A 41,783-nucleotide genomic window follows, 5' to 3' on the forward strand; every position below is an offset into this window, starting at 1 on the left:
TGCCCTCCCGGGAGGGCAACCGGCGTCCATTCGGCTCGCATCTGATACTTCAGCTTTGTCGACTGCCAGCTTTTCTTGGACAGAGAATAAAGCCCGCCGGTACTGGTGAGAGCGTACAGGTTGTGTTCTTCGTCCAGCGCCAGGCTTTTGATATCACCTTCCAGTCCGGGGGCCTCAAGCTTGACAGGTTGGTGATCCTTGCTGTGCGCAGTGAGCTTGTTCTGCTTATCAAGTACGACAAATCGCTCATTGTTGACCATCGCAAATGCCGTGATCACGCGGTCATCAAGGCCCTTGATCTCCTCGCCCATCTCGACGGTTGTCGAGCGCGCTGTCTGAGCCAGCGATAGGTTGCGGTTAAAGGCCATGTTGGGGTGGAAGGGAGCAACCTTGAGTGCATGCAGCTTGCCGCCCTTGAGTACATAGGCGTTGCTGTCGGCGCCGCGTTGCAGGCGATCGACATCTTTTATACCTGCGTCTTTCCAGCATTCAGGCGCATCATCCCAGCGCTGTATGCGTCCTTCGCTCAGGCCAACCAGGCCTGCACGATCCAGGTTGAGCCGTTCAGGGGCGGCGGGCGCCGGGGGCATGATCAGGCCGCGATTGTTGTGCCGCACCTGCACACTGGTCAGGTTCCAGCCGCTTTCCAGTGTCGAACCTTGCTCGTCGAGGGCGTGGGAGTGAACCTCGCCCTCACGGTTCTGGATCAATGCGTGAATACGACCGTCGTCACCGTTGATGAATCCGGTGACGCGGTTGTTGCCGCCAATAGGCAGGCCCGCCAACTTAAAGCCAGCCTGTTCGGGCATGAGCTTCAATTGCGGATCGTCGCTTTCAAACGCACTGCGATCCGCGCTGTAAAGTCTGCCGCGGGTGTCTGCGACGAACAGCTTGTCCGCGCTCAAGCCGACTGCAGCCGCCTGCGCCTTGCCGTCATCCAGCTCAAGAACTTTGGTTCTTTTCGGCGTCAGCCCGCCAGTTATCGGGCTCATGTCAGTCAGCAGGATGGCCTGAGCTTTTGTGCCACTGAGCAAAGCAGCTCTATTGTCCGGCGCCAACGAAAATGACTGCAGGTCTTTGACTTCCACGTGTGGCATGAATGGACTCGACAGGTCGACCAGAACGTCGTCACTTTTCGCATAGACCGAGCCGTTACCGCCCATGGAAAGACTATCGAACGCGATCTCTTCCAGACCTTCCGGTTCCTTCCAGCGGGCGCTGGTCGGGTCGAATTGATACAACCGGTTTTCGTACACACGCAGGCGTTCTTGGCTGCTGGTCTGGTATACGTCGGTGAGGTAGGCCATATGCGCCTTGCCAGGCAACTCCTGGCTTTTGCGGCCACTGCTGGTTTCGATATGAATATGGCCGTCTACGCGTTCCATGCGCACGGTGGGCAGCTTTTTCCCTTCTATATTCAGTGCTTCGTTACTACTGCGAACCAGCGCCAGCGAGCTTTCGTCCTCCACCAGATGCAGTAGGTATCCGTTGGCCTCTAGCAGTTGGTGTCCATGCACGCCGGGTTTGCTTTCATGAGCCAGGTAGGTTTGTTTGGGGCCAGCGAGAATAGAGTCCAGTAACTGGGCAAGGCCAGGTGTATTGAACGTGGAAAAATCGGGCTTGCCTTTGGCATCCAGCTGGACGGTGCCTTGGGGTTGGGCGTGGCGTGTAAACTTTTCATCTTTCAGTTCGAAACGACCGCCAGCACTGCGTCCCAGGCTTGGTTTTTGCGCTGGCTCGTCTGAATCGTCGACGTTGATTCCGGAGCTGCCTGCCTCGTTCGGTTTGCTGGCCATAAATGACTGGCGCTTGCCGTCGTGCCCTTGCAGGCGGCTACCGGGAAGTCGGGATTCGCGAACAGCGTTGGCGACCGCTTCTTCATCATCCGCTGGATCTGCAGATAGTCCGGCTGAAGTGTTGCGTTCCAGGCGCTCTCCTGGAATGTCGAACCTGACACGGCGGTTGTTTCGGTCGGCAGGCTCTGCCTGTTTGAGCGCTTTTTCGGCGCCATGCACTGCTGTCCCGGAGCTGCTCGCTTTATCTGAATTGTTGCGCAGGATTGACCTGGGTGGGTTGTCAGTGCCCGGTAGACGAGATGCCCGAGTGGCATTCTGTGTGACTGCGCCATTGGAAGGCGGATGTGAGCTTGAGGTGTTTGTTGTGCTGGGTGGTCTGGCCGCTGCCTGTCGCGGTGTTCTGGATTTCTGAAACACTTTGCCGACGCTTTTCAGCATTCGTTTTCCCAGACTCCCCAGCGAGTGTGATGAGCGTTGGGTGGGCTGTTCGGCGCGTTGTTGCAAGTCGGATGGGTTACGAAGGGCTGCTGTCGCCTGTGTCTGAATAACGTTTCCGGTGTTCCGGCTGATCGTGGGTGCCTGCACTGTGAATCTCCTTGTCCTTATCCTTGTCCTCTGCTTCCGCAGAGCGATGCCTTTATGAATCCTTGAAGTTCTTCAAAGGTTGCGTGGCGCACAAGCGGCTGTGGTTCCATAAAAAAGGGGTGACTGAAGTGTTTCAGCTGTAAGGGTTTTCGCAGCCGACATCTGCAGTGCAGGGAACCGGAATGGCCATCGCACCACGTAGGGTGAACATGCTCAGGACATTCCCGACAATGCCAGCCCCTATACCACCCATTTCCAGACCTCGCTTATTGGTCCGTTCGGTTCAGATCGCCATTCTTGCGCTGGGCTCTGTGTGTGTGGGCTGCCAGTCAGTCGATTATTCCCAGTCGCGCCATGATCGCTTGCCGCGCCTTGTTGCGGGGCTGGTGAATGGCGGCTCGACCAACGAGCAGGCGGACATCGGCCTGCCGAGCGTTTCCGACATGCCGGCTTATAACGGAGATGACGTCTGGCAGCGTCTCGCTGAGCGGTGCCGGCTGGTCGACGGGCAGGGCGCCAACGAGCGGATAATCCGTCAGCGTGACTGGCTGCTGAGCAACAAGGGTTTTGTGAACAGTGCCAGCGTTCGTGCCAGCCCTTATCTGCATTTCATTGTCGAGCGTCTGGACGAGCGCCAAATGCCTATGGAGCTGGCGTTACTGCCAATGATTGAAAGCTCCTACAACCCCATGGCCAACTCACCTGCCGCTGCGGCAGGTCTGTGGCAGTTCGTCCCTTCCACCGGACGCGCCTTCAACCTTCGTCAGAGCACCACGTACGATGCTCGTCGGGATGTCGTGGCTTCCAGTAAAGCGGCGATGGATTACCTGACGCGCCTGCATGGTCAATTCGGCAACGACTGGCTGTTGGCACTTGCGGCATATAACGCAGGGGAGGGCACGGTCGGGCGAGCGATTGAAGCAAACCGACGTCGTGGCCTGCCGGTTGACTACTGGCACCTGAGCTTGCCGAAAGAGACCCAGGATTACGTACCTCGTTTGTTGGCGCTGTCTATGCTGGTGCGCAACCCGGCGGCCTATGGTGTAAAGCTCAACCCGATTGCCAATGTGCCTTACTTTGACGTGGTCGAACTGAACCATGCGGTGGACCTCTCCCAGCTCGCTGCCACTACTGGCGTGGATGAGGCCCAGCTGGTACGACTCAACCCGGCGTTCCTGCGCAAAAAAACGCCGGATGGTCCAGGACGTCTGCTGATACCCAAGGTACACAAACAAGCCCTGACGGCAGGCATCCAGCAAATCACCGGCGAGACACCCGTTACGACCACGGTGCCTCCGCTTCACGAAAACAGAAAGGCTTTGCCGCTTCCGGCGATCAAGCCTGCTGAGCCGGTGCAGGTTGCAGAGCAGCTACCCGTGCAGAAACCGGTTCATCCAGTGAAGGTTGCCGAGCAGAGCCCTGGCCCTGTCGTTTCCATGCCGGTAGCCGATGAGCGCCCGCCGATCCCCAAGGTGGCCCAACCTACAAGAGTGGCAGAACAAACTCCGCCGCCTGCACCGCCTGCTCCTACGCAAGAAGCACTGCAGGCAATGCCTGCAGAGAAAACCACGCCTGCCTTGGTTGCCGAACGCTCGGAGCCAGTCGTTTCGACAGCATCCCTGGCCCCGAATCAGTATGATTTTGCGATCGGTGCAGTCAAGACAACACGCACCAGAGATGATCATTCGGCGCCGCGAAAACGAGAGGATATCGAGTACCGCAGCGGTCCTCGTGAGCTGCCCACCGGTCCACGGGTGGTGGTCTATGCCAGCGATGTACGTCAGTAAACACTAAAATTTTCTTAATTTTTTAGAAAAAACCCTGAAAACCGCCGGTTTTTGGTGTTTTTCTCATTTAATGTCTGGTTTGTTAATAGTCTTAAGAAAATCTTTAAATTCTATTTTCACATGTTTTTTGGATCGCAAAATTCTTAGCCGTCCATCTTTTGCCGTGTTCGGTCAGTAATTTTTTTGAACTTTGTAAGCATTTGTAACTGCATAGACACACCCTCTCAAAAATCACGTTGGTGATGACTACCTATAAGCATGGCTGATAACGATGTGATGGCTTTTGCATAGCTTGCATTGCCTGATTGTCCTACATTAAACCGGTTCAGCTAAGTAGTGGCGCATTGGTTTGTTTCAGCAAAGGCGCTACGAAAGGATATATGTTCGGAATGCCGAATGAGGTTGTGGCAAATGGCTATCACTTTTTGAGGCGGAAAATCGGGGGGATTGTGGGATCGGCCAGGTTAAGGGTGAGCTGACGTTCGGAAATCCGAACCCTGCCATGCTGATACCTGATCGTCTGGTCAAACTTTTATCTCTCTTATCCCCTGTAATAACCGATGTATGATTTTATTCTTTGTCGATGGATGTCTTCTTGTTATGAGTGAGTGTTTTATAGTTCACTGGATGTTTATGCCAAAGAGCATTTCTTAAGTTGAAGCATTTCGCGTACAGGGCAGTGTTTTTATTTCAGTCTTGTGGGTCTTCTTTTATTTTGTTATGTCGGGCTATCGCTGTGTTATGTCGAGGTGTATTAAATTCTGAGTGCGTCGGTATTGCTGCCGTATTTGTTGCAGTAAATAAAAAGAGCAAAAAACGATAATTAAATAGCAATTGTATATCGTAAGTTATTGATTTTGTTGAATAAATTATAATCTAATTATTTTTTCTCGATAAATTTCATGCCTCTGGGGTGCCGTTAATATGACGATGATACGATGATAGTCATTCTCATTTTTGTGATATTTTTTGCACTCGTTGGGGAACTAAATCCCTATATGTGTGCCTTGTAAGACGTGGTATTAATAGTCCGCTTGCCTTCCACCATGAGAGTGACCGATGAGCACAGACATTGATAAGAACGTCCAGGAGTGTTGGGGCGTAACTGCAGTATCGGCGGGTCATCAAATTGCAATGAACAGCGCGTTCCTTGATATGGATTTGCTGCTGTGTGGCGAAACAGGCACGGGCAAGGACACGCTTGCCAACCGTATCCATGAGCTGTCCAGCAGGTCTGGACCTTTTGTCGGGATGAACTGCGCTGCGATCCCTGAGTCGCTGGCCGAGAGCCAGCTTTTCGGAGTGGTGAACGGTGCATTTACCGGCGTGTGCCGCGCTCGCGAGGGCTACATCGAAGCATCGAGTGGCGGCACGCTGTACCTGGACGAGATAGACAGCATGCCAATGAGTCTTCAGGCCAAGCTGTTGCGTGTGCTGGAAAGCCGTGGCGTCGAGCGGCTAGGCTCGACCGAGTTCATTCCTGTGGATCTGCGGGTGATAGCTTCGGCTCAGCGACCACTGGATGAACTGGTGGAACAAGGACTTTTTCGTCGCGACCTGTTTTTTCGGCTCAATGTGCTGACGCTCCATCTGCCAGCCTTGCGCAAACGTCGTGAGCAGATTTTGCCGTTGTTCGACCAGTTCACCCAGGAAATCGCTGCCGAGCTGGGGCGTCCGGCTCCAGCGCTGGATAGCGGACGTGTGCAGGTCCTGCTTAGTCATGACTGGCCAGGCAACGTGCGTGAGCTGAAATCGGCAGCCAAACGGTTTGTGTTGAATTTTCCTTTACTGGGTTGCGAGCCTGTCGAGGACCTGGCCTCGGCCACCGACCTGCGCACGCAAATGCGTGTCATCGAGAAAATGCTCATTCAGGATGCCCTGAAGCGGCATCGTCACAATGTCGATGCGGTGCTTGAAGAGCTTGAACTGCCAAGACGTACCCTTTATCACCGCATGAAGGAGCTGGGCGTTACCACGCAGATTGCCTTGGCGGCTGGAATCTGATTCGCGGCGTTCTTGCCACACTGGAGTTTTGGGGATCACGGGATGAGTCTGGACGCTACGTACGATGATGACCTGGACGAGGAACGTGTCCCGAATCTCGGGATCGTTGCCGAAAGTATTTCGCAGTTGGGTATCGATGTGCTGTTGTCAGGCGAGACTGGCACTGGCAAGGACACCATTGCTCGGCGGATTCACACGATGTCCGGCCGTAAAGGCCGGCTGGTAGCCATGAATTGCGCGGCTATCCCGGAATCTCTGGCAGAGAGTGAGTTGTTCGGAGTGGTCAGCGGCGCTTACACCGGAGCCGACCGCTCTCGAGTCGGGTACATCGAAGCAGCGCAGGGCGGCACGCTCTATCTGGATGAGATCGACAGCATGTCGCTGAACCTGCAAGCCAAGCTGCTGAGGGTGCTTGAAACCCGAGCTCTTGAGCGCTTGGGGTCGACCTCGACGATCAAGCTCGATATCTGTGTGATTGCCTCGGCCCAATGCTCGCTGGACGACGCTGTGGAGGACGGTCGATTTCGCCGCGATCTGTATTTTCGCCTGAATGTACTGACCCTCAAGCTGCCGCCGCTGCGCTCCCAGCCTGAGCGTATTGTCCCCTCATTCAAACGTTTTGCGGCGGCCGCTGGTGCCGAGCTGAATGTCGCCGTGCCGACGGTTTGCCCTGCGCTTCAGGAACTACTGCTGAAGCACGAATGGCCCGGCAATATTCGTGAATTGAAGGCGGCAGCAAAGCGATTCGTGCTGGGCTTTCCATTGCTTGGAAGCGAGCCTCAGGGTGAAAAATACCTGGCTTGCGGACTCAAATCGCAGTTGCGGGCTATCGAGAAAGCGCTGATCCAGGAGTCGCTCAAGCGCCATCACCACTGCATCGACGCTGTCAGTCAGGAGCTCGATATGCCTCGGCGCACGCTCTACCGCCGGATAAAAGAGTTGCAGATCTGATTTTTTGTGCTGTCGCCGGAACCGATTCATGGACTGATGCCACGTAGTTGTACCAAGCAATTACGCTGGTATAGCCAAGAAAGGGGAATCAAGACATGCCATTTCTTCCAAGCATCAGTTCGAGTCTCACCCAAGCCGGCACCGGCGTCGCCAATGGCATTGGCGGTGCACTGCAGGGTGCTAACACTATCGCTTCGGCCGCTAACATGCAGGGCAACGTTCTCGCAGGCACAGGCATGGGCAACAGTCTGTCGCTGGCTGCGCAGAACAAGGCCAGCGCAGAGATGGACGCCAACGGCGCGCAATTGATCGCCATGCAAGCCGAAGAGACCAAAAAGAAGCAAACCATGGACGTTTTGAACGCCATCGAAGCTGGTAAAGAAGACTCCACCAACAAGAAAATCAGTGCCACGGCGCAAAACGCCAAAGGTATCAGTTACTAATTATTTCTGATTGCCCCCTTGACGGAGGGGGCCGCTACTTCAGGAAGGGCGTTTCTATGCAAGCTCTAAACATTTTTGCCTCGTTGCAAACCCCGGTATCGTCGTTCCCGTTGTCATCCGACAGCAATGTGAGCAACAACACCAGCACGTCGAGCAAAGAGCTCAAGGACGTTATCGATCAACTGGTTCAGGCGCTGACTAAAAATGGCAAGCTGGATGACACGTCTCCGCTTGGCAAGATGCTCGCAAAATCGATGGCTGCGGACGGTAAGTCCGGTGGCAGCATTGATGACATCACCGCAGGGCTCGATAAGCTGATCCACGAAAAGCTCGGTGACAATTTCGGCGCTTCCGCAGGCATGGCCGGTAATCGAGATGTAGGCGGTGGCGGTGGCGGTGGTGGTGGCTCTGATTCCGGTTTGGGCGGCGGTGTGGGTGGCGGTTCGGGTGCCGGACAGTCTGACCTGATGAACCAGGTGCTGAGCGGTCTTGGCAAAGCTGTGCTGAACGATCTGCTGAAGCCCAGCGAGGACGGCGGAACCACGTTCTCCAAAGATGACATGCCTCTGCTGGAAAAAGTCGCCCAATTCATGGACGACAACAAGTCCCAGTTCCCTACCACCAACGGCGGCACCTGGTCGGACGAACTGAAGGAAGACAATGGTCTGGATGGTCAGGAAACTGCTCAGTTCCGTTCCGCCCTCGACCTCATCGGCCAACAGCTCGGCCAGCAAGAGAGTGGTGCCAGTGGTGCCAGTGGTGCGGCTGGTGGCGGTGGTCTGGGTTCTCCTGTGAGTGGGTCGGGTGATTCATCCGGTTCGTTCGGTGATCCTCTGATTGATGCCAACACCGGGCCTTCCAGCAATGGCAACGGCAATAGCACCTTTGACCCAGGTCAATTGATCGGGCAACTGATCGACCGGGGTCTGCAGGCATCCGCTTCGGGTGGAGGCCTGGGTTCCCCTGTCGACAACTCGACGCAGTCCGGCGGCAACACCAATGGTAATACGGCCAGTCAGGATTTAGGCCAGCTCTTGGGTGGACTGCTGCAGAAAGGGCTTGAAGCAACGCTTCAAGGCGCTGGCAACGCGGCTGGCAACTTGCAATCAAGTGCCGCGCAAACTGCCGCGCTGCTGCTCACTGCCCTGCTGCAGGGTACTCATAATCAATCCTTGTCCTGACTGACAGCCGCCTGACGGAGAGTCATTATGACCATTTCCCAAATCAGCAATATCAACAGCGTCTCCCCGGGGCTTGGGCAGAATGTGCATCAGGGCCTTGCCTCTGAGCCCGCTCAGGCGGATGTCGACTTATTCAATGCGGCGATGCGTCCGGATAACGGGCCTGCTACGTCGCACCTGAGCGATCGGGTGGCCAGCGTGCTGTCCGAGCGTCTGGGCGATACCGCCAAGCTTTCAAATCAGGCAATGCGTCAGATGAAGAAAGTGGCGAACTCCGAAGACGGTTCGGAAATCGTGCAATTGGGCCGCGCGCTTTCGCAGTGCTCGCTGCAAATGGCGTTGACGACCAAGGTCGTCAGCAAGAGCGCTCAGGCGCTCGACAAGTTGACCAACCTGCAGTAGAGGTTTCCGTGAAATTTTTGAGCGCAGGGCTGCTGATGCTGTGCATGCTCCTGCTCGGGGGCTGCAGTGACGAGACTGACTTGTTCACAGGCCTTTCCGAGCAGGATTCCAACGAGGTAGTGGCTCGTCTTGCTGACCAGCATATCGATGCGCGTAAACGCATGGAGAAGACCGGCGTAGTGGTGACGGTTGCCACCAGCGACATGAACCGTGCGGTGCGCGTGCTCGACGCAGCAGGCCTGCCTCGGCATTCACGGACCAGTCTGGGTGAGATATTCAAAAAGGAAGGGGTGATTTCTACCCCGCTTGAAGAGCGCGCCCGTTACATCTATGCCTTGTCGCAAGAACTCGAGGCCACACTGTCGCAAATCGATGGGGTCATCGTCGCCAGGGTGCATGTGGTATTGCCAGAGCGCGTGGCGCCGGGCGAGCCGATCCAGCCGGCATCCGCTGCGGTTTTCATCAAGCACTCGGCTGCGCTGGACCCTGACAGTGTGCGTGGACGTATTCAACAGATGGTCGCCAGCAGTATTCCCGGCATGTCCGCGCAATCTGCAGATTCAAAGAAGTTTTCGATTGTCTTCGTCCCGGCTGCCGAATTCCAGGAAACCACGCAATGGGTGAGTTTCGGGCCCTTCAAGCTCGATAGCGCTAACCTGCCATTCTGGAAGGTCATGCTTTGGGTGATTCCGGCCGGGATTCTGCTGTCACTGCTGATAGCCGTTCTGCTGGTGCGCAGTGACTGGCGCGCCGCGTTGTTGAAGCGCATCGGTGCAGGCGTCCGTGGCAAGCGTTCGAACCTTCCGGCGCGTGCGTGATGAATCAGGATGCCGAGCAACTATGGGTCAACTGGTGGTGTAACCCCTGGCCTTGGGCGCACCCGGCCTGGCAGGACAGATTTGCCGAAGTGCATGGAGTGTCGATACATGATTGCGAAGCGCTGCTGACCAGCCGTCATGGTGTGTTTCTGCAGAGTATCGGCATCGTTGCAGATCAGCCGCCGCAGGTAGATGAGCCGGTGTTGAGCTGGCTGGCGCTGTCACCGTCGCAACGTGAACAGGCGATAGCGCTGGCGCAATGCATCTGCTTTTCCCTGAATGAAAGTGAAGACCCTGACGGGCAATGGTGCCGAGGGTTCAGCAAGGCGTTACGGCCCGAGGTCTGGCTTGATCTGCACAATCAAGATGCACGATTGCTGCTGGGGGCCTGGCTAGGCGCTCGATACTGGTCTCGATTGCGCCTGGCGTGGCCGCCGGAAGAGGTGGCTGACACCCCTTGCAAGGCACCCGATAACAAGCTCCAAACGTTGTGGCAGGCCGTTTTGTGGCGTGTCTCAGCGGCCTGAACACCCTCCGGTTCTCTTTGTCTCAGGAATTTCCCCATGCTCGCCAAACGCAGTATTGCTATGACGGCCGCTACGCTGCTGCCTGAACCGATCTTGCGCCGTGAACACATCGCCGACAGCCTGCTGGCGCGCGATTTACTCGCCGATGCGCAGCAGCAGGCCAGCCAATTGCTGGTGCTTGAGCAGGAGAAGGCCCAGCGCCTGCAAGAACAGGCGCTTGCACAGTTCTGGCAAAGCGCCAATGACCTGCTGGGTGAGCTGAAAGCGCAACGCGAGGCCTTGCAGGAGCAAGCGCTGTGCGCTGTTGAAACGCTTTTGAACGAGTCGCTAAAGAATTTGCTGGACGACACGACGCTGGCCGAAAGGGCGCGTGCGGTGGTCAGAAACCTTGCTGCCAGTCAGCTCAATGAAGCGGTCGCAACGCTTGGTGTTCACCCCGATATGGCCGAGCCTGTCGCCGAGTGGCTGGCCGAAAGCCGGTTTGCAGAGCACTGGCAGCTCAAGCGTGACGCGACCATAGCGCTGGGCAGCTTGCGGCTGAGTGACGCGAATGGCGCTTTCGATATCGACTGGACGAACCTGCGCAACGGTTTGTTGGGCGCTGGCCCGTCAGCCTGAGCACAGGCCTCGAACGAACACAAACGCGACCGGATCGCGAATCACAAAATGGAACCGTCCGGCATGTTTGTTCCACTCAAGGGTTGAACCCCTTTTATGGAGCACCAGAACATGATCAGTTTCAACAGTTTGCAACGTCATCTGGACAACTCTTCGAATCGCGCCCAGACCAATATGGAGGACGCGGCGATGCAGGCTTCGGAAAGCGGCTCTATCGAAGATATGCAGGCATTCAACGACGCTCAGCAGCAAGCCGACGTTGCCAATATCGCTGTCAATGAAAGCCTGCGCGCCAAACACGGCATCACCAAAGCAATCATCGATGGAATTCAGTGATTTCACCGAGATCCTCGGCCAATGGTTTGCCCAGCGACCGGCGACGCCGCTGGACTGCTGGATCGATGAAGCCAACGCTCGTCTGGCTGTGATCGGTGACGGGGTTCGGTGCAGCATCGAGCTGCTCGACCCCTATGATGCCGATGACCCTCAACGGCTTGAAGCCCTGCTCAGCGAGGGCGGCGCGAGCCTTGCCTGTGCTTGCGAAGGCGCGTTTGCCATCGATCCGCAGACCCGCTGCGTGGTCCTGATCAGCTGGATAGCAAACCCTTGTCGCCTCGATGATCTGCTCGCGCATCTGGAAAGCCTGGCCAATCAACGCGCGGCCCTGCTGAGCCTGATGCAAAACGCCATTCGCGACACCACGCCCGCCTTATCCGGGCGCGCGATCTTCAATTACCGGCAACCGGGAGTGTGAAATGCGCAAGGCCTTAATGTGGTTGCCTTTATTGTTGATCGGGGTAATACCTGCCACGTGGGCGGTCACCCCCGAAGCCTGGAAGCACACTGCTTACGCCTATGATGCCCAGCAGACCGAGCTGTCTACGGCTTTGTCTGACTTCGCCACAGAGTTCGGCATGGCGCTGGACATGTCACCTGTCCAGGGCAAGCTGGATGGCCGTATTCGTGCCGATAACCCCGAGCAATTTCTCGATCGGCTGAGTCAGGAGTATCACTTTCAGTGGTTTGTCTATAACGACACCCTGTACGTCAGCCCGTCCAGTGAACATACCTCGGCGCGCATCGAAGTGTCGCCGGATGCCGTGGATGACTTGCAGACGGCTCTCACCGACGTAGGTCTGCTGGACAAGCGTTTTGGCTGGGGTGCATTACCTGACGAAGGGGTGGTGCTGGTGCGCGGTCCGGCGAAATATGTCGAGTTCGTGCGCGACTACAGTAAAAAAGTCGAAAAGCCCGACAAAAAGGCAGACAAGCAGGACGTGGTTGTACTGCCACTGAAATACGCGAACGCAGCTGACCGGACCATTCATTATCGCGATCAGCAACTGGTGGTCGCCGGCGTGGCCAGTATCCTGCAGGATCTGCTGGAAAGCCGTTCGCGTGGCGAGAGCATCAACAGCGTCAACCTGCTGCCCGGACAGGGCGCAGGCGGGGCAAATGGAACAGCAGGTCTGCCTTCCAATGGGCTGTCCTACAACCTGGGCTCCAACGGAATCGACACCGCCTCTTTGCAGCAGGGCATTGACCGGGTGCTGAATTTCGGCAGTAAAAAATCTTCCAAAGGTCACTCCGCTGGCCGGGCAAGTATTCGCGTGAGTGCCGATGTCCGTAACAACTCCGTGCTGATCTACGACCTGCCAGAACGCAAGGGCATGTACCAGAAGCTGGTCAAGGAACTGGATGTGCCGCGCAATCTGATCGAGATCGATGCCGTCATCCTCGATATTGATCGCAACGAACTGGCAGAACTCTCCAGTCGCTGGAACTTCAATGCAGGCAGTGTCAGTGGCGGTGCCAACCTGTTTGACGCAGGCACCAGTTCGACGCTGTTCATCCAGAACGCCGGCAAGTTTGCAGCAGAGCTGCACGCGCTTGAGGGCAACGGCTCGGCCTCGGTCATTGGCAACCCGTCGATCCTCACCCTTGAAAACCAGCCTGCGGTAATCGACCTGAGCCGGACCGAATACCTGACTGCCACGTCCGAACGTGCTGCCGAAATCTTGCCCATCACGGCGGGCACCAGCCTGCAGGTGATCCCGCGGTCGCTGGATCATGACGGCAAGTCTCAAGTGCAGATGATCGTCGACATTGAGGACGGGCAAATCGACGTGTCGACCATCAACGATACGCAGCCAAGTGTGCGCCGGGGTAACGTCAGCACTCAGGCGATGATCGCCGAGCACGGTTCGCTGGTTATTGGCGGCTTTCATGGTCTTGAGGCTAACGACCGGATTCACAAGGTCCCGCTGCTGGGTGACATTCCGTACATCGGCAAGCTGCTGTTTCAGTCCCGCAGTCGGGAATTGAGCCAGCGCGAGCGGCTGTTTATCCTGACGCCACGCTTGATTGGCGATCAGGTCAACCCGGCCCGCTACGTGCAGAACGGTAACCCGCACGATGTCGATGACCAGATGAAAAGGATCAAGCAGCGACGTGATGGCGGCGAGCTGCCGACGCGTGGCGACATCCAGAAAGTCTTCACCCAGCTGGTCGACGGCACTTCACCTGTCGGGATGCGCACCGGCGACGCCCTGCCATTCGAAACCGACAGCCTGTGTGACCCAGGCGAAGGTCTGACACTTGATCGGCAACGTTCGCAATGGTTTGCGCAGAAGGATTGGGGTGTAGCAGTAGTCGTCGCCCACAACGGCACCGACAAGCCGGTGCGTATCGACGAAAGCCGCTGTGGCGGTCGATGGGTAATAGGTGTTTCAGCCTGGCCTCATGCGTGGCTGCAACCCGGTGAGGAAAGCGAGGTGTACATCGCTGTGCGCCAGCCGCAAGTATCAAAAATGGCCAAAGAAAGCCGGCCCTCATTGCTCAAGGGAGCGAAACCATGAACATCCGTAGCATTGCAGTCTTGCTGGTGCTGGGCGCCACCCTGACAGGGTGCGCCACCCACGGCTGTTCGGGAAGCGCCTGCAAGCGTCCTGATTCCAACAGCCGCGAACTGGTCATCTGGTGGCCGCCGGACATGCGTGACGGCCTCGACGATCAGGACCATGAGCGTGATTACACCGTAGTACAGTTAAAGGACTAAAAATGATCGAGGTAACGGAGAAACTGGCGTTTTACGCCCAGGTAGCCGCTCAACATCCGGCGGTCTGGCCGGTGGCCAACGGCGTCGCTTTTGTCAGTCGGCGCGAGCACCATGACTGGGGCATCGCGCTGCACATCGAAGGTCGCGCCTTGCGTCCAGAGCAACTGCGTGAAGCGTTGCAACGACGCTTCATGGAGGCGGAGCGATTCAGTCAGTACTTCCTGTTTCTGGATATAAGGCGCGACTTTGTAGTGTGGCGCGCTGTCAACGCGACGCCCGACGCAGTCTTTAACCTAGACGAAATCCGCCGGCAGGAGTTGATGCTTGCCGGACTGGAGCACCTCAGCGAAGAACTGCACTGAAAACCTCATGAACAATGCCCATGAGCCCGAACTGACAGGCTCATGGGCATTGCTTTATCGACGCACATCGCCTGCCTGAAAAAAACTTCCTGCCTCGCTCCAAGCCGCAAAGCATTCGGCTCATACACGACTCCCCAAGTGCCCGCCAAGCGTCGTTCACGCCACGATCACTGCTATGCCTGCGCGCTGATCTGGAGTGCCCCTGCCTGGCCAAGTATGTCGCAATGCTGCGCGTCACACGTTGCATCAGCCATATCGCGACTGTATGGCCCGAAGGCATGCAGGCACTTGTGACGCTCTGGCTTGCGTGTATCCGGTCTTGCAGGAGAGGAGGCAGGCGGCGACGTTATGCGTCATCTGCCTGGCCGCGAGGAGGTTACTGCTGGTCGTCGATCCGGATCACTTCGCCGGTGATTTCGTCCAGTTGACGAACCACCTTGTAGATGTGCGCGACGATCAGCAGGGTAGGGCGGGGTATGTATTTGCCGGGTTTGACCTTGTACAGCGTGCGCGCCAGCCAGATGTTCTGGACCACCGGGATTCCGGCTTTTTTTGCCCGTTCGATCAGCGCCAGCGCCTCGTCATCCTCACCTTTGCAGTGGATCATCGGCAGGGGCGTTTCACCGGGTCGATAGTACAGGGCCACCGCATAGTGCGTGGGGTTGACCAGTAGCATGTCCGCGTCTTCGACCGGCTTGGGCGCAGCGCTGGGCTCCTGATTGAGGATTTCATGGGACAGCTGCCGGCGATGACCCTTGACGTGTGGATCGCCCTCTGACTGTTTGTATTCCTTTTTGATGTCCTCGTGGCTCATGCGCAATTTCTTGGCATGGAAGTACTTCTGCATGGCGAAGTCAGCCATTGCAATGACCAGCAACAACCCTAGAATCACGCGAAGAATATGCCTGAACAGCTCAAGCAACGCATGCCAGTAAGTCTGAAGATCACTGTTGGCCAGCAACACCAGACTGCCAAGTTCCGGTTTTACCTGGGTGTACAAAACCGCTGCAATGGCAGACGCTTTGAGGATGCTCATCAACAAATTGGTAATGTTCTGCCCGGAAAACATCTGTTTCGCGTGAGAGAAAGGGTTGATCTTGTTGATGTCGATCTTCAGCGCCTTGGGGGCGAACAGAAAGCCGATCTGCATCCAGCTGCTGATCAGGCGCATGAGCATCGCCAGGCCGACGCTGCACAGGGTAAAGCTGAGCAGCACAGAAAAACCTTCGTTGGCAATCAGCTCGACCGATGACATGAACGGCCGATCGATGCCTTTGAACGAAAGCGCGAGCAACGCCTGCAAGCGATTCACGCTTTCATCGGCCAGGCTCAGGGTGACTTCACTGACGGCCAGCAGCACCAGCAGCTTGCCGATGTCCTGACTCTGCCCGACCTGACCCTTTTCCCGCGCATCGCGCAGTTGTTTGGGCGTAGCCTTTTGCGTTTTTTCGCTCATGGCACCTGCACCATGAAGCCCAGCAGAGATTTGAGATCAGCCAGTTGTGTCAACTGACCGGAACCCAGCTCCAGAAGTGTTGGCAGGTAGATCAACAAGAACGCGAGGCCAGCCATGCTTTTGGCTGGCATGGCCAGAATCGAGACGTTGAGCTGTTGGGCGTACAGGCCGATGATTGCCAGCGCAGCTTCGATCAGCAGCAGCAGCGCAATGAAAGGCGCGGCATACAACATCATGTGTTGCAGGGTCTGGTTCAACTGTCCGAGAAAAATATCCAGGCCGTCCGCCGTCATGCCTGGCAGCCAGGAGGTAGGCGGCCAAACGCTGTAACTGTCCCAGATAACCTGAGTGATCGTCGACAGACCTCCCGTCACGATCACCAGCATGATCAGGGTTTCCTGAAACAGCTCGCCCAGCGGCGTAGCGTCCGGCCCGAGCGCAGGGTTTATCTGACCGCCACTGAGCGCGCCGCGCTGGCTATCGAGCAGGGCACCGACCGAGGCGAACATCCAGAACGGCGCATACAGCAGCATGCCCAGCAGCGTGCCAAGCACAACTTCCTTGAGCAGCAGACCACCAATCGCGAACCAGTCTTCATTAAGTGAAGTCAGCGCCCGGCTGATGCCCGGCGCCGGAACCATTGCCACCACTGCCACCACTGCGTAGCGCACCGGCCCTTTCAAGTATTTGAAGCAGAAAGCAGGCACCAGGAGCATGCATGGCACCAGTCGCGCCATTGCCAGAGCCATGCCCAGTATGAGCTCAAAGAAATCCTGGGCTTGCAAAGGCATCTAGTGGACGACTCCGGACCGGGCGATCAGATCGAAGGCCATGTTGATGAACTGGATAAGCTCGACGCCGATCCAGCGGCCGGTCATGGCCAGCGTCAAGCCTACTGCTGCCAGTTTGATACCAAAGGGCAGGGTCTGATCCTGGATCTGCATCAGCGCCTGCAGCAGTGAGGTAATGACACCCACCAGAACTGCAACGCCGAGCGGCGGGGCCGTCAGGATGACGACCAGGAACATGCCCTGTTTGAACAACGCCAACGCTTCCATGGCCGCCTCACATATACGAATAAAACAGGCTGTCGAGCAGGCGCGACCAGCCTGATACCAGCACGAACAACAGCAGCTTGAGCGGCAGTGACAACGTCATCGGTGAAACCATCTGCATGCCCAGCGCCAGCAGCAGATTTGAAACAATCAGGTCAATGACGATAAACGGGATGTAAATCAGAAAGCCGATTTCGAAGCCAGCCTGCAGCTCCGAGAGCACGAAGGCCGGGATTGCCAGCAGCAAGTCTTCCTTGCTGGCCTGGTCGGCCATTTCCTTGGGCCACATGCGCTGAGTGTTTTCGAGCAGATGTGCTACCACATCGGGGTCGGTGTTACGCGTCATGAAGCGCTGCAGCGGCTCGATGACCGTTCGTGCGCTGGCCTGAAGCTTTTCGGTGTTGCCCAGTTCAAGCGGATGCTCATGCACGCGCTGCTGCATTTCATGCGCTACAGGCGCCATCACGAACAGGGTGGCCGCCAGGGCAATGCCGTACAGAGCCATGTTCGGAGGTACTTGCTGAACGCCGATGGCATTGCGAGTGATCAGCAACGTCATGGCGATTTTCAGGAAGGCGGTGCAGACGATCAGCAGAAAAGGAATCAGCGACATTGCACCGAGAAACAGCGCCAGCAGGAGCGGATTCGCTCCTTCCATTATCATGGCTGAGCCGCCAGCCGGGTAATTTGCAGGCCCAGCCGGCCATCGACATCGACCAGTTCGCCTTCGGCTACTACCCGGTCGGCGTGGCATAACGTGGCATACCCGGGTGCGATGCCACTGACCTCGAGAATGGTCCCCGCGTCCAGACGGCGCAGCTCGGCGAGCGAGAGCCGCAGTTCGCCGCAACGCAGGGTCAGGTCCAGCGCCAGTGATTCGAAATCAGACGATGCGTCTTGTCTGTCGTGGTCATGGTCCTGTTCGGATTCTTGCGCCTCTGCGGGGGCGTATTCAGGCTGTTCCTCGGCTCCCGACCACAGATTATCCTGCTCCTGCTCCTGCTCAGTTGCCTCATCGTCGTAGTCGTCAAGGCTTTCGACATCTTCCTGATACAGATCTTCAGTACTCATGGTAACTATGCTCCTCGTGGCTGAGCCGCAATGAAAGGTGCTGCGCCTGGTGGTCAGCCTGTGCCGCCCACTTGCGACCGGCGATTGGCAGGACGCCTTGCCCGGCGCTGTCGAACATGCAATGCGCAGGCAGAACCACGTCGCCGGGACGCAACGACGCCAGTTGTTCGAGGGTCAATGACAGCTCACCGACGATCAGCGGGATGTTGACCGACAACGACTCATCGAGCGGTTGCTGCCGGGCCTGCCATTGAGCAGAGCGCAGCAGCGTGATCAGGGTTTGCGGGGTGGCGTGTAAATGAGCGTGGACTCGCTGATCGCCCAGCCTGACTTGAATCCGGCAGCCAACGACAGGCTCTGCTGTGCCGTCGGACAACGGTTCGATAGGGGTCAGCAGGTCGGCAATGGTCGGGCTCAGACGCTGATTGAAAAACTGCCAGTACCAGGCTTGCTGCTCGCCTGCCAGCGTCATGGGAATATCGCCCAGCAGGCTCAACACTGCTTCGGCATCGCTTAGGCACACAGGCCCGATGGCGGTGTTCAGCCAGATACCGACTGCTGGGTTGCCAGCTCCCGGAAGCAACGGTAACAGTGTGAGTTCGGCATCATGACCCCGTGCGCTGAAGCTCAATTGCCGACCTGCACCCAGTTCGCGTGTGGCCTCGGCCAGCAAGGGCGCAACCTTGCGCAGGCTTAGCGCACTCATGCTGCAAGCTCTTCGTGCATGGACAGATCGACGTCCTGGCCCAGCGCTTGCGAAAGTGAGCTGCGGCATGCGCCTGCGTGGCTGCTCAAGCGTTTTAGTACATCGCGACGAGCGAAACCCAGCTGAATGTTCCAGCGGTTGTCTGCCTTGCTGGCGCTGACCCGAACGCTGCCCAGATTAGGCATCAGCAATGTGAAACCGAGTGGACCTTCGGGTTGATCCGGCAGGCGTTGGGCGATCTCGTCAATCAGTTGAGTCGGCACATGATCGGCGTGCATCGGAAATGATATGCCGCCACCGGCGAAACTTTGTTGATCTGTCTCCTCAGCCACTGGTGGCACCAGCAGTTGTGAAAAGAACAGGCCATCGGCGTTAACTGGCGTGTCCGTCAGCGATTTGCCAAAGGCCATGCGACTCGTCTGTGCGTCGCTGCGTGAAGCACCCAACGGCGGTCGTTTGTCAGCCGATGGCTTGCCGATGAATGGCATCGGCGGCTGGTCCACAGGTTTTTCTCGTGGAGGGGGCGCTGGCGCCTTGGCCGGGGTTTTGATGGGTGCGGTCATCGTCACTTAACCTTCTTGGTTGAGCGTCTCCTCCATGCAGGCGAGTTTCTCGACTGCGCGCTGAGACGCCTTGGCTTGAAGCCGTTTCTGTTCAAGCAACGCCTTTTGTTCAGCTACCCGCATTTGCTGTTGCTGAACGTCCTGGCGGATATAAGCCAGACGGTCGAGCATGTTTCTTTCTTTCTCATGCCAGCGGTCGACGTCATTCAGGTTGATGGTCTTTTGCAAATGCGCATGCGAAAGGCTTTCCCGGCGTCGTTTGTGGTTGTCACGTTCCTGATCCAGCGATGCCCGGGTCTCTGATAAGTGGTCGAGCATCGATTTCAGTTCCACCTGCGCCTGGCGATGTGCCCGTTCGGCACTGGCCTGACGATGTTGACGCAGGGGCGTGAGGAGGCCGATTACCTGCTCCAGAGCGACGTGTTGCGGGTCGTCTTCCAACAGCTCGTCCATGGGTTACTCCGGCAGTTGAGAAGTGAGTCGCACCAACTCGTCCAGCGTCTCCTGCAAAGGCACAGGCTCACGCAGGTCCTGGCGCAGAAAGGCATTGATGGCGTCATTCAGTTGCACTGCGCAATCGGTGACCGGATCTGCCCCGGCCTGGTACTCACCCAGACGCAGGAGCATTTCCACCTGTTTATAGGCAGCCAGCAACTGGCGCAGGCGGTTGTTAGCGCGCTGATGTGCGCGATCTGTGACGTTACTCAGAATCCGGCTGATGCTGGCGGATACGTCAATCGCGGGATAGTGCCCGCGCTCGGCCAGCTTGCGCGACAGCACGATGTGGCCATCCAGCAACGAGCGAACTTCGTCGGCTACCGGGTCGTTCATCGAGTCCTGTTCGATCAGTACGGTGTACAGCGCGGTGATAGAACCCTCTTCGCTCATTCCGGCACGCTCCACCAGACGGGGCAGCAGGGTATAAACCGATGGAGGCAGCCCGCCGCGGCCCAGCGGTTCGCCCGAGGCAATGCCTATTTCCCGCTGTGCGCGCGCGAAGCGGGTCAGGGAATCGAGCAGCAACAGCACTTTCTGACCTCGGGCGCGGTAGGCCTCGGCGATCGCCGTCGCGGTAAACGCTGCGCGAGCGCGCTCCATACTGGAACGATCGGACGTAGCGCAGACCAGTACCGAGCGACTGCGCAGGGTTTCATCCAGCTCATGGTCGAGGAACTCGCGCAGCTCGCGGCCCCGTTCGCCGATCAGACCGAAAACAATGACGTCGCAATCCATGTTTCGGGCCAGCTCGGCCATCAGCGTGGTCTTGCCGCAGCCGGCACCGGCAAAAAGCCCGACACGCTGACCCTCGCCGAGCAGGATTGCACTGTCTATCGCCCGTATCCCGGTGGGCAGGGCTCGTGTGATGCGCGGCCTCTGGGTGGGCGGCAGGGCGTCGGCAATCACCGGCAGGGTAGTGCGACGGTCGTCGGGACCGGCAAATGCACCTTGGCAGTCACCCATCAACGGGCGCCCGAAGCCATCCAGCACGCAGCCCAGCAAGCTGTCATCGACGCCGATTCTGTGTGCAATGCCTAGCGGCCGAATTGGCGCACCGACCTGAACGCCGTCAGGCGCGCCCAACGCACTGAGCAACGTGCATTCCTGAGTGAAACCGACGATTTCAGCCAGCATAAGGGTGCCGTCGGCCTTGCTCACTTCACAGAGGTCGCCAACCTTGGCAGACGGTATCTTGCATTCCAGCAAAATCCCCCGAACTGCACTGACCCGACCACTGACACGAACCGCCGAGTAGCGCGAGAGCCGTGCGGCCTGTTGTTCCTGCCACTGGCTCAGGGCGGCATTCACCACTTCACCTCGATGTGACGGTCGCCGTCGAACTGCAGGCGTTGATCATCAATTCTGGTCAGGCGCAGGCCGTCGACTTCGTCGCCCACGTAGACGCGGCGGCCGTCGGCAGTCACCAGATGCGCGTGGGGGCCGGTCATGATCTGAACCACCACGAACGGCAGGGTGTTTTTGACGCTGCCAACGTTGTCGAGCACGTTAACTGGCGACTCGTAGCGGTCTTTGAAACGCTGCAGCATGCGCTGATAAACCAGCAGCGACTCATCTTTCAAGTGGCCGTTGAGCATCAGCCCTTCAGGCGTTTCCTCAATGCTGACATCGGTCAGCAGCCGGTCACTGAGCATGCTGTTCAACTGGTGTCTGACTGCGTCCGCGTTGTTCAGACGTACGCGCCCGGCAGTTGGCTGGGATGCCGGGTCGGTCAAAGGCTTTTGTGGCCCAGGCGCCGAACGCTCCGTTTCGCCAGCAGACGCAACGGCCGATGCAACGTGTGCCGGCCCCTGGTCCATCTGCATGGCTGTTGGCCGAGTCAGGCTCCAGGCGCTGCCGATCACGCCGACCAACAGGCCTGCAATGATTCCCGTAGTGCGGTTGAGAAACTGCGAGCGTGATTTGACCTTTTCAAGTGGAACGTCGGCGCGTGCAGGACCGGACTCAGGCTGTGGCTGCTTGGGAACCACTGCAGGTACAGCTGGCCATTCATCACCGGCAGGTGAAACGCATAGCCACACTGAACCAAGCATGAATGCGCTGTTGAGAGCCAGTTTCACGCTGGTTTGTGGAACGCCTTCCTCGTCACATACAGGTCCTTCTTCGGCATTGAGAAGCCAGTCCTCATCCTGGTGTTGCAGGCGGCAATGCAGACTTTTCACGCCGGCATCGTCCAGCGCCAGATCCAGCTGTGCTGCCGAGCCAATCGACCACTGTTCGCCGATCAATGGCAGGGCTGCACCTTGGTGCTGGCCATTCAGTACGCGTAGTTCAAACATCTGACCCCCTCCCAGCGCTCAAGCCTCAGAGGCTTAAGCGGCATCCTCGTTGTCCAGCTGTTCAAGGTCATCTTCCAGGTCGAAACGACCCATGACCCTGACCTTGGCTGCGTTGCTGATTTCCGCGAAAGACAGCACGGGAACGTGATAGAACTCTTCTCTCAGCAAGGTGCGTAAAGGGCTGCGCAGGTCTTGCGCAACCAGCAGCACTGCCTGTTCAGGTGCTCGTAGCGGAAAAGCGATGTGCAACTGCTGCACGAGCATCTGACTGACCTCGTTGCCCAGTGCAAAAAAGGTTTCGGTCTGTGTCTGGCGCAAGCCGTCGCGCAGCAGGCCTTCGCTTTCTGGCGTCAGCAGCCAGACCTGCAAGCCATCGGCGCCACAGTACTGGTGATAAATCTGTGATTTGAGGGCGATGCGCACATAGTCGGTCAGCACGTTTGTGTCGCGTTCGTGCTGGCAGTGTTCTATCAGGGTTTCGGCGATCACCCGAAGCGCTCGCAACGGCACGCATTCCGAGGCCAGGCGCTGCAGAACCGCAGAGAACCGGGTCAGGGTCAGGACCCGCTGCATTTCCTGAGCGAGTTCCGGTTGTTCCGATTCCAGCCAGCCGAGAATGGCTTTGGTTTCCTGCAAGCCGATGAACTGGGGGCCGCAGGCTTGCAGGGCACGCTCCATGCGTTCAACGATCAGGGTCATGGAGCTGACGCCGGGTAAATCGCTGCTCTGTTCTGCAGGCAACCAGACCCACTGATCTTCCTGGCGGTCGTTTGTGCCGGAGATCGCTGCAGGAAGTGCCTTACCGTTCAACTCACTGGCATCCACCGCAACATGTGTGTTGGTGAATGTCGCTTTGAGCATGGGCACGTCATACACCAGGAAGCGAAATTCATCTGGTGGCAGTTGGTCGACGTATTCAATGACGAAAGAAGGCAGCGTCAGACCGAACTGCACCACCAGGCGGTTGCGCCGTTGGCGTATCTCGCTGACCAGTGCCTCGACCTGTTCGCTGTCCTGATCAGGATGGAACTGCATGACGAACTGACGGCAGGGAGAGAACGTGCGCAGGTCTTCCTTGCCATTCATTTCCGGTGGAACGGCGACAGCGCCTTGCTCCTCTGCCTTGGGCCTTGCGCGTTGCAACTGCAGAAGGCCACCCGCGCCACAAATAATTGCGATGGTGATGAAAACGCCGGTCGGCATCCCCGGCAGGGCAGCGAAGCCGAGCATGGCCACGGAGGCAATAATCCATGCTTTTGGCTGGCTGGTGATCTGCTCGGCGATTTCGCGACCGATATTGGCTTCCACGCCCGCTTCGGTATTAGGCACGCGTGTAATGATCATGCCGCAGGTCACGGAGATCAGCAGCGCCGGGATCTGTGCGATCAGGCCGTCGCCGATGGTGAGAACGGTGTACAGCTGCAGGGCATCGCCCGCTGTCATGCCGTGCTGAATGACGCCGATGGAAATACCACCGATCATGTTGATTGCAACGATGATCAGACCGGCAATCGCGTCACCATTGACGAACTTCATCGCCCCGTCCATGGCGCCGAACAACTGACTTTCCTTGTTTAGCTCGGCGCGACGTTTGCGTGCCTCTTGTACGGTGATCAGATTGGCCCGCAAGTCGCTGTCGATGGACATCTGCTTGCCAGGCATGGCGTCCAGGGTGAAACGTGCGCCTACCTCCGCAACCCGTTCAGAGCCCTTGGTGATCACCAGAAAGTTGACCACCGTCAGAATCAGGAAGATCACTAGACCCACAGCAAGATTGCCACCCACCACAAACTGACCGAACGCTTCGACGATGTGACCGGCGTCCTGATTGAGCAGAATCAGTCGTGTCGTGGAGATCGACAAGGCCAGACGAAACATGGTGGTCAACAGCAGCACGGCGGGGAACGTAGAAAAGGCCAGTGGCCTTGGCAGGTGCATCGCCAGCATGATCAGCAGGCAGGAAATACAGATATTCACCGCGATCAGCACGTCGACCAGCCCGGTTGGCAGCGGGGTGATCATCATGAACACGATAGCGATTACAAAAAACGCGCCGACCACTTCCGAGCGACGCATGGCCGACAGCGCGACCATGTTCAGTGCGTTGATAATCCTGTTCATCAGGCAAGTACCCCGTAAAGCTGCTTCTGTTCCTGCTGAGTAAGTTCGGCCATAAGGATGAGCAGGTTACTCAGCGCAGTCTGGCGGCTCTTTATGTCGCGCCAGAGCAGAATCGGCAGTTGCGTCAACATGGGCCGCAAGCCATTTAGAAATGCCAACTGGTGTTTGAGCTGTTTGCCACCGATGTGCTGGGTTAGCTGCAGCGTCTGATTCACATTCATTCCATTGGCCGTCAGTGACAGCAAGTGCTTGAGAAAGGCTGGCGGATCGACTTTTAGTTCAGGGTTCATGGTGCGCATCCGTCCCAGCAGGTGCTCGCAGCCTTTCAGCAACGTAGTCACATGGCGCGCGGTATTGAGGCCGTGCATCAAGGTGCGCAACTGCTCGTTGGAGGCTGACGGCTTGATCGCCGAAAGATCGTCGGCAATGGCGATGCGCATGTCTCGAAGGTCCACGTCGAACTGCCCGTCCTCTTTCTGTTCGCTGAGCAGCGCTTCGATCAACCCGGTGATATTCGGTTGGCCCGACACGGCCACGTTGTAAATATTGCGCAGAGAAGCACGGCGCTTGTTATCGATATTCGATCGACCAAACGCCCTCGCGGTGTTGATACCTGCCCGCGCACGGGGGCCGTATTTTCTACGCAGCAGTTTCAGTTTTCGGGTCAGGATCACGTGTTCGCCAGTCGCGCCATCGGCCTCAGCCTGCTTGCGGGCCGCCTGCAATACCACGTGTGCCTTGGCGGCATCGCCGTCTGTAAACGCCAGAATCAGCGACAGATCATCGGAAGTGTCTTCCTGAATGATTTTCTTACGCAGCATGTTGGCGGCGTTATCCAGACCGGTGTCCTGGGCTCCCATCAGTAATTGATAGAGCTCACCCAGCTTGACCGCCCGCGACTGCAGGGCGTTGTTGCTGGCGATCAGCTCGCGCTGATGCAGGATGCGGCTGTGCTGAATCAGTGCCGCGGCGAAGCGCGATATCTTTTGCTGTGATGTCCCGGAGCCCTGCGGGTCGACGCTGGCAGGCGACAACGCAGCAGGGGTCACGACGCGGTTTGGCGTTACCGGAAGTATCTGCATGGGAGGCGGAGCGACGATTTTCATAGGGCTGTTCTGAGTCAGATCATGCCTGCTGAGTGGGTCATGGTCGCTGTTCGGTTCCCTATGGGAAAGCCTTCATGTGTTCGTGCCAAAAGTTGCTTGCGTAAATCGTGCGTCACGCAAAAAAATGTATTACAAAGAATTACAAATTTTTAATTTTCTATTTATATCAACAGGTTGCGTTTTATTTTTTGCTGGCACGGTTATCGCTATAGGGCTTACACACCACCATTAAAGGGTAAGCCCATGTTTCAGAAACTCGTGATTCTTGACGCAACCCAGTCACGCCAGCCACGCCAGTCATCTTCGCCGACCGGCATTCGCCAGCTTTCCGCAGATCAGGTTCAAATGCTCAGGGCGTTCATCCAGAAGCGTGTCATGAACCCCGATGATGTCGATGACATCCTGCAGTGTGTGTTCCTCGAAGCGTTACGCAATGAACACAAGTTTCAGCACGCCAGCAAACCGCAGACGTGGTTGTGTGGCATCGCATTGAACCTGATCCGCAATCATTTCCGCAAAATGTACCGTCAGCCTTATCAGGAAAGCTGGGAAGACGAAGTTCATTCCGAGCTGGAGTGGAATAGCGACATCACGCATCAGGTCGACGGGCGCCGGCAGTTGGCACGCGTTATCAAAGCCATTGATTGCCTGCCCTCGAACATGCAGAAGGTTCTGGAAGTGTCGCTGGAAATGGACGGCAATTATCAAGAAACAGCCAACAGCCTTGGTGTACCGATTGGTACTGTACGTTCGCGGCTGTCGAGGGCCCGGGTGCAGCTGAAACAGCAAATCGATCCATTCGCCTGAGCGACGCTTTTTGATGACTTTTCTGGAACCAACGCAGTCGCTCAACCACACAGTTGCCATCCTTCACACCTGGATGGCAACTTATCATGCGTATTTCCAGCCCCCTCACAAGCGGTATTGTTAATCAACCTGCCCAGAGCGACTTCTCTGGGGATGCGCCTCTTGCCAAGGCTTTACTGACGCCGGCCGGAGGTGGTCAAGCGGGTGTGCAGTTCGGTCAACCGGCTGCAAATCCGCCAAGCGCCCCCGCTGGAACCGAGCAAGCGGCGTCGTCCATTCTGGGCTTGCTGCTCAAAGGCGGTAATGCGCCTGTTACAGCTGACCCGCAGGTACAGCCTCAGCCAAGTAGTGATGCTCCCACACAGGCCTCACCCAACGCCCCCTCAACACCTACAGCACCCACAGCACCGGTCGCGCCTGCTGCTGCGCCCGCAAGCACTGATGCATCAGACCCGGCCAATGCACCGAAGGCCGCAGATGCCGCGTTTCTCGATGATTCTGAATACTCATCGCCCGAGGCACTGAAGCGCTGGGAGCCGATGGTGATGAATCTGCCGCCCGAGCAGCGCTTGCAGGCGGAAAAAGAACTCAATCGGCCGATTGCAGCAGCCTGGATGGCCCGTGAAGATGGCCCCAATGCCGCAAAGGCTATGGATTTCATCAACGCCAACCCGGCACTCAAAACCGCAGTGGACGTCGGCGATAGCGGTGGTCACGCAGATGGCAAGATTACCAACAAAGACCTCAAGTCCTTTGCCAAGTACATGGAAGAGGCCGCTGACGACGCTGACAAAAGCGTGTCCGACTACATGTCTGCCCACCCTGACGCCGACCCGCAGTCCCTCGAAATGGTCCGCAGCGCGGCCTTGATGCAGGCGAACATGCCGCTGGCTACTGCGGCTGATCCCAAGAAAGCATTGGGCGCGCAGGATCAGGCTGAAGTAGATGGCAATGTGGGCGCTGGTGACTTGAACGGCCTTGCACAAGGCAACCCCGGGTTGTCCGGGATCCTCAAGCAGTCCTGTAATACCTGGGCACAGCCTGGCTTTTTGGGGCAGCTCGACGAGGCCGGGCTCAGCGGCAATGACAAGGCAAAGCACAGCGCTGATCAACTGTTCGATAAAGATAACGTGGACAGCTGGATCAGGAACCAGGCACCTACCAATGGCGGCCAGTTTGCCAGCATGTTAAGCGATGCAGCGACTCTTAATTCTGTTGCAGGTATTGATACCAGCAAGCTGGACAAGGATGTCTTCGAACATCCCGAGGCTTACAGCGGCGCTGAGAAAGCTGCCGTCATGATCAAGTTGCAGCAGGTTCAGCAAAGCGTCATTGCCGGACGCAAATTGCGCGACACCGAAGAAACCGAAAAGGAGTTGACCGAAAAAATCTCGCAGCTGCAGGGTGACACAGGCGTACAGGAGTTCCTCAACAACAGTGTTCCCGAGCAGGAGCGCGCGCTGGTAAGCAGCAACCCAGAGCTGCGCAAGGCAGTGGTCAAACAGGCAAAGCATGTCAACAGTGGCGATGCGTTACGTGACGACATGCGAACCGCAGACAAGGCGGTCAGCGATGATAATCCGAATGCCGATTACAGTGGGGCCATCGGTGGGCTCTCTGCTCAACTGCAGATGCAGAAAGACTTGTTCCCCGACGCCGATGTGCCCACTCCCGATCAGGTCCTCGGCAAGCGCCCCGAGTTGCAATCTGCGATTCAGGATTCCTACGTTCGCAACTTCACCGAAGGTGGGTCTCTGAAGCAACTGCTTGGCCGGAAGGATGCCGATGCGGGGGAGTCGTTGCAGACCGCTGACAATCAAAAAGCGATGTATGACAGCGTATTGTCCAGCGATTTCACCCAAAGCCAGCAAAGCGACTACTTGGACTCTACCGTTAGCCAACTGCAGGATTCAAAAAGCGGTCGCAAACTGCTCGAAGGCAAGAATGAAGACAATCAGGGACCGTCGATAGTCAGCCAGGTTGCTTCCGAGATGGGGCCGCGTGCGCTTCAGTCCGTAATGGGGTTCGCCTCGGTCTCCGACATGCTTGCTCAAGGCAACAAGCTCGGCGCAGCTCAGACTATTTACGACAGCACCAAAATGGGCGCCGAAGCGGTCAAGGGAGGCATCGACGCAGGTGCGAAGATGATGGGTCGCGAGGCGTCTGCCGGCTTGGGGCGCATGGCTGGGCAGATTGCCGGCCGCGCGATCGGCATGGTCGCAGGCGAAGCCGCCGGGCTTGCAGCTGGCGCCGCGGTGGGTGCAGCAATTCCTGTCATCGGCTGGGCAATCGACGGCGCGATGGCGCTGGGCTTCGGTATCTCGGCAATTGTCGCAGCGGTCAAAAAGCACAAGGAGCAAAAGGCGTTTGACCATAACGTTGATCCGGTGCTGGACCAGTTCGGGATTTCGAAGGCGCATTGATTTTTTGAAACGGGTTGGTCGTCAACCCGTTTTATCAGCGCTATTTGCAGTATCGGCCAAGATTGCATGGAACTGCGGTGGTCGGATATCACCTCTCGATGATGCCTCTATACCCGGACCGCACAAGCGGTCCCCTTACCCTCGGAGATTGAATCGTGACCAAGGGTAACTTGACTACTGGTGCGGTTGTGTCGAAGTTCAACGTTACGACGTTGATCAGCGCTGCAAAGGAAGCTGGACTTCAGGTGATACTTCTGAACACCTCCAAAACATACAAAACCTCAAATGCCATCGGTAATACGCGCGATAACGACAACAGCACCGACAAATACGATGGACGAGTCTGCCGACATAGAGCTGATCGTCAACAAGCACCTGGCACCCGAGCTGGCGTTGGTCGTGCGTGAGCATTACTGCAACAGCGACAGTTTCCTACATCAAAAAATCACCCACTGCGGTTGCAGTCGGCAGACCTACTATGACCGGCTGCATCAAGCACACCTGAGCATTCAAGGGCTGCTGTGGTGTAAGGCTGCTTGAGGGCTCTCGCCATTTCCCGCTTGTCCTACCTCGTCCCACTGCCTATATACGTGGTGGGACGGTTTGCCCCTGCAAGTCCAGCTAAGGCTCTCGCTTCGTGCACAAAGCGCAGCGAGCCTAGCACCTGTTTATATATACAGTAAAGGTCTTGCTTTCTATGTCCACACCCATCATCCCTTGGATGGGCGGCAAACGCCGCCTGGCCGACCGTCTTATCCCGCTTTTCCCACCCCACGAATGCTACGTCGAAGTGTTCGCTGGCGGTGCGGCCCTCTACTTCATGCGTCCCCAGGCTGCCCCCGTCGAGGTCTTGAACGACATCAACGGTGATCTGGTGACACTGTATCGCGTAGTCCAAAACCACCTTGAAGAATTCGTCCGTCAATTCAAATGGGCACTCAGCTCGCGCCAGGTATTTGAGTGGCAGAAGATGACCCGCCCCGAAACCCTCACCGACATCCAGCGCGCTGCCCGGTTCTTCTACTTGCAGCACCACGCCTTCGCAGGGAAGGTGAGCGGGCAGACGTTTGGGACCGCAACGACAGGACCTGCCATCAACCTGCTGCGGATTGAGGAAAACCTCTCTGCCGCCTGGCAGCGTTTGTCCGGTACGTATGTGGAGAATCTGCCGTGGCTCGAATGTGCCGAGCGCTATGACCGGCCTCACACATTCCATTACATGGATCCGCCGTACTGGCAGACGGCTGGGTATGGTGTGGATTTTCCGTTTGAGAACTACGAGCGCATGGCGGAGTTCATGCGGCGGTGCAAAGGGAAGGTGATGGTGAGCATCAACGATCACCCTGATATACGGCGGGTGTTTGAAGGCTTCCATTTTGAAACGGTCGATATTCGCTACAGCACGGCAAACCAGAGAAAGGGCAAGGCTGATGTCAGTGGTGAGCTGGATATCATGAATTGGGAACCTGTGGCGCTGGGCAGGTTGTTCTGAGGTTTGTCCGTAGCTGGGCCAATAGTGGCTGCACTTCCGGCAAAGGTTAATGTTAGAGTATGGTTTTGTAAGCAGGTCATGGATGAACATATGGACGAATTTTGCACGCCAGAGTCAAACAATAGTCCCACTTGGACCCTGCTTGATCTAGTCATTTGGGAAGCATGGCCCGAGCAATTGGGCGGTGGCACCGCTTATTCACGACGATTCAAAGATGCTTGGGTAGTTCATAATAAATCATATATCAAGGCGGCAGCAGCTAAGTACTCACTCCCTATTGAGCTGTTGGCTGGAGTTTGTTGGATTGAGGTTGGCGGCGACCCCAATTTTGTGGACAGGATTGGCTTCGAAGTCAGAGCTCTTGAGCGCTTGGGTAATCTCTCAAGTCCGATAACTAACCCCCCAGCCAAAACCAGTTTTGGTTGGGTCAGCATCCAGCTTCGCACAGCAGCTGTTACTTTAGGGATGAATCCCGATGAGATGGATATCAGTCAGCTTCGGAGTTTGGCTAACTGTATTGAAACTGATATCTATAATATTGATATTGCGGCAAAGCACCTGCGTATGCTTGCTGATTATGATCATTTTTCTTCCATCGGAATGGAGGAGGTACGAATTATCGGCGCTCGGTATAATTGGGGTACAAGTCGGTCTTTAGATGAGATTAAAAAAGATCTGAGTTACGGTAACTTCATCGTCAATTCTTGGGCCCACCTCAAACAGCTTACGATGTGATGAATATGAAAGTGAAAATGAAAATGAAAATGAAAAGCGTATTGCTGCGAATTTTTTTGTACAGTATTTATTTTTTCTGTCTGCTAATGTATGTGCTCTTTCAGGGTTTTGAATATGATTGGATGGATCCTAGTATGCTCGCGTCCCCACCCGGTCTCACGCCATCACCTGATAATTTATCCTTGCCGATTCAAGATGAGTCTAATGACAGAGCGGTTCTTCGGGGTTTGGTCGTAACTATAGCTATCGTTGTGCAGATGGCTATTTGCTTTTCGCTTTCTCGAAAAGAAGCAATAATTACTGTCATTCTATTTGGTGTCACTTTGCTACTGTTCAGATAAGTCTGGAGCCCGCCCTGTCGTTGGGCGGGCTTCAGTTTCTAAAGAATACCGCTGAGCTGATAGTGTTATTGATTAAGCAAAAGGCTTATTTGCTGTCCTATCCCACCCCCCTGAGACGATACCAGCATTTCCTCCGTCAGCACGCTGCTGCTGAGAATATTCAAATTTTATACGTCCGTAGTTGAGTGTGATCATTTCCACTGGTAAGCCGGCATGTTCTGCGCCATTACCGCTAACGGTTGATATCAAAACTTCTTCAAGAACGATATCTAAATATTTGAATTTCTCAGTGCTTGCGCGGTGTACGCGTATAGTTACCTTGTTGATGTGCGAACCACGGCAGCAAAGCTCAAATAGTTTTGGTGTCGCTCTGTCTATATATTTGCTTACTCTAAAATCGCCCAGAGTCACGCCCCCTGCAGTCGCGCCCCCGCTAGATGAGGCAGTATTACTGATCGACTGAACCGCGTCGTAATGGTAGGACAACAGCTCTACCCAGCCTTTGTGGGCGTCGTCCAGAGACTCGCCTTCTACACCGTCCACCTGCATAAATGCGTCAAAAGACATATCAGCTTCCTGCTTCAAAAAATTGAGAGTTTAGCCTGGCTTGCGGAGCCCACCGATTGCCAGCATGGTTTACATGCAGCGTGCTGCCGAAACACTAGGCGATGAGATCGGGAAGGGCGGCCTCTGATCGAGGCGCGGAGCATCACGTTTGCTGGCCAGGAAGCTGCAGATTAATCAGAGGTGTGAACGAACGCTTGGTCGCGCCGTGCATCATGCGTCGGAACTGCGCGGAACACAGCGCGTTACGCCAATATTACGCCAGACGAAAAAAAAGACCTTGAATTTCAAGGTCTTTTTCAATGGTGGTGCCCCGAGGGAGAATCGAACTCCCACTTCTTTCGAAAACGGATTTTGAATCCGCCGCGTCTACCAATTCCGCCATCAGGGCTCAATGGCGGCGAAGTATAAGGATGAGTTTTCCGTTGGTCAACAGGGATTTACGCAGGTTTTTTACTAATGCCGTCAAACCGGATAAACTTCCCGGCCCTGCTAAACGAACCCGATCATGCGCGTCGCTGACTTTACCTTCGAACTCCCCGATTCCCTGATTGCTCGCCACCCGTTGGCCGAGCGTCGCAGCAGTCGCCTGTTGACCCTCGATGGGCCGACCGGGGCGCTGGCACATCGTCAATTCACTGATTTGCTTGAGCATTTACGTTCGGGCGACTTGATGGTGTTCAACAATACCCGTGTCATTCCTGCACGCCTGTTCGGGCAGAAAACCTCCGGCGGCAAGCTGGAAATTCTGGTCGAGCGGGTGCTGGACAGTCATCGTGTGCTGGCGCATGTGCGTTCCAGCAAGTCGCCCAAACCCGGGTCGTCGATTCTGATCGACGGCGGTGGGGAGGCCGAGATGGTGGCCCGGCATGATGCGCTTTTCGAGTTGCGCTTTGCCGAAGAGGTGCTGCCGCTGCTGGATCGGGTCGGGCACATGCCGTTGCCTCCTTATATAGACCGCCCGGACGAAGGCTCGGACCGCGAGCGTTATCAGACCGTCTATGCCCAGCGTGCTGGCGCTGTGGCTGCGCCGACTGCGGGTCTGCACTTCGACCAGCCGCTGCTGGACGCGATTGCAGCCAAGGGTGTCGAGACTGCTTTTGTCACGTTGCATGTAGGCGCGGGCACTTTTCAACCGGTTCGCGTCGAGCAGATCGAAGATCACCACATGCACAGCGAGTGGCTGGAAGTCAGCCAGGACGTGGTCGATGCCGTGGCTGCATGCCGTGCGCGAGGCGGCCGGGTGATCGCGGTCGGCACCACCAGCGTTCGCTCGCTGGAAAGCGCAGCGCGTGATGGCGAGTTGAAGCCTTTCAGCGGCGACACTGACATTTTCATTTATCCGGGGCGTCCGTTTCACGTCGTCGATGCTCTGGTGACCAATTTCCATTTGCCCGAATCCACGCTGTTGATGCTGGTTTCGGCATTCGCCGGTTATCCCGAAACCATGGCTGCCTATGCGGCGGCCGTCGAGCACGGGTACCGCTTCTTCAGTTACGGTGATGCCATGTTCATCACCCGCAATCCCGCGCCGACGGCCCCACAGGAATCGGCACCAGAGGATCACGCATGAGTCGCACCTGTCGTATGTCTTTCGAGTTGTTGGCCACCGACGGCAAGGCCCGTCGTGGTCGCCTGACCTTTCCGCGTGGCGTGGTCGAGACCCCGGCGTTCATGCCGGTGGGCACCTATGGCACGGTCAAGGGCATGCTGCCGCGTGACATCGAGGCCACGGGTGCGCAGATGATTCTGGGCAACACGTTTCACTTGTGGTTGCGCCCGGGCACTGAGGTCATCAAGGGCCACGGCGACCTGCACGATTTCATGCAATGGCAGGGGCCGATTCTGACTGACTCCGGCGGTTTTCAGGTGTTCAGCCTGGGCGCCATGCGCAAGATCAAGGAGGAGGGCGTGACCTTTGCGTCTCCGGTTGATGGCGCCAAGGTGTTCATGGGGCCGGAAGAGTCGATGCAGGTGCAGCGTGATCTGGGCTCGGACATCGTGATGATTTTCGATGAATGCACGCCGTACCCGGCTGACGAGGACGTGGCGCGTATCTCCATGGAGCTTTCCCTGCGTTGGGCCAAGCGTTCCAAGGTCGCGCACGGCGAGAACACCGCGGCACTGTTCGGCATTGTTCAGGGAGGCATGCACGAGAACCTGCGCATGCGCTCGCTGGAAGGCCTGGACGAGATTGGTTTCGATGGTCTGGCCATCGGCGGTCTGTCGGTCGGCGAGCCCAAGCACGAGATGATCAAGGTGCTGGACTATTTGCCAGGCCAGATGCCGGCAGACAAACCCCGTTACCTGATGGGTGTAGGCAAGCCGGAAGATCTGGTCGAGGGTGTGCGCCGTGGCGTCGACATGTTCGACTGCGTCATGCCGACCCGCAACGCTCGCAACGGCCATTTGTTCATCGATACCGGCGTTCTGAAAATCCGTAATGCCTTCCATCGTCACGACAATTCGCCATTGGACCCGAGCTGCGATTGCTACACCTGCAAGAACTTCTCGCGCGCTTATCTGCACCACCTGGACAAGTGTGGGGAAATGCTGGGTAGCATGCTCAACACAATCCATAATTTGCGGCACTACCAGCTGCTGATGGCTGGTTTGCGCGAGGCTATTCAACAGGGTACATTGGCCGCCTTTGTCGATGCCTTCTATGCCAAACGCGGCCTTCCAACGCCGCCTCTGGGTTGAAACAGAACGAGTTTTTCCTGCTTTTATACTAATTATGTAACTGGAGCGACACATGAGCTTTTTCATCTCTCCCGCTTTTGCGGATGCTGCTGCACCGGCTGCCGGTCCTGCGGGCAGTGGTTTCGAGTGGATCTTCCTGGTCGGCTTCCTGGTCATCTTCTATCTGATGATCTGGCGCCCACAGGCCAAGCGCGCGAAAGAGCAGAAAAACCTGCTGGGCAACCTGCAGAAAGGCGACGAAGTTGTGACCAGCGGCGGTATCGCCGGCAAGATCAACAAAGTGACCGACGACTTCGTGGTCATCGAAGTGTCCGACACGGTCGAGCTGAAAATCCAGAAAGGCGCCATCGCGGCCACTCTGCCTAAAGGCACCCTGAAAGCGATCTGAGTAGCAACTTTTTACCCATCGACGGGGCGCGCAAGGCGCCCCGCGTTTTAAGCGGGCGGCGTGATGCTGAACAAATACCCTCTGTGGAAATACGTACTGATCCTGGCGGTGCTGGTGGTCGGTTTTATTTATTCCGCACCCAATCTCTATCCTGATGATTCTGCCATCCAGATCAGCGGCGCGAGCACTGCGCTGCAAGTCAATCAGGCAGACGTGGATCGTGCAGCCAAGGCGCTTGCCGATGCTGGCATCTCGGTCAAGGCTTCTTCTCTGGCCGAGAATGGCAAGGGCGGTTTGTTGCGTCTGAGCAAGCAGGAAGATCAGTTGCCGGCCAAGGATGTTGTGCGCAAGGCTTTAGGTGATGACTATGTCGTCGCACTGAACCTGGCGCGTACCACGCCGACCTGGCTGCGTAACCTGGGCGCGAGCCCTATGAAGCTCGGCCTCGACCTGTCCGGTGGTGTGCACTTCCTGCTGGAAGTCGACATGGACAAGGCGATCGATGCTCGTCTGAAAGTCTACGAAGGTGAAGTCAAATCCCTGTTGCGCAAGGAGAAGGTGCGTTATCGCAGCCTCCCGCAGTTGGGCAATGCGATTCAACTGGGCTTTGGCGATGACGCAGAACGCGAGCAGGCCCGTGCGCTGGTTCGCAAGACCTTCACCGACTTCGAAATCACGCCTGCAGAGCTGAACGGTATTCCCGTGCTGCGCATGGCGCTGACGCCAGCCAAACTGGCCGAGATTCGCGAATACTCGATCAAGCAGAACCTGACCACGGTACGTAACCGGGTCAACGAGCTTGGTGTGGCCGAGCCGCTGGTACAGCGTCAGGGTGCCAACCGCATCGTGGTCGAGCTGCCGGGTGTGCAGGACACTGCAGAAGCCAAGCGTATTCTGGGCAAGACCGCCAACCTCGAGTTCCGCCTGGGCGCAGGTCCGGATGATTCGAAAGGCACCACCGAAATGTTCGAATTCCGCGAAGGCGGGCGTCCGGCAGCGGCGGTGGAGCGTGGTCTGATTATCACCGGCGATCAGGTGACTGACGCCAAGGCCAGTTTCGACGAGCATGGCCGCCCTCAGGTAAACATCAACCTGGACGGCCATGGTGGCGAGCTGATGAGCCGCGCTACCCGCAGCAATGTGGGGCGCAGCATGGCGGTGATCTTCATCGAGCAGCGTCCTACCACTACCTACACCAAGCAGATGGTCAACGGCGTCGAGAAAGACGTGCCGGTCCAGACGTTCAAAGAAGAGAAGAAAATCATCAGCCTGGCGACCATTCAGTCGCCGCTGGGCAGTCAGTTCCGGATTACCGGCCTGAACGGCCAGGGTGAGTCTTCCGAACTGGCGCTGCTGTTGCGTGCCGGTGGTCTGGCAGCACCGATGTACTTCGCCGAAGAGCGCACCATTGGTCCAAGCCTGGGTGCCGACAACATCACCAAGGGTATCGATGCTTCCCTGTGGGGCATGTTGTTCGTATCGATCTTCATCATGGCGATCTACCGTTTCTTTGGTCTGATCGCTACCGTGGCGCTGGCCCTGAACATGGTCATGCTGCTGGCATTAATGTCCTTGCTGGGTGCAACACTGACCCTGCCGGGTATCGCCGGTATCGTGTTGACCATGGGTATGGCGGTGGACGCCAACGTGCTGATCTTCTCGCGTATTCGTGAGGAAATCGCCAACGGCATGACGGTACAACGCGCTATCAACGAAGGTTTCGACCGCGCCTACACGGCGATCCTCGACGCCAACCTGACGACGCTGCTGGTCGGCGGCATTCTCTTTGCGATGGGCACCGGCCCGGTCAAAGGGTTTGCAGTGACCATGTCGCTCGGGATCTTTACCTCGATGTTCACGGCCATCATGGTGACCCGCGCTATGGTCAACCTGATCTACGGCGGTCGTGACTTCAAGAAGTTGTGGATTTAAGGGGCTGCCATGTTACGTACCATCAACTTCATGGGCGTTCGCAATGTTGCGTTCGCCATTACGATGCTCCTTACCGCACTGGCGTTGTTCAGCTGGTTCCATAAAGGGCTCAACTTCGGTCTGGACTTCACCGGCGGTACGCTCATCGAGCTGACTTACGAGCGTCCGGCCGATCTGGGCAAAGTGCGTCAGGAACTTGTTTCAGCGGGCTATCACGAAGCCGTTGTGCAGAGCTTCGGTGCGACAACTGACTTGCTGGTGCGCATGCCGGGTGAAGACCCGCAACTGGGCACCCAGGTTGCTGAAGCGCTGCGCAAATCCGGTGCCGATAACCCGGCAGTGGTCAAGCGGGTAGAGTTCGTCGGTCCTCAGGTCGGCGAAGAGCTTCGCGACCAGGGCGGTCTCGGCATGCTGATGGCGCTGGGCGGTGTTCTGATCTACCTGGCGTTCCGCTTCCAGTGGAAGTTTGCAGTCGGCGCGATCATCTCGCTGATTCACGACGTTGTGGTGACGATGGGTATCCTGTCGTTCTTCCAGATCACCTTCGACCTGACGGTGCTGGCGGCGGTGCTGGCGATCATCGGTTACTCGCTGAACGACACCATCGTGGTCTTCGACCGGGTTCGCGAAAACTTCCGCCTGCTGCGCAAGGCATCGTTGATCGAAAACATCAACATTTCGACCACGCAGACACTGCTGCGCACAATAGCGACCTCGGTTTCGACCCTGTTGGCGATTGTGGCGTTGTGGGTATTCGGCGGTGACAGCCTCGAAGGCTTCTCCATCGCGTTGTTCATCGGTGTGCTGGCGGGTACCTACTCGTCGATCTACATCGCCAACGTGGTGCTGATCTGGCTGAACCTGACCACTGAAGATCTGATTCCTCCTGTGGTTGTAGACAAGGCCGACGACCTGCCATAAGTCCGGTCATCATAAAAAAGGCGCGAGAGCTGAACTCGCGCCTTTTTTTATGCTCCAAGGCTAGGCATTGCGCAGTCATGCTGCGTTTCGATTGGTCAGGAGGTTCAAGTGAACAAGTCTATGCTTGTTGGTGTTGTATTAGGTGCTGCTGTCGTGACCGCTGGCGGCGCCGTTGCCACCTATAGCTTGGTCAAGGGTGGTCCTGAGTATGCGGATGTATTGGCTGTAGAGCCAATCAACCAGCAGATCAAAACCCCCCGTGAAGTTTGCAAGGACGTAACCGTTACCCGTCAGGCGCCGGTCAAGGACCAGCATCAGATCGTAGGTAGCGTGATTGGCGCGGTTGCCGGTGGTTTGCTCGGCAATCAGGTCGGTGGCGGTAATGGCAAGAAAATCGCAACCGTCGCAGGTGCGCTCGGCGGCGGTTATGCCGGTAACAGGGTTCAGGAAGGTATGCAGGAGCGTGATACCTACACCACTACACAGAACCGTTGCACAACGGTCAATGATGTCAGCGACAAAGTGGTGGGTTACAACGTCAAGTACAAGCTGAACGAAAAAGTGGGTCAGGTCCGTATGGAGCGTGATCCAGGTAGCCAGATTCCGGTCGACAAGAACGGTCAGCTGATATTGGGTCAGGCGCAATAACGCCAACCGCTGGGCTTCTGAGAGACATAAAAAAACCGGCTTTCGCCGGTTTTTTTACATCTGCTGTTTAGCGCTTGAGCGAAGCAGGCAGGTGCGGTGCGATGGCTGTCAGTACAGCCTTGAAGCACTTGGTGTTACCGGCAACTATGTGGCCTTTTTCCAGGAAGTCGTGACCGCCTGTGAAGTCGCTGACCAGGCCGCCTGCTTCCTGAATCAGCAGTGCGCCTGCAGCCATGTCCCATTCGGACAGGCCCGACTCCCAGAAAGCATCGAAACGACCGGCGGCCACGTAGGCCAGGTCGAGGCTTGCAGCGCCTGCGCGACGGATGCCGGCAGTCTGGCCGACCAGGCTGCGGAACATGCCGAGATAGTTCTCGATGTTGTCCATCTGGTTGTCACGGAAGGGGAAGCCGGTGCCCAGCAGCGCGCCTTCCAGGCTCTTGCGTTGGCTGACACGCAGGCGACGACCGTTGAGTGCGGCGCCGCGGCCACGGCTGGCGGTGAATTCTTCCTGGCGAACCGGGTCCAGAACAACAGCGTGTTCCAGGCGGCCGCGGTATTTGCAGGCGATGCTGACCGCGAAGTGCGGAATGCCGCGAACAAAGTTGGTGGTGCCGTCCAGCGGGTCGATGATCCACAGGTAGTCGGTGCCTTCGCCGCTGCCTTCGTGCATGCCGCTTTCTTCGCCGAGGATGCCGTGAGTCGGGTAGGCCTTGCGCAGCGCAGTGATGATGCTCTGTTCGGCAGCGCGGTCGATCTCTGTGACGTAATCCTTGGCTTCTTTTTCGTCAACCTTGATGGTATCCAAGCGCTCGATGGAGCGGAAAATCAATTCGCTGGCGCTGCGGGCGGCGCGCAGCGCGATATTCAGCATGGGCTGCATGGACAATTCACCTAAGGTTGTTAAAGAGAGCCGGGCATTCTATGGGCTGATTCGAATTATTTCCAGCCTTGCGTTGTTACGGCTGTCGACTTCGTGTGAGTTTTTCTGCTGCCGGGCAAATGATTTCAGGTTGCGTCGTCTGCACGGGTTCGTAGCGTTAGGCGGACCGTTTCTGTAGGATTTGCCCCCCTAATTCGCGTCAGTGAGCGTTCGCCTTGTTGCAGAACATCCGTGTTGTCCTGGTCGGCACTACCCATCCCGGAAATATCGGCGGTGCCGCTCGCGCCATGAAAAACATGGGGCTTTCACGTCTGGTGCTGGTCGAGCCCAGAATCTTTCCGTCGCCGGATGCTGATGCCCGCGCATCCGGTGCCACCGATATTCTCGAAGCTGCGCAGGTCGTCGCTACGCTGGAAGAGGCGCTGGTGGGTTGCCGTCTTGTATTGGGTACCAGTGCTCGGGATCGCAGCCTGCCATGGCCGTTGCTTGATCCGCGAGCGTCTGGCGAAAAGGTTATAGAGCAGGCCGGGGAGGGTGCCGAAGTGGCGCTGGTATTTGGTCGCGAGCACGCTGGCCTGACCAACGAAGAACTGCAGCGTTGTCACTTCCATGTGCATATTCCTTCAGACCCCGCTTTCAGTTCGCTCAATCTGGCTGCGGCCGTTCAGGTGCTCAGCTATGAAGTACGTATGGCGTGGCTGGCCCTATCGGAGCAGGGCGAGGCGTCCAGGCCTGCGTCGGCGCACAGTGCTGAGCTGGCGACGATGGACGAGATGGAAGGCTTTTATGGTCATCTGGAAAGCACATTAGTGGACATCGGTTTTCTTGACCCTGAAAAGCCGAGGCATTTGATGGCAAGGCTGCGCAGGCTGTTCGGTCGCAGTGAGGTGGAGCGCTCCGAGCTGAGTATTCTGCGCGGTGTGCTCACTGAAACCCAGAAAGTCGCACGCGGCGAACCCTACAAGCGGAAGGACCAGTAATGTTCGAGCGCCTTCGAGAAGACATTCAAAGTGTGTTCCACCGCGACCCTGCGGCGCGCAACGCGTTTGAGGTCTTGACCTGCTACCCGGGTATGCACGCTATCTGGCTGCACCGTTTTGGCCATATTTTGTGGTGCAACGGCTGGAAATGGCCCGCGCGGGTGGTCTCCAATTTCGGTCGCTGGATGACTGGCATCGAAATTCATCCGGGCGCGCGCATCGGTCGTCGCTTTTTCATTGATCACGGTATGGGTATCGTGATCGGGGAAACCGCCGAGATCGGCAATGACGTGACGCTTTATCAGGGCGTGACTCTGGGCGGCACCAGCTGGAACGCCGGCAAGCGTCATCCGACCCTCGAGGACGGCGTCGTGGTGGGGGCGGGTGCCAAAGTGCTGGGGCCTTTCACGGTAGGGGCTGGTGCCAAGATCGGCTCCAATGCCGTGGTCACCAAAGCGGTGCCTGCCGGTGCGACCGCCGTAGGTATACCGGGGCGCATCATCGTCAAGTCCGACGACGAGACAGAAGCCAGGCGCAAGGCCATGGCTGAAAAGCTCGGCTTTGATGCTTATGGCGTCAGCGCAGACATGCCAGACCCGATTGCCCGCGCCATCGGGCAGATGCTCGACCATTTGCAGGCGGTCGACGGCCGTCTCGAAGGGATGTGCGATGCCCTCGGCAAACTTGGCAGCGATTATTGCGCCAAGGAGCTGCCCGAGCTGCGTGGTGAGGTCTTCGACTGCGTCAAGGACGAGCGTGAACACGCGGTTAAGTGAAGTTAATTTAGTATCACGCGTCGCCGATTGAGGGCGGGCGGGCCCGTATCGTTGAGGTGCTAATAGTATCGATACGAGCTCGCGATTGTTGTCGTCAGCGCTGTGCTGCGGCCAGTACTCGTTTTATTTCCTGGAGTCTAAAGCCGTCGATGGACGCGCTGAATTGGGTGCTTGACGGTGTACCATCGTCGAGCAAAACACTGCGTGTCATGCGAAATGCCTGGTTGCGTTGAATCAGGTTTTCAGCCTCTCTGTGGTTTTCGCTGTTGACTCTCCCGGCTATGCGTCCGTCCGGCCGCTTCATTAGCTCTCTCGCCTGCGTCAGCGAAGCGCCATGCTTATAAAAATCCACTGGCAGAAAATCCGCACCGAATGCCGCATGAGTGTCCCCGTTCATCAATGGGTATGGGCTGTTTTGTTCGAGTGCGCCGAGGGTGGTCTTGGTTCTGGACTCGTCTTCGGTTGGTAATGCGCCACGCTGAAGACCTTGATGAATGTCATCAAATTGATTTGCATTTTTATAGGCTTTGATTGCGTAATTCAGGGCGTACATAACGCAGTCGTCTTTCGTTTTTTGCGCCTGCGTTTCAAGAATGGCGACGTGCGAGAGTGGTACACCACTCTTTCTCAAATCCTCAAGGGTCAGGTTGTGCTGTCGAAGCTGTTGAAACTCTGAACCGACTATGACGGCTGGCTCAGTAATTATAATGGTTGGAACTCTACCCTGATGCAGGCGGACATCAGCCATTACGTGATGCCTGACTATCTGTCCGGTTCCAGGACTG

At 57.0% G+C, this 41,783-nt stretch carries 43 protein-coding genes and 1 tRNA gene; 27 read left to right on the top strand and 17 right to left on the bottom strand.

Annotated elements, in window-relative coordinates; all coding sequences use genetic code 11:
- A partial coding sequence (locus ALO43_RS23195) for an AvrE-family type 3 secretion system effector (protein WP_122325794.1) occupies window positions 1-2,381 on the bottom strand: 2,381 nt, incomplete at its 3' end.
- Window positions 2,382-2,611: 230 nt separating this feature from the next.
- Between ALO43_RS23195 and ALO43_RS23200 the strand changes: the two genes are divergently transcribed.
- The 14 genes from ALO43_RS23200 to ALO43_RS23265 all read left to right on the top strand — a co-directional run bounded on the left by ALO43_RS23200 (window position 2,612) and on the right by ALO43_RS23265 (window position 14,532).
- On the top strand, window positions 2,612-4,168 hold the full coding sequence (locus ALO43_RS23200; RefSeq protein ID WP_024671148.1) for a lytic transglycosylase domain-containing protein: 1,557 nt from the start codon (window positions 2,612-2,614) through the stop codon (window positions 4,166-4,168).
- Window positions 4,169-5,227: 1,059 nt separating this feature from the next.
- Entirely contained in the window at window positions 5,228-6,172 is a 945-nt protein-coding gene (locus ALO43_RS23205) for a sigma 54-interacting transcriptional regulator (RefSeq protein ID WP_005891552.1), read from the top strand.
- A gap of 42 nt (window positions 6,173-6,214) precedes the next feature.
- Window positions 6,215-7,123: a sigma 54-interacting transcriptional regulator gene (locus ALO43_RS23210; RefSeq protein ID WP_005891554.1), complete on the top strand. Its 909-nt coding sequence runs from the start codon at window positions 6,215-6,217 to the stop codon at window positions 7,121-7,123.
- A gap of 95 nt (window positions 7,124-7,218) precedes the next feature.
- Window positions 7,219-7,566 (top strand): type III secretion system major pilin HrpA, encoded by a 348-nt coding sequence (locus ALO43_RS23215; protein ID WP_024671149.1) that lies wholly within the window; start codon window positions 7,219-7,221, stop codon window positions 7,564-7,566.
- 56 nt (window positions 7,567-7,622) lie between these two features.
- On the top strand, window positions 7,623-8,747 hold the full coding sequence (gene hrpZ / locus ALO43_RS23220; RefSeq protein ID WP_024671150.1) for a type III secretion system effector HrpZ: 1,125 nt from the start codon (window positions 7,623-7,625) through the stop codon (window positions 8,745-8,747).
- A 27-nt stretch (window positions 8,748-8,774) separates the two neighbouring features.
- Complete coding sequence (gene sctI / locus ALO43_RS23225; protein WP_005891559.1) at window positions 8,775-9,149, top strand: type III secretion system inner rod subunit SctI; 375 nt, start codon at window positions 8,775-8,777, stop codon at window positions 9,147-9,149.
- Window positions 9,150-9,157: 8 nt separating this feature from the next.
- On the top strand, window positions 9,158-9,967 hold the full coding sequence (gene sctJ, locus ALO43_RS23230; protein ID WP_005891560.1) for a type III secretion system inner membrane ring lipoprotein SctJ: 810 nt from the start codon (window positions 9,158-9,160) through the stop codon (window positions 9,965-9,967).
- Complete coding sequence (locus ALO43_RS23235) at window positions 9,967-10,494, top strand: hypothetical protein (RefSeq protein ID WP_024671151.1); 528 nt, start codon at window positions 9,967-9,969, stop codon at window positions 10,492-10,494. Before sctJ ends, ALO43_RS23235 begins: the two co-directional genes overlap by 1 nt.
- A gap of 36 nt (window positions 10,495-10,530) precedes the next feature.
- A complete protein-coding gene (gene sctL / locus ALO43_RS23240; RefSeq protein ID WP_024671152.1) occupies window positions 10,531-11,112 on the top strand; it encodes a type III secretion system stator protein SctL in 582 nt (193 codons plus the stop codon).
- Between the two features lie 111 nt (window positions 11,113-11,223).
- Window positions 11,224-11,448, top strand: a complete 225-nt coding sequence (locus ALO43_RS23245) for a type III secretion protein (protein WP_005891564.1) — start codon at window positions 11,224-11,226, stop codon at window positions 11,446-11,448.
- Window positions 11,435-11,866, top strand: a complete 432-nt coding sequence (locus ALO43_RS23250) for a hypothetical protein (RefSeq protein ID WP_005891565.1) — start codon at window positions 11,435-11,437, stop codon at window positions 11,864-11,866. Before ALO43_RS23245 ends, ALO43_RS23250 begins: the two co-directional genes overlap by 14 nt.
- A gap of 1 nt (window position 11,867) precedes the next feature.
- Entirely contained in the window at window positions 11,868-13,970 is a 2,103-nt protein-coding gene (sctC, locus tag ALO43_RS23255) for a type III secretion system outer membrane ring subunit SctC (protein WP_005891566.1), read from the top strand.
- Window positions 13,967-14,170, top strand: coding sequence for an HrpT family type III secretion system protein (hrpT, locus tag ALO43_RS23260; RefSeq protein WP_005891568.1), 204 nt, complete (start codon window positions 13,967-13,969; stop codon window positions 14,168-14,170). The genes sctC and hrpT overlap by 4 nt, the downstream gene beginning before the upstream one ends.
- 2 nt (window positions 14,171-14,172) lie before the next feature.
- Window positions 14,173-14,532, top strand: a complete 360-nt coding sequence (locus ALO43_RS23265) for a hypothetical protein (RefSeq protein WP_005891570.1) — start codon at window positions 14,173-14,175, stop codon at window positions 14,530-14,532.
- A gap of 376 nt (window positions 14,533-14,908) precedes the next feature.
- On the opposite strand, the gene sctU is transcribed toward ALO43_RS23265, so the two are convergent.
- The 12 genes from sctU to sctW are packed head-to-tail and all read right to left on the bottom strand — an operon-like array spanning window position 14,909 to window position 25,405.
- Window positions 14,909-15,988, bottom strand: a complete 1,080-nt coding sequence (sctU, locus tag ALO43_RS23270; RefSeq protein ID WP_005891572.1) for a type III secretion system export apparatus subunit SctU — start codon at window positions 15,986-15,988, stop codon at window positions 14,909-14,911.
- Entirely contained in the window at window positions 15,985-16,779 is a 795-nt protein-coding gene (gene sctT, locus ALO43_RS23275; RefSeq protein ID WP_005891574.1) for a type III secretion system export apparatus subunit SctT, read from the bottom strand. The genes sctU and sctT overlap by 4 nt, the downstream gene beginning before the upstream one ends.
- On the bottom strand, window positions 16,780-17,046 hold the full coding sequence (gene sctS / locus ALO43_RS23280; RefSeq protein WP_024671153.1) for a type III secretion system export apparatus subunit SctS: 267 nt from the start codon (window positions 17,044-17,046) through the stop codon (window positions 16,780-16,782).
- Between the two features lie 7 nt (window positions 17,047-17,053).
- The gene (gene sctR, locus ALO43_RS23285; protein WP_005891576.1) at window positions 17,054-17,707 is read right to left on the bottom strand and encodes a type III secretion system export apparatus subunit SctR; all 654 of its coding nucleotides are present in this window, start codon (window positions 17,705-17,707) and stop codon (window positions 17,054-17,056) included.
- Window positions 17,704-18,114 carry a FliM/FliN family flagellar motor switch protein gene (locus ALO43_RS23290; RefSeq protein ID WP_054998136.1) on the bottom strand — a complete coding sequence of 137 codons (411 nt, stop codon included), beginning with the start codon at window positions 18,112-18,114 and terminating at the stop codon, window positions 17,704-17,706. The genes sctR and ALO43_RS23290 overlap by 4 nt, the downstream gene beginning before the upstream one ends.
- The gene (locus ALO43_RS23295) at window positions 18,104-18,820 is read right to left on the bottom strand and encodes a type III secretion system protein (RefSeq protein WP_024671155.1); all 717 of its coding nucleotides are present in this window, start codon (window positions 18,818-18,820) and stop codon (window positions 18,104-18,106) included. Before ALO43_RS23295 ends, ALO43_RS23290 begins: the two co-directional genes overlap by 11 nt.
- Window positions 18,817-19,383, bottom strand: a complete 567-nt coding sequence (locus ALO43_RS23300) for a type III secretion system HrpP C-terminal domain-containing protein (protein WP_053480742.1) — start codon at window positions 19,381-19,383, stop codon at window positions 18,817-18,819. Before ALO43_RS23300 ends, ALO43_RS23295 begins: the two co-directional genes overlap by 4 nt.
- A 6-nt stretch (window positions 19,384-19,389) precedes the next feature.
- On the bottom strand, window positions 19,390-19,836 hold the full coding sequence (locus ALO43_RS23305) for a hypothetical protein (RefSeq protein WP_005891582.1): 447 nt from the start codon (window positions 19,834-19,836) through the stop codon (window positions 19,390-19,392).
- Window positions 19,837-19,839: 3 nt separating this feature from the next.
- Window positions 19,840-21,189: a FliI/YscN family ATPase gene (locus tag ALO43_RS23310; protein ID WP_024671157.1), complete on the bottom strand. Its 1,350-nt coding sequence runs from the start codon at window positions 21,187-21,189 to the stop codon at window positions 19,840-19,842.
- Window positions 21,186-22,178, bottom strand: coding sequence for a type III secretion system inner membrane ring subunit SctD (sctD, locus tag ALO43_RS23315; RefSeq protein ID WP_005891585.1), 993 nt, complete (start codon window positions 22,176-22,178; stop codon window positions 21,186-21,188). Before sctD ends, ALO43_RS23310 begins: the two co-directional genes overlap by 4 nt.
- Before the next feature lie 33 nt (window positions 22,179-22,211).
- Window positions 22,212-24,299, bottom strand: coding sequence for a type III secretion system export apparatus subunit SctV (sctV, locus tag ALO43_RS23320; RefSeq protein WP_005891588.1), 2,088 nt, complete (start codon window positions 24,297-24,299; stop codon window positions 22,212-22,214).
- Window positions 24,299-25,405 (bottom strand): type III secretion system gatekeeper subunit SctW, encoded by a 1,107-nt coding sequence (gene sctW / locus ALO43_RS23325; protein WP_024671158.1) that lies wholly within the window; start codon window positions 25,403-25,405, stop codon window positions 24,299-24,301. The genes sctV and sctW overlap by 1 nt, the downstream gene beginning before the upstream one ends.
- A gap of 243 nt (window positions 25,406-25,648) precedes the next feature.
- On the opposite strand from sctW, the gene ALO43_RS23330 reads away from it, so the two are divergent.
- The 5 genes from ALO43_RS23330 (at window position 25,649) to ALO43_RS23350 (ending at window position 30,862) form a co-directional block, all read left to right on the top strand.
- Window positions 25,649-26,212, top strand: coding sequence for an RNA polymerase sigma factor (locus ALO43_RS23330; protein WP_005891591.1), 564 nt, complete (start codon window positions 25,649-25,651; stop codon window positions 26,210-26,212).
- Between the two features lie 86 nt (window positions 26,213-26,298).
- Window positions 26,299-28,635: a type III effector HrpK domain-containing protein gene (locus tag ALO43_RS23335; RefSeq protein WP_024671159.1), complete on the top strand. Its 2,337-nt coding sequence runs from the start codon at window positions 26,299-26,301 to the stop codon at window positions 28,633-28,635.
- A 285-nt stretch (window positions 28,636-28,920) separates the two neighbouring features.
- Window positions 28,921-29,175, top strand: coding sequence for a PA0613 family protein (locus ALO43_RS23340; RefSeq protein WP_053480675.1), 255 nt, complete (start codon window positions 28,921-28,923; stop codon window positions 29,173-29,175).
- 157 nt (window positions 29,176-29,332) lie between these two features.
- A complete protein-coding gene (locus tag ALO43_RS23345; RefSeq protein ID WP_054998137.1) occupies window positions 29,333-30,127 on the top strand; it encodes a DNA adenine methylase in 795 nt (264 codons plus the stop codon).
- Window positions 30,128-30,217: 90 nt separating this feature from the next.
- Window positions 30,218-30,862 carry a hypothetical protein gene (locus ALO43_RS23350; RefSeq protein WP_054998138.1) on the top strand — a complete coding sequence of 215 codons (645 nt, stop codon included), beginning with the start codon at window positions 30,218-30,220 and terminating at the stop codon, window positions 30,860-30,862.
- Between the two features lie 413 nt (window positions 30,863-31,275).
- Here the strand turns inward: ALO43_RS23350 and ALO43_RS23360 are convergent, their stop codons facing one another.
- Window positions 31,276-31,770, bottom strand: coding sequence for an Hcp family type VI secretion system effector (locus ALO43_RS23360; protein WP_005891599.1), 495 nt, complete (start codon window positions 31,768-31,770; stop codon window positions 31,276-31,278).
- A 303-nt stretch (window positions 31,771-32,073) separates the two neighbouring features.
- Window positions 32,074-32,158: transfer RNA gene (locus tag ALO43_RS23365), tRNA-Leu, on the bottom strand.
- A gap of 117 nt (window positions 32,159-32,275) precedes the next feature.
- Between ALO43_RS23365 and queA the strand changes: the two genes are divergently transcribed.
- The 6 genes from queA (at window position 32,276) to ALO43_RS23395 (ending at window position 38,359) form a co-directional block, all read left to right on the top strand.
- Window positions 32,276-33,340 carry a tRNA preQ1(34) S-adenosylmethionine ribosyltransferase-isomerase QueA gene (gene queA, locus ALO43_RS23370; RefSeq protein WP_024670465.1) on the top strand — a complete coding sequence of 355 codons (1,065 nt, stop codon included), beginning with the start codon at window positions 32,276-32,278 and terminating at the stop codon, window positions 33,338-33,340.
- 14 nt (window positions 33,341-33,354) lie between these two features.
- Window positions 33,355-34,470: a tRNA guanosine(34) transglycosylase Tgt gene (gene tgt, locus ALO43_RS23375; RefSeq protein WP_005891601.1), complete on the top strand. Its 1,116-nt coding sequence runs from the start codon at window positions 33,355-33,357 to the stop codon at window positions 34,468-34,470.
- A gap of 52 nt (window positions 34,471-34,522) precedes the next feature.
- Window positions 34,523-34,858: a preprotein translocase subunit YajC gene (gene yajC / locus ALO43_RS23380; RefSeq protein ID WP_002552468.1), complete on the top strand. Its 336-nt coding sequence runs from the start codon at window positions 34,523-34,525 to the stop codon at window positions 34,856-34,858.
- A gap of 63 nt (window positions 34,859-34,921) precedes the next feature.
- The gene (gene secD, locus ALO43_RS23385) at window positions 34,922-36,790 is read left to right on the top strand and encodes a protein translocase subunit SecD (protein WP_005891605.1); all 1,869 of its coding nucleotides are present in this window, start codon (window positions 34,922-34,924) and stop codon (window positions 36,788-36,790) included.
- Window positions 36,791-36,799: 9 nt separating this feature from the next.
- A complete protein-coding gene (gene secF, locus ALO43_RS23390; protein WP_005891607.1) occupies window positions 36,800-37,711 on the top strand; it encodes a protein translocase subunit SecF in 912 nt (303 codons plus the stop codon).
- A 108-nt stretch (window positions 37,712-37,819) separates the two neighbouring features.
- Window positions 37,820-38,359, top strand: a complete 540-nt coding sequence (locus ALO43_RS23395) for a glycine zipper 2TM domain-containing protein (RefSeq protein WP_024670468.1) — start codon at window positions 37,820-37,822, stop codon at window positions 38,357-38,359.
- A 67-nt stretch (window positions 38,360-38,426) separates the two neighbouring features.
- Here the strand turns inward: ALO43_RS23395 and suhB are convergent, their stop codons facing one another.
- Window positions 38,427-39,242, bottom strand: a complete 816-nt coding sequence (gene suhB, locus ALO43_RS23400) for a type III secretion system regulator SuhB (RefSeq protein WP_024670469.1) — start codon at window positions 39,240-39,242, stop codon at window positions 38,427-38,429.
- Window positions 39,243-39,457: 215 nt separating this feature from the next.
- Between suhB and trmJ the strand changes: the two genes are divergently transcribed.
- Both trmJ and cysE read left to right on the top strand, forming a co-directional pair.
- The gene (trmJ, locus tag ALO43_RS23405; protein WP_024670470.1) at window positions 39,458-40,222 is read left to right on the top strand and encodes a tRNA (cytosine(32)/uridine(32)-2'-O)-methyltransferase TrmJ; all 765 of its coding nucleotides are present in this window, start codon (window positions 39,458-39,460) and stop codon (window positions 40,220-40,222) included.
- Window positions 40,222-40,998 (top strand): serine O-acetyltransferase, encoded by a 777-nt coding sequence (cysE, locus tag ALO43_RS23410; protein WP_054998139.1) that lies wholly within the window; start codon window positions 40,222-40,224, stop codon window positions 40,996-40,998. The genes trmJ and cysE overlap by 1 nt, the downstream gene beginning before the upstream one ends.
- Window positions 40,999-41,092: 94 nt before the next feature.
- Here the strand turns inward: cysE and ALO43_RS23415 are convergent.
- Window positions 41,093-41,783 (bottom strand): YopJ family acetyltransferase (locus tag ALO43_RS23415; protein ID WP_268873847.1); only part of this gene is annotated, 691 nt, incomplete at its 5' end.

The organism is Pseudomonas tremae (genome assembly GCF_001401155.1).
Lineage (GTDB): Bacteria > Pseudomonadota > Gammaproteobacteria > Pseudomonadales > Pseudomonadaceae > Aquipseudomonas > Aquipseudomonas tremae.

Bases quoted from the DNA above. Each gene is read 5' to 3' on its own strand.
- hrpT (WP_005891568.1), top strand. From the start codon at position 13,967: ATGAACATCCGTAGCATTGCAGTCTTGCTGGTGCTGGGCGCCACCCTG.
- sctI (WP_005891559.1), top strand. From the start codon at position 8,775: ATGACCATTTCCCAAATCAGCAATATCAACAGCGTCTCCCCGGGGCTT.
- ALO43_RS23345 (WP_054998137.1), top strand. From the start codon at position 29,333: ATGTCCACACCCATCATCCCTTGGATGGGCGGCAAACGCCGCCTGGCC.
- ALO43_RS23300 (WP_053480742.1), bottom strand. From the start codon at position 19,383: ATGACCGCACCCATCAAAACCCCGGCCAAGGCGCCAGCGCCCCCTCCA.
- ALO43_RS23235 (WP_024671151.1), top strand. From the start codon at position 9,967: ATGAATCAGGATGCCGAGCAACTATGGGTCAACTGGTGGTGTAACCCC.
- sctU (WP_005891572.1), bottom strand. From the start codon at position 15,988: ATGAGCGAAAAAACGCAAAAGGCTACGCCCAAACAACTGCGCGATGCG.
- secD (WP_005891605.1), top strand. From the start codon at position 34,922: ATGCTGAACAAATACCCTCTGTGGAAATACGTACTGATCCTGGCGGTG.
- ALO43_RS23265 (WP_005891570.1), top strand. From the start codon at position 14,173: ATGATCGAGGTAACGGAGAAACTGGCGTTTTACGCCCAGGTAGCCGCT.
- secF (WP_005891607.1), top strand. From the start codon at position 36,800: ATGTTACGTACCATCAACTTCATGGGCGTTCGCAATGTTGCGTTCGCC.
- ALO43_RS23245 (WP_005891564.1), top strand. From the start codon at position 11,224: ATGATCAGTTTCAACAGTTTGCAACGTCATCTGGACAACTCTTCGAAT.
- suhB (WP_024670469.1), bottom strand. From the start codon at position 39,242: ATGCAGCCCATGCTGAATATCGCGCTGCGCGCCGCCCGCAGCGCCAGC.
- ALO43_RS23335 (WP_024671159.1), top strand. From the start codon at position 26,299: ATGCGTATTTCCAGCCCCCTCACAAGCGGTATTGTTAATCAACCTGCC.
- ALO43_RS23360 (WP_005891599.1), bottom strand. From the start codon at position 31,770: ATGTCTTTTGACGCATTTATGCAGGTGGACGGTGTAGAAGGCGAGTCT.
- ALO43_RS23295 (WP_024671155.1), bottom strand. From the start codon at position 18,820: ATGAGTGCGCTAAGCCTGCGCAAGGTTGCGCCCTTGCTGGCCGAGGCC.
- ALO43_RS23200 (WP_024671148.1), top strand. From the start codon at position 2,612: ATGCCAGCCCCTATACCACCCATTTCCAGACCTCGCTTATTGGTCCGT.
- sctD (WP_005891585.1), bottom strand. From the start codon at position 22,178: ATGTTTGAACTACGCGTACTGAATGGCCAGCACCAAGGTGCAGCCCTG.
- ALO43_RS23205 (WP_005891552.1), top strand. From the start codon at position 5,228: ATGAGCACAGACATTGATAAGAACGTCCAGGAGTGTTGGGGCGTAACT.
- ALO43_RS23350 (WP_054998138.1), top strand. From the start codon at position 30,218: ATGGACGAATTTTGCACGCCAGAGTCAAACAATAGTCCCACTTGGACC.
- ALO43_RS23330 (WP_005891591.1), top strand. From the start codon at position 25,649: ATGTTTCAGAAACTCGTGATTCTTGACGCAACCCAGTCACGCCAGCCA.
- ALO43_RS23305 (WP_005891582.1), bottom strand. From the start codon at position 19,836: ATGGACGAGCTGTTGGAAGACGACCCGCAACACGTCGCTCTGGAGCAG.
- sctW (WP_024671158.1), bottom strand. From the start codon at position 25,405: ATGAAAATCGTCGCTCCGCCTCCCATGCAGATACTTCCGGTAACGCCA.
- cysE (WP_054998139.1), top strand. From the start codon at position 40,222: ATGTTCGAGCGCCTTCGAGAAGACATTCAAAGTGTGTTCCACCGCGAC.
- sctL (WP_024671152.1), top strand. From the start codon at position 10,531: ATGCTCGCCAAACGCAGTATTGCTATGACGGCCGCTACGCTGCTGCCT.
- ALO43_RS23215 (WP_024671149.1), top strand. From the start codon at position 7,219: ATGCCATTTCTTCCAAGCATCAGTTCGAGTCTCACCCAAGCCGGCACC.
- hrpZ (WP_024671150.1), top strand. From the start codon at position 7,623: ATGCAAGCTCTAAACATTTTTGCCTCGTTGCAAACCCCGGTATCGTCG.
- yajC (WP_002552468.1), top strand. From the start codon at position 34,523: ATGAGCTTTTTCATCTCTCCCGCTTTTGCGGATGCTGCTGCACCGGCT.
- ALO43_RS23290 (WP_054998136.1), bottom strand. From the start codon at position 18,114: ATGAGTACTGAAGATCTGTATCAGGAAGATGTCGAAAGCCTTGACGAC.
- sctR (WP_005891576.1), bottom strand. From the start codon at position 17,707: ATGATAATGGAAGGAGCGAATCCGCTCCTGCTGGCGCTGTTTCTCGGT.
- ALO43_RS23210 (WP_005891554.1), top strand. From the start codon at position 6,215: ATGAGTCTGGACGCTACGTACGATGATGACCTGGACGAGGAACGTGTC.
- sctT (WP_005891574.1), bottom strand. From the start codon at position 16,779: ATGCCTTTGCAAGCCCAGGATTTCTTTGAGCTCATACTGGGCATGGCT.
- ALO43_RS23340 (WP_053480675.1), top strand. From the start codon at position 28,921: ATGCCATCGGTAATACGCGCGATAACGACAACAGCACCGACAAATACG.
- sctV (WP_005891588.1), bottom strand. From the start codon at position 24,299: ATGAACAGGATTATCAACGCACTGAACATGGTCGCGCTGTCGGCCATG.
- ALO43_RS23250 (WP_005891565.1), top strand. From the start codon at position 11,435: ATGGAATTCAGTGATTTCACCGAGATCCTCGGCCAATGGTTTGCCCAG.
- queA (WP_024670465.1), top strand. From the start codon at position 32,276: ATGCGCGTCGCTGACTTTACCTTCGAACTCCCCGATTCCCTGATTGCT.
- sctC (WP_005891566.1), top strand. From the start codon at position 11,868: ATGCGCAAGGCCTTAATGTGGTTGCCTTTATTGTTGATCGGGGTAATA.
- sctS (WP_024671153.1), bottom strand. From the start codon at position 17,046: ATGGAAGCGTTGGCGTTGTTCAAACAGGGCATGTTCCTGGTCGTCATC.
- tgt (WP_005891601.1), top strand. From the start codon at position 33,355: ATGTCTTTCGAGTTGTTGGCCACCGACGGCAAGGCCCGTCGTGGTCGC.